The organism is Mesorhizobium sp. M0522 (genome assembly GCF_040321085.1).
GTDB lineage: Bacteria > Pseudomonadota > Alphaproteobacteria > Rhizobiales > Rhizobiaceae > Mesorhizobium.
In genome coordinates this window covers 284,648-339,365 of record NZ_JAMYQW010000002.1, presented here as the reverse complement: position 1 = coordinate 339,365, position 54,718 = coordinate 284,648, and the positions used below count along the sequence as shown (strand labels likewise).

General features: G+C 62.9%; 57 protein-coding genes (2 of these 57 cut by a window edge). 42 read left to right on the top strand and 15 right to left on the bottom strand.

Features of this window, described 5'->3' with window-relative positions; translation table 11 throughout:
• From hisH to NKI58_RS04285, 12 genes are all read left to right on the top strand, one after another.
• A protein-coding gene (gene hisH / locus NKI58_RS04340; RefSeq protein ID WP_352576343.1) for an imidazole glycerol phosphate synthase subunit HisH crosses the window boundary here: on the top strand, positions 1-352 show its 3' portion. 299 nt of this gene lie to the left of the window's left edge; the window shows 352 of its 651 coding nt (coding positions 300-651); its start codon lies off the left edge, out of view; the stop codon is at positions 350-352.
• Positions 353-355: 3 nt separating this feature from the next.
• On the top strand, positions 356-646 hold the full coding sequence (locus tag NKI58_RS04335; RefSeq protein ID WP_023677534.1) for a DUF1330 domain-containing protein: 291 nt from the start codon (positions 356-358) through the stop codon (positions 644-646).
• Positions 647-648: 2 nt separating this feature from the next.
• The gene (hisA, locus tag NKI58_RS04330; RefSeq protein WP_352454816.1) at positions 649-1,392 is read left to right on the top strand and encodes a 1-(5-phosphoribosyl)-5-[(5-phosphoribosylamino)methylideneamino]imidazole-4-carboxamide isomerase; all 744 of its coding nucleotides are present in this window, start codon (positions 649-651) and stop codon (positions 1,390-1,392) included.
• 3 nt (positions 1,393-1,395) lie between these two features.
• Complete coding sequence (locus NKI58_RS04325) at positions 1,396-2,232, top strand: arginase family protein (RefSeq protein WP_352782272.1); 837 nt, start codon at positions 1,396-1,398, stop codon at positions 2,230-2,232.
• Positions 2,229-3,023 (top strand): imidazole glycerol phosphate synthase subunit HisF, encoded by a 795-nt coding sequence (gene hisF / locus NKI58_RS04320; protein ID WP_352853066.1) that lies wholly within the window; start codon positions 2,229-2,231, stop codon positions 3,021-3,023. The genes NKI58_RS04325 and hisF overlap by 4 nt, the downstream gene beginning before the upstream one ends.
• Positions 3,024-3,059: 36 nt before the next feature.
• Entirely contained in the window at positions 3,060-3,386 is a 327-nt protein-coding gene (locus NKI58_RS04315; protein ID WP_352576337.1) for a phosphoribosyl-ATP diphosphatase, read from the top strand.
• Positions 3,387-3,404: 18 nt separating this feature from the next.
• A complete protein-coding gene (gene coaA, locus NKI58_RS04310) occupies positions 3,405-4,364 on the top strand; it encodes a type I pantothenate kinase (protein WP_023677538.1) in 960 nt (319 codons plus the stop codon).
• A 77-nt stretch (positions 4,365-4,441) separates the two neighbouring features.
• Positions 4,442-5,449 carry a glycosyltransferase family 2 protein gene (locus NKI58_RS04305; RefSeq protein ID WP_352454814.1) on the top strand — a complete coding sequence of 336 codons (1,008 nt, stop codon included), beginning with the start codon at positions 4,442-4,444 and terminating at the stop codon, positions 5,447-5,449.
• Complete coding sequence (locus NKI58_RS04300) at positions 5,449-6,219, top strand: class I SAM-dependent methyltransferase (RefSeq protein ID WP_352782271.1); 771 nt, start codon at positions 5,449-5,451, stop codon at positions 6,217-6,219. Before NKI58_RS04305 ends, NKI58_RS04300 begins: the two co-directional genes overlap by 1 nt.
• A gap of 7 nt (positions 6,220-6,226) precedes the next feature.
• On the top strand, positions 6,227-6,622 hold the full coding sequence (locus NKI58_RS04295) for a GtrA family protein (protein WP_023677541.1): 396 nt from the start codon (positions 6,227-6,229) through the stop codon (positions 6,620-6,622).
• Positions 6,612-8,186, top strand: coding sequence for a hypothetical protein (locus tag NKI58_RS04290; RefSeq protein ID WP_352824165.1), 1,575 nt, complete (start codon positions 6,612-6,614; stop codon positions 8,184-8,186). Before NKI58_RS04295 ends, NKI58_RS04290 begins: the two co-directional genes overlap by 11 nt.
• Before the next feature lie 91 nt (positions 8,187-8,277).
• Positions 8,278-9,891 carry a hypothetical protein gene (locus tag NKI58_RS04285; protein WP_352576332.1) on the top strand — a complete coding sequence of 538 codons (1,614 nt, stop codon included), beginning with the start codon at positions 8,278-8,280 and terminating at the stop codon, positions 9,889-9,891.
• Here the strand turns inward: NKI58_RS04285 and NKI58_RS04280 are convergent.
• The 3 genes from NKI58_RS04280 to NKI58_RS04270 all read right to left on the bottom strand — a co-directional run bounded on the left by NKI58_RS04280 (position 9,854) and on the right by NKI58_RS04270 (position 12,730).
• Positions 9,854-10,471, bottom strand: a complete 618-nt coding sequence (locus tag NKI58_RS04280) for an alpha-ketoglutarate-dependent dioxygenase AlkB family protein (RefSeq protein ID WP_352782269.1) — start codon at positions 10,469-10,471, stop codon at positions 9,854-9,856. The genes NKI58_RS04285 and NKI58_RS04280 overlap by 38 nt on opposite strands.
• 131 nt (positions 10,472-10,602) lie before the next feature.
• Complete coding sequence (gene arfB / locus NKI58_RS04275) at positions 10,603-11,040, bottom strand: alternative ribosome rescue aminoacyl-tRNA hydrolase ArfB (protein ID WP_023677545.1); 438 nt, start codon at positions 11,038-11,040, stop codon at positions 10,603-10,605.
• A gap of 79 nt (positions 11,041-11,119) precedes the next feature.
• On the bottom strand, positions 11,120-12,730 hold the full coding sequence (locus NKI58_RS04270; RefSeq protein WP_352568486.1) for a phosphoenolpyruvate carboxykinase: 1,611 nt from the start codon (positions 12,728-12,730) through the stop codon (positions 11,120-11,122).
• Positions 12,731-13,072: 342 nt separating this feature from the next.
• On the opposite strand from NKI58_RS04270, the gene NKI58_RS04265 reads away from it, so the two are divergent.
• The 13 genes from NKI58_RS04265 to NKI58_RS04205 all read left to right on the top strand — a co-directional run bounded on the left by NKI58_RS04265 (position 13,073) and on the right by NKI58_RS04205 (position 30,999).
• Entirely contained in the window at positions 13,073-13,774 is a 702-nt protein-coding gene (locus NKI58_RS04265) for a response regulator transcription factor (protein ID WP_023677547.1), read from the top strand.
• 22 nt (positions 13,775-13,796) lie between these two features.
• Positions 13,797-15,581 (top strand): sensor histidine kinase, encoded by a 1,785-nt coding sequence (locus NKI58_RS04260; protein ID WP_352782267.1) that lies wholly within the window; start codon positions 13,797-13,799, stop codon positions 15,579-15,581.
• A gap of 31 nt (positions 15,582-15,612) precedes the next feature.
• Positions 15,613-16,059, top strand: coding sequence for an HPr kinase/phosphorylase (locus tag NKI58_RS04255; protein ID WP_023677549.1), 447 nt, complete (start codon positions 15,613-15,615; stop codon positions 16,057-16,059).
• Positions 16,060-16,223: 164 nt separating this feature from the next.
• Positions 16,224-16,625 (top strand): PTS sugar transporter subunit IIA, encoded by a 402-nt coding sequence (locus tag NKI58_RS04250; protein WP_023677550.1) that lies wholly within the window; start codon positions 16,224-16,226, stop codon positions 16,623-16,625.
• The gene (locus NKI58_RS04245; protein ID WP_023677551.1) at positions 16,622-16,918 is read left to right on the top strand and encodes an HPr family phosphocarrier protein; all 297 of its coding nucleotides are present in this window, start codon (positions 16,622-16,624) and stop codon (positions 16,916-16,918) included. The genes NKI58_RS04250 and NKI58_RS04245 overlap by 4 nt, the downstream gene beginning before the upstream one ends.
• A gap of 156 nt (positions 16,919-17,074) precedes the next feature.
• A complete protein-coding gene (gene ahcY, locus NKI58_RS04240) occupies positions 17,075-18,475 on the top strand; it encodes an adenosylhomocysteinase (protein WP_023677552.1) in 1,401 nt (466 codons plus the stop codon).
• 188 nt (positions 18,476-18,663) lie between these two features.
• The gene (locus tag NKI58_RS04235; protein WP_352782264.1) at positions 18,664-21,225 is read left to right on the top strand and encodes a sensor histidine kinase; all 2,562 of its coding nucleotides are present in this window, start codon (positions 18,664-18,666) and stop codon (positions 21,223-21,225) included.
• An 8-nt stretch (positions 21,226-21,233) separates the two neighbouring features.
• A complete protein-coding gene (gene tsaE, locus NKI58_RS04230; RefSeq protein ID WP_352782263.1) occupies positions 21,234-22,745 on the top strand; it encodes a tRNA (adenosine(37)-N6)-threonylcarbamoyltransferase complex ATPase subunit type 1 TsaE in 1,512 nt (503 codons plus the stop codon).
• A 41-nt stretch (positions 22,746-22,786) separates the two neighbouring features.
• Positions 22,787-23,545, top strand: coding sequence for a nucleotidyltransferase family protein (locus NKI58_RS04225; RefSeq protein ID WP_352783787.1), 759 nt, complete (start codon positions 22,787-22,789; stop codon positions 23,543-23,545).
• Positions 23,542-26,679 (top strand): double-strand break repair protein AddB, encoded by a 3,138-nt coding sequence (gene addB / locus NKI58_RS04220; protein WP_352782262.1) that lies wholly within the window; start codon positions 23,542-23,544, stop codon positions 26,677-26,679. The genes NKI58_RS04225 and addB overlap by 4 nt, the downstream gene beginning before the upstream one ends.
• A complete protein-coding gene (gene addA, locus NKI58_RS04215) occupies positions 26,676-30,188 on the top strand; it encodes a double-strand break repair helicase AddA (RefSeq protein WP_352853058.1) in 3,513 nt (1,170 codons plus the stop codon). Before addB ends, addA begins: the two co-directional genes overlap by 4 nt.
• 73 nt (positions 30,189-30,261) lie before the next feature.
• Positions 30,262-30,585 carry a thioredoxin gene (trxA, locus tag NKI58_RS04210; protein ID WP_352782259.1) on the top strand — a complete coding sequence of 108 codons (324 nt, stop codon included), beginning with the start codon at positions 30,262-30,264 and terminating at the stop codon, positions 30,583-30,585.
• Between the two features lie 132 nt (positions 30,586-30,717).
• Positions 30,718-30,999 carry a cupin domain-containing protein gene (locus NKI58_RS04205; RefSeq protein ID WP_352782257.1) on the top strand — a complete coding sequence of 94 codons (282 nt, stop codon included), beginning with the start codon at positions 30,718-30,720 and terminating at the stop codon, positions 30,997-30,999.
• Positions 31,000-31,047: 48 nt separating this feature from the next.
• On the opposite strand, the gene NKI58_RS04200 is transcribed toward NKI58_RS04205, so the two are convergent.
• The 6 genes from NKI58_RS04200 to NKI58_RS04175 all read right to left on the bottom strand — a co-directional run bounded on the left by NKI58_RS04200 (position 31,048) and on the right by NKI58_RS04175 (position 36,659).
• Entirely contained in the window at positions 31,048-31,467 is a 420-nt protein-coding gene (locus NKI58_RS04200; protein ID WP_352568479.1) for a VOC family protein, read from the bottom strand.
• A gap of 61 nt (positions 31,468-31,528) precedes the next feature.
• Positions 31,529-32,854 (bottom strand): bifunctional folylpolyglutamate synthase/dihydrofolate synthase, encoded by a 1,326-nt coding sequence (locus NKI58_RS04195; RefSeq protein ID WP_352472565.1) that lies wholly within the window; start codon positions 32,852-32,854, stop codon positions 31,529-31,531.
• A 55-nt stretch (positions 32,855-32,909) separates the two neighbouring features.
• On the bottom strand, positions 32,910-33,836 hold the full coding sequence (gene accD / locus NKI58_RS04190; protein ID WP_352755319.1) for an acetyl-CoA carboxylase, carboxyltransferase subunit beta: 927 nt from the start codon (positions 33,834-33,836) through the stop codon (positions 32,910-32,912).
• A gap of 37 nt (positions 33,837-33,873) precedes the next feature.
• Complete coding sequence (trpA, locus tag NKI58_RS04185; RefSeq protein ID WP_352782255.1) at positions 33,874-34,713, bottom strand: tryptophan synthase subunit alpha; 840 nt, start codon at positions 34,711-34,713, stop codon at positions 33,874-33,876.
• A gap of 2 nt (positions 34,714-34,715) precedes the next feature.
• A complete protein-coding gene (gene trpB, locus NKI58_RS04180; protein ID WP_352782253.1) occupies positions 34,716-35,966 on the bottom strand; it encodes a tryptophan synthase subunit beta in 1,251 nt (416 codons plus the stop codon).
• A 33-nt stretch (positions 35,967-35,999) separates the two neighbouring features.
• Positions 36,000-36,659 (bottom strand): phosphoribosylanthranilate isomerase, encoded by a 660-nt coding sequence (locus NKI58_RS04175; RefSeq protein ID WP_352782284.1) that lies wholly within the window; start codon positions 36,657-36,659, stop codon positions 36,000-36,002.
• 167 nt (positions 36,660-36,826) lie between these two features.
• Here NKI58_RS04175 and NKI58_RS04170 point away from each other — a divergent pair, with 167 nt between their 5' ends.
• Positions 36,827-37,045 (top strand): hypothetical protein, encoded by a 219-nt coding sequence (locus NKI58_RS04170; RefSeq protein WP_023677566.1) that lies wholly within the window; start codon positions 36,827-36,829, stop codon positions 37,043-37,045.
• Positions 37,046-37,076: 31 nt separating this feature from the next.
• On the opposite strand, the gene NKI58_RS04165 is transcribed toward NKI58_RS04170, so the two are convergent.
• From NKI58_RS04165 to NKI58_RS04155, 3 genes are all read right to left on the bottom strand, one after another.
• Positions 37,077-37,544, bottom strand: coding sequence for a hypothetical protein (locus NKI58_RS04165; RefSeq protein WP_031211993.1), 468 nt, complete (start codon positions 37,542-37,544; stop codon positions 37,077-37,079).
• Between the two features lie 3 nt (positions 37,545-37,547).
• On the bottom strand, positions 37,548-38,306 hold the full coding sequence (locus NKI58_RS04160) for a M48 family metallopeptidase (RefSeq protein ID WP_023677568.1): 759 nt from the start codon (positions 38,304-38,306) through the stop codon (positions 37,548-37,550).
• A 100-nt stretch (positions 38,307-38,406) separates the two neighbouring features.
• The gene (locus NKI58_RS04155) at positions 38,407-38,895 is read right to left on the bottom strand and encodes a DUF2852 domain-containing protein (RefSeq protein ID WP_023677569.1); all 489 of its coding nucleotides are present in this window, start codon (positions 38,893-38,895) and stop codon (positions 38,407-38,409) included.
• Here NKI58_RS04155 and NKI58_RS04150 point away from each other — a divergent pair.
• Positions 38,825-39,025 (top strand): hypothetical protein, encoded by a 201-nt coding sequence (locus NKI58_RS04150; protein ID WP_198023569.1) that lies wholly within the window; start codon positions 38,825-38,827, stop codon positions 39,023-39,025. The genes NKI58_RS04155 and NKI58_RS04150 overlap by 71 nt on opposite strands.
• Positions 39,026-39,153: 128 nt before the next feature.
• On the opposite strand, the gene NKI58_RS04145 is transcribed toward NKI58_RS04150, so the two are convergent.
• The gene (locus NKI58_RS04145; protein ID WP_023677570.1) at positions 39,154-39,618 is read right to left on the bottom strand and encodes an Lrp/AsnC ligand binding domain-containing protein; all 465 of its coding nucleotides are present in this window, start codon (positions 39,616-39,618) and stop codon (positions 39,154-39,156) included.
• Between the two features lie 170 nt (positions 39,619-39,788).
• On the opposite strand from NKI58_RS04145, the gene NKI58_RS04140 reads away from it, so the two are divergent.
• On the top strand, positions 39,789-40,802 hold the full coding sequence (locus tag NKI58_RS04140) for a 1-aminocyclopropane-1-carboxylate deaminase (RefSeq protein ID WP_352782251.1): 1,014 nt from the start codon (positions 39,789-39,791) through the stop codon (positions 40,800-40,802).
• 2 nt (positions 40,803-40,804) lie between these two features.
• Here the strand turns inward: NKI58_RS04140 and NKI58_RS04135 are convergent, their stop codons facing one another.
• Complete coding sequence (locus tag NKI58_RS04135; RefSeq protein WP_023677572.1) at positions 40,805-41,572, bottom strand: alpha/beta hydrolase; 768 nt, start codon at positions 41,570-41,572, stop codon at positions 40,805-40,807.
• Between the two features lie 215 nt (positions 41,573-41,787).
• Between NKI58_RS04135 and infC the strand changes: the two genes are divergently transcribed.
• From infC to NKI58_RS04090, 9 genes are all read left to right on the top strand, one after another.
• Positions 41,788-42,324, top strand: coding sequence for a translation initiation factor IF-3 (gene infC, locus NKI58_RS04130; protein ID WP_023677573.1), 537 nt, complete (start codon positions 41,788-41,790; stop codon positions 42,322-42,324).
• A gap of 202 nt (positions 42,325-42,526) precedes the next feature.
• On the top strand, positions 42,527-43,168 hold the full coding sequence (locus NKI58_RS04125; RefSeq protein WP_352697215.1) for a methyltransferase family protein: 642 nt from the start codon (positions 42,527-42,529) through the stop codon (positions 43,166-43,168).
• Positions 43,169-43,359: 191 nt separating this feature from the next.
• A complete protein-coding gene (gene rpmI, locus NKI58_RS04120) occupies positions 43,360-43,563 on the top strand; it encodes a 50S ribosomal protein L35 (RefSeq protein ID WP_006201248.1) in 204 nt (67 codons plus the stop codon).
• A 147-nt stretch (positions 43,564-43,710) separates the two neighbouring features.
• Complete coding sequence (rplT, locus tag NKI58_RS04115; protein WP_006201247.1) at positions 43,711-44,112, top strand: 50S ribosomal protein L20; 402 nt, start codon at positions 43,711-43,713, stop codon at positions 44,110-44,112.
• 96 nt (positions 44,113-44,208) lie between these two features.
• Positions 44,209-45,294: a phenylalanine--tRNA ligase subunit alpha gene (gene pheS / locus NKI58_RS04110; protein WP_352663440.1), complete on the top strand. Its 1,086-nt coding sequence runs from the start codon at positions 44,209-44,211 to the stop codon at positions 45,292-45,294.
• A 106-nt stretch (positions 45,295-45,400) separates the two neighbouring features.
• The gene (gene pheT, locus NKI58_RS04105; protein ID WP_023677576.1) at positions 45,401-47,809 is read left to right on the top strand and encodes a phenylalanine--tRNA ligase subunit beta; all 2,409 of its coding nucleotides are present in this window, start codon (positions 45,401-45,403) and stop codon (positions 47,807-47,809) included.
• A 10-nt stretch (positions 47,810-47,819) separates the two neighbouring features.
• Positions 47,820-48,437 (top strand): prolyl hydroxylase family protein, encoded by a 618-nt coding sequence (locus NKI58_RS04100; RefSeq protein WP_352782249.1) that lies wholly within the window; start codon positions 47,820-47,822, stop codon positions 48,435-48,437.
• A 5-nt stretch (positions 48,438-48,442) separates the two neighbouring features.
• Positions 48,443-48,814, top strand: a complete 372-nt coding sequence (locus NKI58_RS04095; protein WP_352782248.1) for a hypothetical protein — start codon at positions 48,443-48,445, stop codon at positions 48,812-48,814.
• A 108-nt stretch (positions 48,815-48,922) separates the two neighbouring features.
• Positions 48,923-49,525 (top strand): nucleotidyltransferase family protein, encoded by a 603-nt coding sequence (locus NKI58_RS04090; protein WP_352701707.1) that lies wholly within the window; start codon positions 48,923-48,925, stop codon positions 49,523-49,525.
• Between the two features lie 270 nt (positions 49,526-49,795).
• On the opposite strand, the gene NKI58_RS04085 is transcribed toward NKI58_RS04090, so the two are convergent.
• Entirely contained in the window at positions 49,796-50,791 is a 996-nt protein-coding gene (locus NKI58_RS04085) for an aldo/keto reductase (RefSeq protein WP_352568464.1), read from the bottom strand.
• A 105-nt stretch (positions 50,792-50,896) separates the two neighbouring features.
• On the opposite strand from NKI58_RS04085, the gene NKI58_RS04080 reads away from it, so the two are divergent.
• From NKI58_RS04080 to NKI58_RS04060, 5 genes are all read left to right on the top strand, one after another.
• Positions 50,897-51,787, top strand: coding sequence for a LysR family transcriptional regulator (locus NKI58_RS04080; RefSeq protein ID WP_352782246.1), 891 nt, complete (start codon positions 50,897-50,899; stop codon positions 51,785-51,787).
• A gap of 60 nt (positions 51,788-51,847) precedes the next feature.
• A complete protein-coding gene (locus NKI58_RS04075) occupies positions 51,848-52,426 on the top strand; it encodes a cytochrome b (RefSeq protein ID WP_352782245.1) in 579 nt (192 codons plus the stop codon).
• A 68-nt stretch (positions 52,427-52,494) separates the two neighbouring features.
• Positions 52,495-53,070: a YceI family protein gene (locus NKI58_RS04070; protein ID WP_023677583.1), complete on the top strand. Its 576-nt coding sequence runs from the start codon at positions 52,495-52,497 to the stop codon at positions 53,068-53,070.
• 139 nt (positions 53,071-53,209) lie between these two features.
• Entirely contained in the window at positions 53,210-54,196 is a 987-nt protein-coding gene (locus NKI58_RS04065; RefSeq protein ID WP_352782243.1) for a Gfo/Idh/MocA family protein, read from the top strand.
• Positions 54,197-54,254: 58 nt separating this feature from the next.
• Positions 54,255-54,718, top strand: partial view of an FAD-binding dehydrogenase gene (locus tag NKI58_RS04060; protein WP_352782241.1) — the 5' end (the start) only. It continues 1,195 nt past the right edge of the window; only the first 464 of its 1,659 coding nucleotides appear in the window; the start codon lies at positions 54,255-54,257; its stop codon lies beyond the right edge, outside the window.

Genomic DNA, 54,718 nt, shown 5'->3' with positions numbered 1-54,718 from the left:
AAAGATCGTCACAAAGGGCTTTGGCTGGGTCGCCGGCGACGTCAAGGAGATCACGCCGGCCGATCCGACACTGAAGATCCCGCAGATCGGCTGGAACACGATTGATCTGAAGCGCAAGCATCCGCTGTTTTCCGGCATTGCGACGGGTGGCAAGGGACTGCACGCCTATTTCGTCCACTCCTACCATCTCGATGCACGGAAGGAGGATGAGGTGCTGGCGGTTGCCGACTATGGCGGCCCGGTAACGGCCGCTGTCGCCCGCGACAACCTAGCCGGAACGCAATTCCACCCCGAGAAGAGCCAGGCGCTGGGCCTGGCGCTGATCACCAATTTCCTAGGCTGGAGGCCCTGAACCATGAGCAAGAAGGGCTATTGGATGGCAATGGTCGATGTCCACGATCCCGAGATCTACAAGCAGTACATCGAGGCCAATGCCGCGGCTTTCGCGAAATACGGCGCGAAGTTCCCGGTGCGCGCCGGGCGGTACACCAGCCCGGAAGGACCGGCAGGCAATCGCCACGTGCTGGTGGAATTCGAATCCTATGAAAAGGCGCTGGAATGCTACGGCTCGCCTGAATACCAGGAGGCCTTGAAGTACAGGCTCGCCGGCTCGACCGGCCACTTTGTCATCGTCGAAGGCGCCTGAAGGTGTTTCTGTTTCCGGCGATAGACCTCAAGGACGGCAAATGCGTGCGCCTCAGGCATGGCGACATGGCGACCGCCACCATCTACAATGACGATCCCGCCGCTCAGGCGCGCGCCTTCGAAGAGCAGGGCTTCGAATGGTTGCACGTCGTCGACCTCAACGGCGCCTTCAAGGGCCAGAGCGTCAACAGCGCCGCGGTCGGCGCCATCCTGAAGGCGACGAGCAATCCGGTGCAGCTCGGCGGCGGCATCCGCACCCTGGCGCAGATCGAGGACTGGCTCGACCGTGGGCTGGCCCGCGTCATTCTTGGCACCGTGGCGGTGCGCGATCCGGATCTGGTCAGGCAGGCCTGCAAGGCATTCCCGGGCAAGATCGCCGTCGGCATCGACGCCAAGGGCGGCAAGGTCGCGGTCGAAGGCTGGGCTGAAGCCTCGAGCCTCGGCGTCATTGAACTGGCGAGGAAATTCGAGGGTGCCGGCGTCGCCGCCATCATCTACACCGATATCGACCGCGACGGTGTGCTGACCGGCATCAACTGGGACGCCACCATCGATCTCGCCGACGCGGTGTCGATCCCGGTTATCGCCTCGGGCGGGCTCGCCTCGATCGCCGACATCGTGCGCATGACCATGCCCGATGCCCGCAAGCTCGAAGGCGCGATCTCCGGACGCGCCCTCTACGACGGCCGCATCGACCCGGCCGAGGCATTGGCGATCCTGCGTGGCAAACCGATGGCAGGGGTGTGAAACGTGAAGGTCTCGATTATCGTTGCTCCCTACGACAGCGGGCACTATCACGAAGGGTGCGGCCAGGGGCCGGACGCCATCATCGGCGGTGGGCTGGTCGAAGCCCTGACCGTGGCTGGCCATGACGTCGCCGTCGAAGATATCGGCAAGGTCGGAGACGAGCAGGGGCGCGAAATTGCAACCGGCTTCGCCGTCTGCAACGCCGTCGCGACCAAGGTTAACCTCGCCCGCGATGGAGGACGCTTCCCCATTATCCTTGCTGGAAATTGCCTGACCGCCGCCGGTGCGGTCGCCGGTGAAGTTGCGGATTCGATCATCTGGATCGACCAGCATGGCGATCTCAACACGCCGGAGACGTCCTCCTACGGCTTTCTCGACGGCATGGCGCTGGCGGCGACGCTCGGGCTCTGCTGGCATCCGATGGCGGCAGCAATTCCGGGGTTCCGGCCGATAGACCCTGCGCGCTGCATGCTGGTCGATGCCCGCGACCTCGATCCCGACGAAAAGCGACTGCTGGAAACTTTGCCGATCGTGCGCACCGAATGTGCCGGTGCACTCGATATGATCGGAAAGCTCACGGCGACAGGGACTGTGCGGGCGCATCTGCATCTCGACCTGGATGTCCTCGATCCGGATGTGTTGCAGGTGAACCGCTACGCGCACCCGGGCGGCCCGAGTCCGGAACAGCTACGGCAGCTTGCCTGCGGACTGGCCAGGTCAATCCCAATCGTCGGCGTGACGCTCTCGGCCTACGACCCGGCCTTTGATTCCCAGTCCGAAGTTCCGCCCGTCGTCGGCCAGCTGCTTGTCGACTTTCTTGCGGCGATCGAGAGGATCTGATGCTGAAAGCCCGCGTCATCCCCTGTCTCGACGTCAAGAACGGCCGTGTCGTCAAGGGCGTCAATTTCGTCGACCTGGTCGATGCCGGCGATCCCGTCGAAGCGGCAAAAGCCTATGACGCGGCCGGCGCCGACGAGCTCTGCTTTCTCGACATCACCGCCTCGTCGGAAAACCGCGAGACCATTTTCGATGTCATCGCCCGCACCGCCGAACAATGTTTCATGCCGCTGACCGTTGGCGGTGGCGTCCGTCAGGTCGCCGACATCAGGAAGCTGCTACTGGCCGGCGCCGACAAGGTGTCGATCAACACGGCGGCGGTGAAGACCCCAAATTTTGTCGCCGGGGCTGCCGACAAATTCGGCAACCAGTGCATCGTCGTCGCCATCGATGCCAAGAAAGTGTCCGCTGCGAGCGAGGCTGATCGCTGGGAGATATTCACCCATGGCGGCCGCGAGAAGACCGGCATCGACGCCGTCGAGTTCGCTCGGCGAGTGGTCGATCTCGGCGCCGGCGAGATCCTGCTAACATCGATGGACCGCGACGGCACCAAGGCCGGCTACGACATAGCCCTTACCCGCGCGGTCGCCGATGCCGTACGCGTGCCGGTCATCGCTTCCGGTGGCGTCGGCACGCTCGACCACCTTGTCGAAGGCATTCGCGACGGCCATGCCGGCGCGGTGCTGGCGGCGTCGATCTTCCATTTCGGCACCTACAGCATCGCCGAAGCCAAGCTGCACATGGCTCAGGCCGGACTGCCGATGCGGCTGGACTCGCCGGGTAATCGGTCCTAGAGCCTTTCCGGCTAAGAAGAGGCTGTAAACGCCGTCATGACCGAGTTCTCGCTCTCCGATCTGGAGAAGATTATTGGCGAACGCGCACGTTCCGGCGATCCGGATTCGTGGACGGCCAAGCTCTTTCAGCGTGGCATGAGCAAGGCAGCGCAGAAACTCGGCGAAGAGGCAGTCGAAACGGTGATCGCAGCCGTCAGCGCCGATAGGGCCGCGCTTGTTTCGGAAAGCGCCGATCTCATTTATCATTGGCTTGTCGTTCTCGGCATAGCGGACATTCCGCTGAGCGATGTGCTCAACGAGCTTGAACGCCGCACCGGTCGTTCGGGCATCGCCGAAAAGGCGTCTCGGCTGGACCGGGGCTGATCGCTGCGGAGGAACTCGATGGACCAGCTCGCTCCTACCGAGAAGTATTCACCCTATCGTTTCTTCTCGGCCGAGCAATGGTCGCGGTTCCGCGCCGATACGCCGATGACGCTCACCGAGGACGAGGTCCGTCGTCTGCGGTCGCTGAACGATCCGGTCGATCTCCACGAGGTCGAGCGCATCTATCTTTCGATGTCACGGCTGTTGTCGGCTCATGTCGAAGCCAGTCAACTCCTGTTCAGGCAACGCCAGGCCTTCTTCAACGCGCTGGACGCGGCCAAGACACCGTTCATCATCGGCATTGCAGGTTCCGTGGCGGTCGGCAAATCGACCACGGCGCGCGTGCTAAAGGAGCTGCTGGCGCGCTGGCCGTCGAGTCCCAAGGTCGACCTGGTCACCACCGACGGTTTCCTGCTGCCGAACGAAATCCTGCGCCGCAACAATTTGATGGAGCGCAAGGGCTTTCCGGACAGCTACGACGTCGGCGCGCTGCTGCGCTTCCTGTCTGGCATCAAATCGGCGCAGCGCAACGTCCGCGCGCCGGTCTATTCGCACCTGACCTATGACGTCATTCCGGGCGAGTTCCAGACCATCGACCGGCCCGACATCCTGATCTTCGAAGGCATTAATGTCCTGCAGCCGGGCAAGCTGCCCAAGGACGGCAAGATCGTGCCTTTCCTGTCGGATTTCTTCGACTTCGCCATCTATATCGATGCCGAGGAGGCGCTGATCCATCACTGGTATATCGCCCGCTTCATGCGGCTGCGCGAAACCGCCTTCCGCGACCCGGCCTCCTTCTTCCACCGCTATTCGCAACTTTCCGAGGATGCGGCCCGCGCCATCGCCGAGGGCCTGTGGACCAACATCAACCTGAAGAATCTGCGCGAGAATATATTGCCGACCCGCGCCCGTGCCGATCTCATCCTGCGCAAGGGCGCCAACCATCTGGTCGAGGAAGTGGCGCTCAGGAAACTGTGAAATCCCGGGACATTCCTTAAAGTCATCTTAACCCAGTCTTTCTATTGTCGGGCCTGATCTGCGGGCTCGGCAAACAAATGAATGCGCCATTCCTAAACATCGATCGGCCGGCAGCTGACCGCATCGCACGTCCGGGCAGCGGCGGCGCAACGATTGCCCTGATCGTGCCTGTCCACAATGAGGAAGGCGCAATTGCTCCATTCCTGAAGGCGGTATGCGAAAGCACCGCGCCGCTGAAGGACAAAGGCGTTGCCCTCGAGTTCATCTTCGTCAACGACGGCAGCAGCGATACGACGCTCGAAAAGCTGATCGAAGCCCAACAAACCGATCCACGCATCCACGTAATCGACCTTTCACGCAATTTCGGCAAGGAAGCCGCGATGACCGCGGGGCTCGACAGCTGCGATGCCGATGCAGCGATTCCGATGGATGTCGATATGCAGGATCCGCCGCATGTCATTCCGCTGCTTGTGGAAAAGTGGCGCGAGGGTTTTGAGGTTGTTCTGGCCAAGCGAGCCAATCGGTCGAGCGACAGCTTTCTCAAGCAGCGCTCCGCCTCGATGTTCTACCGCGTTCACAACTGGATCGCGCAGCAGAAGATCCCGCACGATGTCGGCGACTTCCGTTTGATCGACCGCCAGGTCATCCAGGCGCTGCGGTCTTTGCCCGAACGCCGTCGTTTCATGAAGGGCCTGTTCGCCTGGGTCGGGTTCCGCACCGCAAGCGTCGAATATGTCCGCGATCAGCGCATCGCCGGCCAGTCGAAATTCTCCGGCTGGAAGCTGTGGAACTTCGCGCTCGAAGGCATCACCAGCTTCTCCACCGCTCCGCTTGAAATCTGGACCTATGTCGGCGCGACGATTTCCGCGCTGTCGTTCCTCTACGGCCTGCTGATCGTCGCCAAGACAATGATCTTTGGCGTTGATGTGCCCGGCTACGCCTCCCTGCTGGTCAGTGTTCTTTTCCTTGGCGGCATCCAGTTACTCGGCATCGGCATCATCGGACAATACCTCGGCAGGGTCTACGCCGAGATCAAGCAGCGTCCGATCTACATCGTGCGCCGCAAATATGAGGGAATGAGCTGATGGAGATCGACGCCTACCGACAGATGGCCGCCACCGAAGACGAGCATTGGTGGTTCTGCGGGCGTCGCGCCATCGCCGAGGCGGTCATTCGCAGCATCGGCCTGCCTGAAAACGCGCGCATCGTCGAGATCGGCGCCGGCACCGGCGGCAACATCCGGATGCTGGAGCAGTTCGGCGCAGTGACGGCAGTCGAGATGAGCGATCTCGCGCGCAGGATTGCCTGGGAAAAGACCGGCCGCGACTTCCTCGCCGGACATCTGCCGGACAACATTCCTGTCGCGCCGCAAAGCTGCGACCTCGTCTGCCTGTTCGACGTGCTGGAGCATGTCGCCGAAGACGAGGCGTCGCTTGCCGCGATCCGCCAAGTGCTGAAACCGGGCGGCAGCGTGGTCCTCACTGTGCCCGCACACCAATGGTTGTGGAGCACGCATGATGTGGGGCTGCATCATATGCGGCGCTATTCACGCAATCTGCTGCGTCAACGAATCGAAAGGGCTGGTTTCGCGATCGACCGGCTGAGCTACACAAATGCCGCGCTCTTCCCGGTAGCGGCGCTGGCAAGACTGGTGGACAGGTTGCGCAAGTCGGCCTTGCCAGCCGGCCATGCCACGCCGCCAAAACCACTGAATGCGGCGATGAAGGCAGTGTTTTCGGCGGAAGGCCGCATCATACCAAATGCAAGCTTGCCCTTCGGGGTTTCGCTGCTGGCGGTATTCCGCAAGGACAGCGCCGTCGAAACCGCTCGCCTCGACGAGAAATTGGCAGCTTGACCGCGTCATGGGCACCGGCTCGTATCGTCGACTATCGCGCTTTGCGCTGATTGGCATCGCGTCGACGCTGATCTACGCAGTTTGCGCTTTTCTGCTGTCGCGTGGACAGGCAACGGCGGCCCTGCCGGCGGCGCTCACATCGTTTGCGGCCTACGCCGTCGCCGCGCTGTTCTCCTACACCGGGCATAAATATTTCACGTTCACCTCGGGCGGCAGCCACGCTATGGAATTGCCCCGCTTCCTCCTGCTCACCGCTTCCGGCCTCGCCGTCGCGATCGCCCTGCCGGGGCTTTTGACCCAGATGCTCGGCGTCCCTGCCGCAATCCCGATCCTGCTCACCTGCATTGCCGTGCCGGTCATCAACTATGTCGTCCTCGGGCGGTGGGTGTTTCGTGGTCTCTAGCGCGCGATCCCTCAGTGAACTGCTGCCCGGCGCCAACCGCTTCTCGCCCTTTGTGGGCGTAGCGGGTGCTCCGTTGCTGCTGGCCAGTCTGGTCGTCACATACGCCGTCTGGCTATCGACCGTTGCAATTCCGACCAATGTTGACGTGTCGTGGCTTCTGGTCGTCTGCGACCGCCTGCTTGGCGGAGAGCGGCTCAACACCGACATCGTGGAGACCAACCCCCCTTTCTCGATCTGGCTCTACATGCCGTTCATGCTCCTGGAAAAGCTCACTGGCATGCGTGCGGAATTCTGGCTGACGCTTGGCGTCGTTTGCCTGAGCCTGGCCAGTCTTTTCGTTTCCGTCCGCATTCTCGCGCGCGATGAACCGGTCTACCGGCAGCCCCATGCGCTGTGGGCGGCAGCGGCGGCCCTGTTTTTGATCCTGTGTTTCATGCCGGATCAATTCGGCCAACGCGAGCACTTCGCATTGATTGCCATTCTGCCTTGGGTGGCGTTGCAATGCACACGTCAGCGGAACCTGGATTTCAGCGCGGGCTCGCGCCTGGAGCACATGGTCGCGGGCTTCGGCGCGGCGGTCGTGGTCATGGTCAAGCCGCCCTATTTTGTGCTGGCCTTCATGTTGCCGTCGCTCTGTCTTGCGCTTGAAAGGCGGTCGCTGAAACCGCTCTTCGTCGCAGAGAACCTGGTGGGCGCTGCGATCGTGGCCGCCTATATCGCGTCCATCGCGCTCTTCGACCGCGCTTACGTCAGCGACGTCCTGCCCTTGGTCAGGGAGGTCTATCTTCCGTTGAGGGCCTCTGCCGCCGATATGCTGGCAAACTGGCCGAAAGTGGTGCTGCTTCTGGCCGCCGCCACCGTGCTTGCGGCCGGCGGCCTGAGAAAGACGAACTGGGACGTCAGGGTTCCGCTCCTGACCGCCCTGGGGTTCATTCCGGCCTTCATCGTCATGGGCAAGGGTTGGCCCAATCACGCGCTGCCGATGGTCGTTGTTGCGACACTTGCATTTGGCATCCAGCTTGTGCGGTTCGGCACATTCGGCAGTGCAGGCTTCGTTCGCAAGGCCGCCCTGATCTTCGGCTGCGTGCTGGTGCTGCAAATAGCGGTCAGGGCACAGTACGCGGCGCTGACGACGGATAACGGCCCGATCGCCCGGTCTGTCGCCGCGATCCGCGCAACGGTCGAAACCCCGACCATCATGTCTATTGCCGACCAGATGCAGGTTGCCCATCCCCTCGCCAGGCTGGTCGGCGGCAGGTTCATATCACGCCATCCGAGCGCCTGGGCGGTCTCCAACGCGGACACGCTCGCCCGCGTCACCGACGATCTCGAACGGAGACCGGAACTTGAAAGCATCCGCGATCGGGTGATCGGCGAAAACGCCGCCGAGATATCAGCGAAGAAGCCCGATATCGTGCTGTCAGGCTCGCCCGCGTGGACTGCCCTGATGCTGCAGGACAAGCGGATCCAGGTTGCCTTGGCCGACTATCGTCTGCTGCACGCCGAGCCGGAAATCACTGTCTATCTGCGTTACACGGCGCCTGCGCCGCTCCAAACCGATTGAGCAGGAGCCCCCGGAAACCCATGACACGGCTGGATCCAATCGCTCCGCTGGACGACATATGGCTCGATCTCGAGAGCCTCGGTGCAACAGCATGAGCGTCTCGAACGACATTGGCGGCTTGAGCCGCTGGCGCGACCGGGATATTGCGGCGTCGCTGCTTCCTAGCCGCAATGTCCTGGCCATTGCCGCAGTCACCGTCTTCTCGATCTTCTGGCAGCGACGTTGGGGGACTGTTCCCGACACTAGCTGGCTGATCACGGTCTGCGAGCGTATGCTGTCCGGTGAGCGGCTTTACTCGCAAATCTATGAGACCAATCCCCCATTCAGCGTCTGGCTCTATCTGCCGCCAGTGGCTGCGGCCAGATTGCTGGGCACCGCCCCGGAAATCCTGGTTGAGGCCTGGACATACCTTGCCGTGCTTATCGGACTTTCGCTCTCGGGCGTGATCGTCAAGCGTGCGGGTTTCACCGAAACTGCATCATTGTTTGCACTGGGGCCAGCGTTTTGCGCAATGTTGGTGGTCTTCCCCGGAAATGCCTTCAGCGAGCGGGAGCATATCGGCATGGCACTTTTCATGCCGCTGCTTGCGCTTCATGCCTGGCGCGCGCGCAGAGATGCAGCTGCCCAACCAGACCCCGGGCTCGCCGTACTCGCCGGCCTGTCGGGCAGCATTCTGCTGCTGGTCAAGCCCTACTATGCGATCATGGTGTTGGCGCCGGCACTGGTCGTTGCAGTGCGCCGGCGCAGTCTGAAATCGATCTTCGCCCTGGAACACTGGGTCATTGGCGGCATCTGCGTTGTCTATCTCAGCACGGTCACGCTGATCCATCCGGAATTCATGCGCGACATCTATCCCCTCTTGGCGGACGTTTATGCAAAGATCGGCATCTTTTGGCCGATTGTGATCGGCTACGGTTTCTCGTGGTGTTTCCTTGTCTTCCTGATCTGGTGGCTGTGGCCTGCCAGGCGGTTTCCAGAGCTGGCGGCGGTAGCGTTGGCGGCATCGATCGCTGGCATGTTTCCCCTGTTCTACCAAGCCAAAGGCTGGTCTTATCATGCCTATCCCGCGATCTTTTGCGCTGTGGCAGCCATTTTCTGCCTGCTGGCACTGCCCAGGATCGTGCAGCAGCCGTCGAAGCTGTTGACGTTCGTGACGGCTCCTTCGCGAGCTTGGGCATTGGCGGCGGTGGCAATCGCTTTCTTGCCGTACTGGAGCACCCAGAAACCAGGGCCGGCGCTGGTTGCCGCAATTCGCGCCGCCACCGATCGGCCGACCGTAGCGTTGGTCAGTTCGGATATTTCCTCGGGACATCCGTTGAACCGTATGATCGATGGGCAGTTCGTTTCGACCCACGTCAGCGATTGGCTTGGAGCGTTCGCACTTTCCCTGTCCCGGCACGCAGCCCTCTCGGGTGACACCGCCGAAGCCACGCGTTACCAGGCCATCATGGCGCGCTACGTCGAAAGCAAACGCGAAGAGTTCGCGCGTCTGCGCCCGGATATCGTCGTCTTCAAGAAAAACAACACAATGTGGACAAGCCAACTGATGGGGCGTTTTGGCTTTGACGCCATCCTGGCGCACTACCGCATTCTTATCGAGGACGAGACCGAGCGCATCTATTTGCGCGACGATTATGTCCGCCCGGGCCACCGGCCACCCGAACAGCCTATTTCGGCATCGTCACCCGTCGCAGCGTCAGATTGATGCGGCCGCCACTCCTGAGCAATGCCGAGGTCGACGGGTAGATACGGTCGACGCCGTGAAAGCAGAGCCGCCCTTCGCCGCCAAGCACGACGACGTCGCCGCTCCTCAGCCTGAACGATTTGGTGGCGCCGTCGCGCGTCGTCTGGCCGACCCGGAACAGGCAATCGTCGCCGAGCGACACCGAGACGACAGGCGCGGAGAAATCGCTCTCGTCGCGGTCCTGGTGAAGACCCATCTTGGCATCCTGCGAATAGAAATTGACCAGGCAGGCTTCCGGCGGGTGCGCATAGGCAGATACATCCCGCCACAGTTCGAGCAGCATCTCCGGGATCGGCGGCCAAAGCCTTCGGGTCACCGGGTGGGTCGGCTGGTAGCGATAGCCGTGCTCCTTGTCGGTGACCCAGCCCAGCGGACCGCAATTGGTCATGCGCACGCTCATCTCCTTGGCGGTACGCGGCATCGCCGGCACGAACAGCGGCGCCTTCTGCACGACCTGCCTGATATCTTCCACCAGCACTTCCTGCATGGCGCGCGACAGGTAGCCGGGCATATGGCGGACGCCTTTGGGCAGTACGAGCATCGCGTCGCTTAATCCGTTGGTCTGGAGAAATCAGAATGCCACCGTCAAATGAAAACGGCGACCCGAAAGCCGCCTCCGACGGTGGCTGCGCGCTTTAACCGGCGATCTGAGATCCGAAGCCGCTTCGGCTGTCACTCATCCCCGACCCGGCCGCGCAGTTTCTTGATCGAGCCGCGCCCGGCCTTGCTCTTGAGTCGTCTTTCGACCGCGCCTTTGGACGGCCTGGTCTTCTTGCGCGGCGGTGGTGGTGGTTCGGCGGCCTTGGCGACCAGTGCCGTCAGCCGCGCCCGGGCGTCCGCCCGGTTCTGCTCCTGGGTGCGGAAGCGTCCAGCTTCGATGACGATGACGCCGTCCTTGGTGGCGCGCTGGCCGGCAAGCTTGATGGTCCGTTCGCGCACCCGCTCCGACAGGCCAGCCGCATTGGCGGCATCGAAGCGCAATTGCACTGCCGTCGCCACCTTGTTGACGTTCTGGCCGCCCGGGCCGGACGAACGAATGAAGTCCTCGTGCAGGTCGCCCGGATTAATCACCGCATCGTCGGTAATGATGATCTTGTCGTCGGCGTTCATGCCGCACTCATGGCGCGGCAGGCGAAAAAAGAAAAGGCCCGATCGAAGCCGGGCCTTGAAGCATCACCCGGGGCGACGGCTATTCAGCCGCTACCTGCATGCGTGGTGCGGCGCCGAGCACGGTGGCGTCGACATGGGCTTCGAACTTTTCGAAATTGTCGACGAACATGCCGACCAGCCTTGCCGCCTGCCGGTCGTAGGCGGGCTTGTCGATCCAGGTCGATCTAGGGTCGAGAATGGCGCGGTCGACGCCGGCAACCGTCACCGGTACGTCGAAACCGAAATTGGCGTCGGTGCGGAAGTCGGCCGCTTTCAGCGAGCCGTCGAGCGCCGCCGCAAGCAGCGCCCGCGTTGCTTTGATCGGCATTCGCTTGCCGGTGCCGTAGGCGCCGCCGGTCCAGCCGGTGTTGACCAGCCAGCAATCGACGCCTTGGCGGGCGATGAGCTCGCGCAACAGATTGCCGTATTCCGACGGATGCCGCGGCATGAACGGTGCGCCGAAGCATGTCGAAAATGTCGCTTCGGGTTCCGTAACGCCCTTCTCGGTCCCCGCCACCTTGGCGGTATAGCCGGAGAGGAAATGGTACATGGCCTGCGCCGGGGTCAGCCGCGCGATCGGCGGCATCACACCGAATGCGTCGGCGGTCAGCATGATGATGTTCTTCGGGTGGCTGGCGCGCCCCGTCTTGCTGGCGTTGGGGATGAAGTGGAGCGGGTAGGCGCAGCGTGTGTTTTCGGTCAGCCCGCCGTCGTCGAAATCCGGCACGCGGCCTGCGTCGAGCGCCACATTCTCCAGCACCGTGCCGAAGCGCTGGGTGGTGGCGAAGATCTCCGGCTCGGCTTCGGCCGAAAGCTTGATCGTCTTGGCATAGCAGCCGCCCTCGAAATTGAAGATGCCGTGCGGTCCCCAGCCATGCTCGTCGTCGCCGACCAGCGTGCGCGACGGGTCGGCCGACAACGTCGTCTTGCCGGTCCCGGAAAGGCCGAAGAAAACGGCCGCGTCGCCGACGGGCCCTTCATTGGCCGAGCAGTGCATCGGCATCACACCTTTTGCCGGCAGCAGATAGTTGAGCACGGTGAACACCGACTTCTTCATCTCGCCGGCATACGAGGTACCGCCGATCAACACGATCATGTGCGAAAGATCGACGGCAATCACCGTTTCGCCGCGCGTGCCGTGGCGGGCGGGATCGGCGCGGAACGACGGCAGGTCGATGATCGTCAAATCGGGCATGAAATGCTCGAGTTCGGCGGCGGCCGGTCGGATGAGCAGATTGCGGATGAACAAGGAGTGCCAGGCAAGCTCCGTGATCACCCTGGTCGGCAGCTTCAGCTCCTCGTCGGCGCCGCCGACCAGGTCCTGCACATAAAGGTCCTTTCCAGCCGCGTGGGCGCGAAAATCGCCAAGCAGCGTATCGAACTGGATCGGCGAAATCGCTTTGTTGTTGTCCCACCATACATGCGGCGCGGTGCTTTCGTCGCGCACCACGAATTTGTCCCTGGGCGAGCGGCCGGTGTGCTGCCCGGTCTCGGCGGCAAGCGCGCCATGCGCGGTGAGTCGGGCCTCGCCACGGCGGATTGCCTCCTCGTAGAGCGCGGCCGCGCCGAAATTATAGCGCACCACGCCCGTGGTTCTTAGGCCGATCCGATCGATTGCACATGCAGGATTGCGTTTGCCGGCTTCCGACATGGATGTCCCTTCTTCGATTTACCGCGTCTTTACCGGCGAATTCCGGAACTCCCATTGCAGGAGCTAAAAACGTCAAAACCAGAAAAGGCGAATGATATCAAATCATTAATCGATTTAAATATTTTGAAAGTTGTTTAAATCGTTTATATGTGCAAAAACACTGATGGTTGCCCAAAGGATTGGCGATGTTCATTCGTCCAATCCATATCGAGGTACAATTGTGGCCGTCGACATGCCGCGCGTGACAGCGGATACAGCCTATGCCACATTTTGTACCTAATTTGTCCTGCAAAAGCCCCTTCTCGACGAAAGAAGGGACAGCTCATGAGGGAGCCGCTTGAAATGGCAACAATCGCGCTTGTCGACGACGATCGCAACATTCTGACTTCGGTTTCGATCGCCCTCGAATCCGAGGGTTATCGGGTCGAAACCTACACGGATGGGGCATCGGCGCTGGAGGGACTGGCGGCGCGCCCGCCGAACCTCGCCATCCTCGACATCAAGATGCCGCGCATGGACGGCATGGAGTTGCTGCGCCGGATGCGTCAGAAATCCGACCTGCCGGTGATCTTCCTGACCTCCAAGGACGATGAGATCGATGAACTGTTCGGCCTCAAGATGGGCGCCGACGACTTCATCCGCAAACCCTTCTCGCAGCGTCTTCTTGTCGAACGCGTCCGCGCCGTGCTGCGACGCGCCAGCACCCGCGAGGCGGCTGCCAAGGCGCCCAACCAGCAGGCCCGGTCGCTTGAGCGCGGCCAGCTTGTCATGGACCAGGAGCGCCACACCTGCACCTGGAAGGGCGAGCCGGTGACGCTGACCGTCACCGAGTTCCTCATCCTGCATTCGCTGGCCCAGCGTCCGGGCGTTGTAAAAAGCCGTGATGCGCTGATGGATTCGGCTTATGATGAGCAGGTTTATGTCGATGACCGCACCATCGACAGTCACATCAAGCGGCTACGCAAAAAGTTCAAGGCCGTCGATGATGACTTCGAAATGATCGAAACCCTTTACGGAGTCGGATATCGGTTCCGCGAAGCTTGAGTCGAGCGGGAGCTGCTATTCGATGGCAGTGCAAGTAGAGCGAGTGAGACGGTCGGGCGCCGCCAGGCGCCCGCCGCGGATTCTGCCCGGCTTCGTGTCGAAAATTACGGTGCCGATGCGCCGGTTTCTCGGCCATCACATCTTTTCCAGCCTGACGCGGCGTATCCTCTTTCTCAACCTTGCCGGCCTTGCCGTCCTGGTCACCGGCATTCTCTATCTCAATACCTTTCGCGACGGGCTGATCGACGCCCGTGTCGAGAGCCTGATGACTCAAGGCGAGATCATCGCCGGCGCGATCGCCGCCTCGGCGACGGTCGAGACCGATTCGATCAGCATCGATCCGGAGAAGCTGCTCGAGTTGCAGGCCGGCGAAAGCCTCGGCCCGGGCTCCGATCAGCTCGACAATCTCGATTTCCCGATCAATCCGGAGCGCGTGGCGCCGGTGCTCAGGCGGTTGATCTCGCCGACGCGCACACGCGCCCGCATTTACGACCGCGACGCCAACCTGCTGCTCGATTCCCGCCATCTCTATTCGCGCGGCCAGATCCTTCGCTACGACCTGCCGCCGGTCGAAGAGGAGCAGCCGGACCTTCTGGAGCGCATCCAGAAATTCGTCTTCGATTTCTTTCGCAACAAGCAGCTGCCCGTCTATCGCGAGCAGCCAGGTGGCAACGGCGCCGCGTTTCCGGAAGTGGTCAAGGCGCTTACCGGCAGCCCGTCGACGATCGTGCGGATCTCGGAGCAAGGCGAGCAGATCGTTTCTGTGGCGGTGCCGATCCAGCGCTTCCGTGCCGTTCTCGGCGTGCTGATGCTGTCGACCGAAGGCGGCGACATCGACAAGATCGTCGCGGCCGAGCGGAAGGCCATCCTGCGCGTGTTCGGCATTGCCGCCCTGGTTACCGCCATCCTGTCGATGCTGCTGGCCTCCACCATCGCCAATCCGCTGCGCCGGCTTTCCGCGGCGGCCGTCAGGGTTCGCCGCGGTGTCAAGAACCGCGAGGAAATCCCCGACTTCTCCGATCGGCAGGACGAGATCGGCAATCTGTCGATCGCCGTGCGCGACATGACCAATGCGCTGTACGCCCGCATCGAGGCGATCGAAAGTTTTGCCGCGGATGTCTCGCACGAGTTGAAGAACCCGCTTACCTCGCTGCGCAGCGCGGTGGAGACATTGCCGCTGGCCAGGAACGACAATTCGCGCAGCCGGCTGATGGATATCATCCAGCACGATGTGAGGCGGCTTGACCGTCTCATCACCGATATTTCCGATGCCTCCCGTCTCGATGCCGAGCTGGCGCGGGAAGATGCGGGAACCGTCGACCTCAAGAAGTTCATCACCGATCTGGTCGCCGTCTCGCGCGAGGCCACGCGCAACAAGAAGGCGGTCGAGATCGAATTCAAGGTCGCCAAACTGCCACAGGGCGTGAAAGGCTACTTCGTCGTCGGTCATGATCTGAGGATCGGCCAGGTGATCACCAACCTGATCGAGAATGCCCGCTCGTTCGTTCCCGAGGAACGTGGCCACATCACCATATCGCTGGCGCGCGCCGGCAAGTTCAACATGGTCACCATCGACGACAATGGACCCGGTATCCGGGCCGATAACATCGATCGCATTTTCGAGCGGTTCTATACCGATCGGCCGGCCGGCGAGGCGTTCGGTCAGAACTCGGGCCTTGGCCTGTCGATATCCAGGCAGATCGTTGAAGCCCATGGCGGCACGCTGAGCGCCGAGAACATCCCGGGCACCAAGCCTGGCGAGATCAAGGGCGCGCGCTTCGTGGTGACGCTGCCGGCGGAAGGCTGACGGATGAATTCCAATCACGCCTGGTCCTATTGTGCAGCCTGAAAATATTCACGGCACCGCGATCCTGATAGGTGATCGCGGCATTCTCATCACCGGACCGTCCGGCTTGGGCAAGACGACGCTGGCGCTCGCCTTGATCGATCATTGCAGCCAGCGTGGGCTGTTTTCCCGGCTGATCGGCGATGACCAGCTCTATGCTGCAGATTGCGACGGGCGGCTGGTCTGCCGCGCACCAGCCAGCATAGCCGGCCTCGTCGAGGTGCCGGGATTCGGCCCCAAACCGATACAGTTCGAGCCAAGCTGTGTGATCGACCTCATTATCCGGCTGGTGCCAGCCGGCAAAATGGCCCGCTTCCAGGAAGACTGCAGCGAACTCGTTGTCGGCGTACCAGTGCCGCGCATCGATCTTGCCGAGCGCAATGTAGCGGCGGCCTTGCCGGCATTGATGTCGCGCCTGTCGATTGCGCCTTTCCTGTGATCCGATTTCGATTTTTTGCTGCAATGCGTCAAATTGGCTTGGGCCGGCGCAATTTTGGGCTTGTCAACGGGCCTTGCGTCGACAAGATAGCGCTCCCGCCACCTGGAACGGTCGGCGAGCATAAAATGCGCCTGTGAAGCGGCGATGACGGGAGCCACCAAAGAATGATCGGACTCGTGCTTGTAACGCACGGTCAACTGGCCGCCGAGTTCCGCAATGCCGTGGAACATGTCGTTGGGCCACAAGACAATTTCGAGACCGTGGCGATCGGTGCCGACGACGATATGGAACAGCGCCGCCGCGACATTATCGAGGCAGTCGGCCGCGTCGATACGGGATCAGGCGTCATCGTTTTGACCGACATGTTCGGCGGCACGCCCTCTAACCTTGCCATTTCCGTGATGGAATCCGGGCGTATCGAGGTCATTGCCGGCATGAACCTGCCGATGCTGATCAAGCTGTCCAGCGTTCGCAAGGGCGACAACATGACGGCCGCGCTGGATGAGGCGCAGGCTGCCGGCCGTAAATACATCAATGTCGCCAGTCAACTCCTGAGCAGCAAATGAGCGCGCTCTTGCCGGAAAAGGACAAGATCGTTCGCGACTTTCCGATCGTCAACCAGCGCGGCCTGCACGCACGCGCCTCGGCCAAGTTCGTTCAAATCGCCAGTGGCTTCAACGCCACGGTCCAGGTCGAGAAGGACGGCGTCAAGGTCGGCGGCACCTCGATCATGGGCCTGATGATGCTGGCGGCGAGCCCCGGTTATTCGATCCGCGTCACCGCCACCGGCCCGGAGGCCGAAGAGGTCATCGATGCGCTGGAGCAACTGGTTGCTTCCCGTTTTGGCGAGGAATGCTGACGTGCGGGTCGCTTCCGAAGACATGCACGGATAAAGATTTCTTTATATCCCATTGTCGTCCGACTCCCGATCTGCTAGTCAGGCCGGCAACTCGCGCCCTCCGACACGCTTTCGGGGCGGGCGCGTCCCGCAATCAATTCGCATCGGAGCACTGCCATGACGGGTAGCAAGGACTATGTGGTCGCAGACATCGCGCTTGCCGGCTGGGGCCGCAAGGAGATCGAGATCGCCGAAACCGAAATGCCGGGCCTGATGGCCTGCCGCGAAGAATTCGGCGACAAGAAGCCGCTCAAGGGCGCGCGCATCACCGGCTCGCTGCACATGACCATCCAGACGGCGGTGCTGATCGAAACGCTTAAGGCGCTCGGCGCCGATATCCGCTGGGCTTCCTGCAATATCTTCTCGACCCAGGACCACGCTGCCGCGGCCATTGCCGAGGCCGGAATTCCGGTGTTTGCCGTCAAGGGCGAGACGCTGGAGGATTATTGGGTCTACACCGACAAGATCTTCCAGTGGGCCGATGGCGGCACCTCCAACATGATCCTCGACGACGGTGGCGATGCCACCATGTACATCCTGATCGGCGCCCGCGCCGAGGCCGGCGAGGATGTGCTGTCCAATCCGGGCAGCGAAGAGGAAGAGATCCTGTTTGCCCAGATCAAGAAGCGCATGCAGGCATCGCCCGGCTTCTTCACCAAGCAGAAGGAAGCGATCCGCGGCGTCACCGAAGAGACGACGACCGGCGTCAACCGGCTCTATCAGTTGCAGAAAAAAGGCCTGCTGCCGTTCCCGGCGATCAACGTCAATGATTCCGTCACCAAGTCGAAATTCGACAACAAATATGGCTGCAAGGAATCGCTTGTCGACGGCATTCGCCGCGGCACCGACACGATGATGGCTGGCAAGGTCGCGGTTGTCTGCGGCTATGGCGACGTCGGCAAGGGCTCGTCGGCTTCGCTCAAGGGCGCCGGCGCCCGCGTCAAGGTCACCGAGGTCGATCCGATCTGCGCGCTGCAGGCGGCGATGGACGGTTTCGAGGTGGTCACGCTCGAAGACGCAGCGCCGACGGCCGACATCGTTATCACCACCACCGGCAACAAGGACGTTGTTACCCTCGACCACATGCGCCTGATGAAGGACATGGTGATCGTCGGCAACATCGGTCACTTCGACAACGAGATCCAGGTGGCCTCGCTGCGCAACCTGAAATGGACCAACATCAAGCCTCAGGTGGATATGATCACCTTCCCGGACGGCAAGCGGATGATCCTTTTGTCGGAAGGCCGCCTGCTCAACCTCGGCAACGCTACCGGCCACCCGAGCTTCGTCATGTCGGCGTCCTTCACCAACCAGGTGTTGGCCCAGATCGAGTTGTACACCAAGCCCGGCCAGTACGAGAACCAGGTCTATGTCCTGCCGAAGCATCTCGACGAAAAGGTCGCGCGCCTGCATCTCGACAAGCTCGGTGCCCGCCTGACCGAACTGTCCGGCGAACAGGCGGCCTATATCGGCGTCACTCCGCAGGGACCGTTCAAGCCGGAACACTACCGCTATTAACCACGGCGAAACTTGCCACTAGATATTGAAGCCGGGCGATTGACTTTTCGCCCGGCTTTATTTTTGCGCTGATTGATTCTTCACGCCGATTCGCGCAAGCGCTATGGTGCTGATTCGCGGTCCGGGGACGAGGCCCGGGCGCACGCATCAGGGCGGTCTTGCATTCAGGCGGCGAAGAGGACCAAGACATGCCGGGGGATAACCCGCCTTGCGCGGGACAGGCCGTTTCCGGCGGCCATAACGATTCGATCACGGGCTCCGCTGCCAGAGGCGGCAGCCTTCTATGGCGCGCCGGCAGCCGTGTCGGGGTGCTGCTTGCTTCTTCCGCGCTGGTTGGTCCGCTGCTTGGCTTTACTGCACATGCCCAAACCCGCGTGGCGCAAAAGGCCGGGCTGTCGGTCAGCACGGTCGAGGTCATGCAACTCGCCATGTTCGTCGGCGTCATGGGGGCGGCATTGCTGTCGGCCATCTTTCTGATCCGCGAACGGGCGCGCACCGCGGCGGAAAATGCCGAGCTCAGGACCCGTATCGCCGACGTCAATGCCGCGCTGCAGCGCTCGGAGGCGCTGCTCCATTCCCGCGATCAGCGCGTGGTGGTATGGGCGGCCGAGAACAAGAAGCCCGAGCTTGTCGGGACATTGCCGATCGAGAGCGGCGCGCCGGAGGACCGGGCGGCCTTCCTGGCTTTCGGCCGCTGGCTGATGCCGCGTTCGGCGGCCGCACTCGAACATGCCGTCGCGGCACTGCGGGACAAGGCAAAGCCGTTCGATCTGGTCATCGAATCGCAGGCCGGCCAGCCGCTCGAGGTTCACGGCCGCAAGAGTGCGGCGCATGTGCTGGTTCGCTTCGTCTCGCTTTCGGAGACACAGCGAAGCCAGGCCAGGCTGAAGATCGAGAACCAGCGCTTAGCCGCCGACCATGAGACGCTGATCGGTCTTCTGGATGCGCTCAAGATGCCGTCATGGCTGCGTACTGTCGACGGGCGGCTGAAATGGGTCAACCGCGCCTATGCCGAAGCGGTCGAGGCCGAGAATGCCGAAGCGGCGGTCCGCGATGGCAAGGAATTCCTCGGCGGCCAGGCGCGCGACACGATCGCTGCGCAGCACAAGTCGCGCGCGGTCTTTGAACAGACGCTCTCCACGGTCATCGAAAGCGACCGCCGTATGTTTGCCGTGACCGATTTTGCCGGGGCGGATGGTTCGGCTGGTCTTGCCTGCGACATCAGCGCTATCGAGGCCATTCGCGCCGAATATGAGCGGACCATGCAGAGCCACGCCGACACGCTCGATCAGCTCAACACCGCCGTGGCGATTTTCGACACCGACGAGAAATTGCGGTTTTTCAATCAGGCGTTCCAGAAGCTATGGGGCCTCGACAGCGGCTTCCTGCACAGTGCGCCGGACAACGCCTTGCTGCTTGACCGCCTGCGCAGCGAAGGCAAGATCGCCGAGCAGCCCGAATGGCGGCGCTGGAAAGAGAGCCTGCTCGGCGCTTACCGCGCGGTTGAATCGCAGGAGCATTGGTGGCATCTGCCGGACGGCAAGACCATTCGCGTCGTCGCCAATCCGCAGCCCAAGGGCGGCGTCACCTGGGTGTTCGAGAACCTGACCGAGAAGATGGACCTTGAAAGCCGCTACCAGACCGCCGTCCGGGTCCAGGGCGAGACGCTCGACAACCTCGCCGAAGGCGTCGCTGTGTTCGGCCCCGACGGCAAGCTGAGATTGTCGAACCCGGCGTTCGCGGCATTGTGGGGGCTGGATGCCGATGCCTCAAAACCCAACGTCCATGTCTCGACGATCCGCGACCTTTGCGACCGCCGTGCCGTCGACAGTCCGTGGGGCGGGTTCGTTGCCGCCATCACCGGCTTCGACGACGAGCGCCGCGACCGCCACGGCCAAACCGAATTGAACAACGGCACCGTTTTGCGCTACGCCGTCATCCCTTTGCCCAACGGCCAGGTGATGATGACCTTCGTCGATGTTACCGACAGCGTCAATGTCGAGCGGGCGCTGAAGGACAAGAATGAGGCGCTGCAAAAGTCCGACCAGATCAAGAACGAATTCGTGCAGCACGTCTCCTATGAGCTGCGCTCGCCACTCACCAACATCATCGGCTTTACCGAGCTTCTTTCACTGCCGTCGACTGGTCCGCTGAACCAGAAGCAACGCGAATATATCGGGCATGTCGGCTCGTCCTCCTCGGTCCTGCTCACCATCGTCAACGACATCCTCGACCTGGCGACGGTGGATGCCGGCATCATGGAACTCGACATTTCCGAAGTTCACATCGATCGAACCATTACGGCTGCCGCCGAACTGGTCGCCGACCGGCTGGAGGAACATGCGATCAAGCTTAGGATCGACGCGGCGGCCGCGCCGAAGACCTTCCACGGCGACGAGATCCGCGTCCGCCAGATCCTCTACAATCTGCTCAGCAATGCCGCCAATTACGCGCCGGAGGCGAGCACCATAACGCTCGCCTGCCGCCAACTTGCCGACGGCGTGGAATTTTCCGTTCACGATGACGGCCCCGGCATGCCGCCGGACCTGCTTGACTCAGTGTTCCGGCGCTTCGAGCCGCGCACCAATGGCGGCCGCCGCCGTGGCGCCGGGCTCGGCCTGTCGATCGTCAAGAGCTTTGTCGAACTGCATGGCGGCAGCGTCCGCATCGAGACCGGCAGGGATAAGGGCACCACGGTTGTTTGCACCTTTCCCGACACGCCGTCCGGCATCCGCGCGGCGGCCGAGTAGCGCGTTCGATGGCGGTATTGGTGCTGGAGCATTTTCTCGCCGACGAGGCTGCGACGGCAAGGTTCGGCGAGGATCTCGCCATGTCGCTGCGCATTGGCGACGTGCTCGCCCTCAAGGGCGATCTCGGCGCCGGCAAATCGACCTTGGCACGGGCGCTGATCAGGGCACTGGCCGACGATGCCGGACTCGACGTGCCGAGCCCGACCTTCACGCTGGTCCAGAGCTACGACACGCGTGTGCCGGTTCATCATTTCGATCTCTACCGCTTGGGCACGGCATCCGAGCTGGACGAGCTGGGCTTCGACGAGGCGCTGACGCAAGGCGCCGCGCTGGTCGAATGGCCGGAGCGGGCAGAGGCATATCTGCCGAAAACCTCGGTGCTGGTCGAACTTCTCCAGCAGGGCGACGGCCGACTGGCGAGACTATCGGGAGAGGGCGCCGCCTTCGAGCGCGCGGCGCGATCGCTGGCAATGCGCGATTTTCTCGGGCAGGCCGGTTGGGGCGAAGCGCAGCGACGATATTTCATCGGTGATGCCTCGGCTCGCTCCTACGAGATCGTCACGCTCGCCAGATTTCCGCCGCGGGTGCTGATGAACTCGCCAAGGCTGGTGCTCGGACCGCCAGTCCGCGACGGCAAACCCTATGCCGAGATCGCTCACACCGCGCAATCCGTTTCGGCGTTCGTCGCCATCGACCGGGCCTTGCGGGCCGGCGGCGTCAGCGTCCCGGAAATCTATGCCCAGGATCTCGACCAGGGTTTTCTCCTGCTGGAGCATCTCGGTTCCCAAGGGTTTCTCGACAAGCGCGGCCAGCCGGTGGCCGAGCGCTACGCTGCGGCGGCCGAACTGCTTGCCATGATGCACGGCAAAACATGGCCGACCCGCATGCAGGCCGGCCCCGGCGTCTTCCACGAGGTGCCGCCTTTCGACCGCGACGCCATGATGATCGAGGCCGAATTGTTGGTCGACTGGTATGTCCCGGCGATATCAGGCGCTCCGCCTAGAGAGGCGCTGCGCGCCGGTTACCGCAGCGAATGGAGTGCGGTGCTCGATCGGCTGGAGGGGCGCGAATACACGCTGATGCTGCGCGATTTCCATTCACCCAACCTGATCTGGCGCGCTGACCGTTCCGGTCACGATCGCCTCGGCGTCGTCGATGTCCAGGACGCGCTGATCGGGCCGTCCGCCTACGACGTCGCCTCGCTCGCCATGGACGCGCGCGTCACTATCTCACCCGAAATCGAAAAGCACACGCTCGCCGCCTACATCGCCGCGCGACGCGCTGCCGGTGCCTTCGATGAGAACGAATTCCGCGAAACCTATGCAATCATGGCCGCACAGCGCAATTCCAAGATCCTCGGCATCTTCGTGCGGCTCGAAAAACGCGACGGCAAGCCTTATTATCTGAAGCATCTGCCGCGCATCCGCGACTATCTTCGCCGGGCACTGGCGCATCCGGCGCTGGCCGGGCTGCAGGATTTCTACATCGCCCACGGCTTGCTGGAGGAACGCTCGATTTGACGGCTAAGAATTTGGGCCTGAAGGCGTCGGATGAGCAGCCGATGCCGACGACCGCCATGGTGCTCGCCGCCGGGCTCGGCAAGCGCATGCGGCCGATCACCGACACCATGCCGAAGCCGCTGGTCAAGGTCGCCGGCAAGACATTGCTCGACTGGGGGCTGGACTGCCTAGCCGAAGCCGGCGTCGCCAAGGCCGTCGTCAACGTCCATTACCTCCCGCAACAGATCGTGGACCATGTAGCCCGCCGCAGTGCGCCGAGAATCGTCATCTCGGATGAGAGTAGGGACTTGCTTGACTCCGCCGGTGGTATCGTCAAGGCATTGCCCAGGTTAGGGGCGCCCTTCTATGTGCTCAACGCCGACACCTTCTGGATCGACAGCGGCGTTTCCAATCTCAGGCGTCTTGCCCTTGCATGGGAGGGCGCGACAATGGACATTCTGCTGATGCTTGCGGATCTCCAGTCGGCAACCGGACATAGCGGCGGCACCGATTTCCTGGTGGCGCCGGCCGGCGCCTTGCGGCGTGCGAACAACGATCCGGCCGGCCTGATCTATGCCGGCGCCGCAATCGTCCATCCGCGCATCTTCAAGGATGCGCCGGTCGGTCCACACTCTCTCAACGCCTATTTCGATGCGGCAATCGCCGCCGGCCGCCTGTTCGGCATGAAAATGCAGGGTCACTGGATTACTGTCGGCACACCTGACGCGATCCCGCGGGCGGAAGCAGCGGTCGCCGCCGCGCTTGCCGGCACGCCCAATGCTGTTGCTGAGGCACCCGGCGCGCTTACCGAGTCGAAATGAGCGGCTCCCGCCGCGTTTTCTCGATCCCGCCCGGAGCGCCGTTCCTGCCGACGCTGGCCGAGGCGCTGCTTGCGGGGCGCTTGGTTCCCGGCTTCGCCTATGACGGCGATCCGCTGGCGCTGGCCGATCTCACCATCTATGTGCCGACGCGCCGTGCGGCGCGGGCGCTTCGCGGCGTCTTCGTCGATGCTCTCTCGCGCTCGGGAAGCCGCTCGGCGATCCTGCCGGTCATCCGCCCGCTCGGTGAGTTCGATGAAGATGAAGCCGCCTTCGAGGCAGGAGGTTCGGTCGCCATCGACCTTGCGCCGCCGATCGCCGCGGTCGAGCGTCTTCTGCTGCTTGCGCCGCTGGTGCGGGCGTGGAAACGCCGCCTGCCGGCACATGTCGCGGCATTGTTCGACGAGGAGATCGTCATACCGGCCTCCGCCGCCGACGCCATCTGGCTGGCGCGCGACCTTGCACGCCTGATGGATGAGATCGACACCGAAGGCACGGATTGGGCAAGGCTCGCCGACCTTGTAACCGGCAATCTTGCAGGCTGGTGGCAGGTGACACTCGACTTCCTGACCATCGTGACGGAGAACTGGCCGAACCTGCTCGAGGAACGCCATCGTTCCAATCCGGCCGCGCATCGGAATGCCCTGATAAGGCTGGAGGCGGCGCGGCTGAAGCGTAATCCGCCAGCCGGACCGGTGATCGCCGCCGGTTCCACCGGCTCCATTCCCGCCACGGCCGAGCTGCTTGCCGTGATCGCCGGTCTGCCCAATGGCGCCGTCGTGCTGCCCGGGCTCGACCGGGCGTTGGACGAGCCGTCCTTTGTCGCGATCACCACACCGGGCGCGCGCCCAGCCGTGCTTGGCCACCCGCAATACGGCCTGGCAAAGTTGATCGGCAAGATCGGCGTGCCGCGCGCCGATGTCGAGGAGATTGCTGTTGCGCCGCGACCGCTTGCGCTGCGCGCCGCACTTGTCGGCGAAGCGCTGCGCCCGGCGGAGACCACCGAGCTCTGGGCCGAGACGCGCGCTCGCTTTAGGACCGGCGATATTGCCGAGGCCTTCGCCGATGTGACGCTTCTCGAAGCCGCCAGCGAACGCGACGAAGCCGTGGCGATCGCCGTCGCGCTCAAACAGGCCGTCGAACGGCCCGGCCAGCGCGCCGCACTCGTCACCGGCGACCGCGCTCTGGCGCGGCGCGTCTCAGTCGAGCTGCTGCGCTTCGGCGTTGCCGCCGACGATTCCGGCGGCACGCCGCTGATCAACACGCCAGCCGCCAGCCTGCTCAGGCTGGCGCTTCAGGCAGCCTTCCGCCCGGGCGACCCCGTCGCCCTGCTGTCGCTGCTCAAGCATCCCCTGCTTGGCCTCGGCCTGGAGCGGGTAAGCGTGCGCTATGCGGCCGAAATCGTAGAACTCGTGGGGCTGCGCGGCGGCACAGGGCGTCCGGACGTGGCGTCGCTGCCGCAGCTCTTCGACACCCGGCTCCTCGAATTCGACGGCGGCGGCAATCGCCGTCCACCCTTCTGGTGGCCGCGGCTTTCGGTCAGGCGCATCGAACAGGCGCGCGACCTGCTGACCCGGCTAACGGCCGCGCTGGCGCCGCTGGTTGCTTTTCGCGGCGACGAGAATGCCGATCTTGCCACCCTTGTGCGCGCCAGCGTCGTTGCGCTCGAAAGTCTCGGCCGCGCCGCTGATGGCAGCCTGAGCGAACTCTATGCGGGCGATGCCGGCGAAAAGCTCGCCGAGCTCTTGCGCGGGCTGGTCGCGGCCTCGGTGTCGTTCTCCTTCGCCGCTGACGAATGGCCTGACGTGATGGAGGCGCTGATCGCGCCCGAGACGGTCAAGCCGGCGCAGGGCACCGACAGGAACATCGCCATCTGGGGTGTGCTGGAAGCGCGGCTTCAAGATGTCGACACGCTGGTCGTCGGCGGGCTCAACGAAGGCGTGTGGCCGCGCAAGCCGGAGAGCGACCGCTTCATGTCGCGGCTGATGAAGACCGGCATCGATCTTGAACCGCCCGAGCGGCGCATCGGCCTTGCCGCCCATGATTTCCAGATGGCCATGGGCGCCAAAAAAGTGGTGCTGGCTCGCTCCGGCCGCTCCGGCGACGCACCGTCGGTACCTTCGCGCTGGCTGCAGCGCATCCTTACATTCGTCGGCGAGGACCACGCTGCTGCACTTCGCCGGCGCGGCGACGAACTGCTTGCCTGGGCGCGTGCGCTCGATGCCGGCGAAAAGCAGGACTTTGCGCCGAGGCCGCAGCCGAAACCGCCGCTCGCCGCGCGGCCGCACCACTTCTCGGTCACCGAGATCGAAACGCTACGCCGCGATCCCTATGCGGTCTATGCCAGAAGGATACTCGGCCTGATGCCGCTCGATCCGGTCATTCGCGATCCGGGCGCCGCCGAGCGTGGCACGCTGTTTCACGCCATTCTGCACCTCTTCTCGGCGAGGGTGGCCGACCCGCGCGCGCCGGAGGCGCTGGACGGGCTCATCGCCGCAGGCCGCTCCTGCTTTGCCGAGGCGGCCCTGCCGGCCGATGTCGAGGCGGTGTGGTGGCCGCGTTTTGAAAAGCTTGCCGCCGGCATCATCGAATGGGAGCGCGGCCGGGCCGCCGCCGTGGCACGGCGGCACGCCGAGGAACGCGCCGAAAAGACCGGTGTCGGCCGATCCGGCGTGACCCTGTCCGGCTACGCTGATCGCATCGATCTGCTGGCTGGCGGCATGGCCGACATCCTCGACTACAAGACCGGCTCCTCGCCATCCAAAGCGCAGGCGCACACGCTGCTCGCGCCGCAACTGGCGCTGGAGGGCGCGCTGCTGCGTCGCGGCGCCTTCAAGGAGCTTGGCGCCTGTGAGCCGTCGCAACTGGCTTTCGTGCGGCTGAGGCCGAATGGCGAGGTGTTCGAAGAATCGATCCTCGAATACAACCGCAAGCCGCGAACCGCCGCCGATCTCGCCGAAGAGGCCTGGGCGAGGTTGGAAAAGCTGCTGATCCACTATGCCGACCCGACGACCGGGTATTTGTCGCGGGCGTTGCCGTTCCGCGAGGGTGAGACCGACGGCGATTACGACCATCTCGCCCGCGTGCTCGAATGGTCGGCCGGCGGCGATGCCGACGACGAGGGAGGGGAGGCATGAAAAAGGCCTATCCCATTCCAAGCGACACTGTCGCCAGTCAGGCAAGCGCCTCCGATCCGCGCAATTCCGCATGGGTGTCGGCCAATGCCGGATCCGGCAAGACCCATGTACTCGCCCAGCGCGTTATCCGGCTGTTGCTGCGCGGCACCGATCCGTCCAAGATCCTGTGCCTGACCTATACGCGTGCCGCCGCCGCCAACATGTCGAACCGGGTGTTTTCGACCCTGTCGCAATGGACGGCCCTGGGCGATGCCGAGCTCTCGACACGGATAGAGGCGCTGGACGGCCGCCAGCCCGACCGCGAAACCATGCGCCGGGCGCGGCGGTTGTTTGCGGAGGCTCTGGAAACACCGGGCGGGCTGAAGATCCAGACCATCCACGCCTTCTGCGAATCGGTGCTGCATCAGTTCCCGCTGGAAGCCAATATCCCTGCGCATTTCGAAATGCTCGATCCGCAAATGGAGGCATCGCTGTTTGCCGCCGCCCGCCGCGACATGATTTCGGGCGGCGTTGCAGGCGATGCGGCATTGTCCGACGCCTTCGCCACCGTGCTGGAGCGCGGCGGCGAGCATGGGCTCGACGCACTGCTGGCCGAGATCGTGCGCAAGCGCGATGGTTTGCGTGCGTTCATCACCGCGGCCGGCGGCGATGGTTTTCAGGCGCTGTTCGACGAGTTCCATTTCCGCGCCGGCCAGACGGCCGAAGGTATAGCCGCCTCGGTCTGGCCGCCCCCCGGCTTCCTGCCGGATTATCTCGTCACCTTTTCACGGGCGGCCGAGGCCGCCGATGCGCGCATCGTGCTGAACAATCTGCTGCCATACGCCCGCCTTGCCTTTGCCGAGGAGGATCCGGTACGTCGCCTGATTTTGCTCTCCAAGGCTTTCCTGAGGGCCGACGGCGAGCCTTACGATCCGGCAAAGACATTTAAAAGGGCATTGCTTGACCGGCTGCCCGATCTTGCCGAACGTTATCTGGCGGCGGTCGACGCCATTCTCGAAATCTCCGACCGGCTGGCCTTGTTCAGGATGCTGGAAGGCACGCGTGCGGCGCTGACCATCGCCGACTGGCTGATCGCCCGTTACGAGCAATTGAAGCGCGCCCGCGGCTTCCTCGACTTTAACGACCTGATCACCCGTACGGTCAACCTTTTGGCACGGCCCGATGCCGGCCCTTGGGTGCAGTACAAGCTCGACCAGGGCATCGACCACATCCTGCTCGACGAGGCGCAGGACACCAGTCCCGACCAGTGGGAGGTGGTCAAGCGGCTGGCGGAGGAGTTCTTTGCCGGGCTCGGCGCACGCGACGCGGTCCACCGCACCATCTTTGCTGTCGGCGACGAAAAGCAGTCGATCTATTCCTTCCAGGGAGCCGCCCCGGATTCCTTTGCCGACAGCCGGCTTTTGTTTGCCGGCAAAGTTAGATCCGCCGCCGCCGCCTTCGCCGATCTCAAGCTGACCTGGTCGTTCCGCTCGACCGAAGATGTTCTTGCCGCCGTCGACCGGGTCTTTGCCGACCCGAACGTGCGGCGCGGCATCAGCCACGATCCTGATCCGCTCGACCACAAGGCGATCCGCACCGATGCGCCGGGTCATGTCGAGGTCTGGCCGTCGATCGGCGCCAACGTCGTCGACGAACCAGACGATTGGACGCAAGCGGTCGACCATGCCCACGCGCCGGCAGTCCGCGTCGCTGAAAACGTCGCCGCAACGATTGCCGGCTGGATCGGCAACGGTGAGGTCATCGAAGGCCGCGGCAAGAAACTCCGCCCCGGCGACGTGCTGGTGCTGGTGCGCAAGCGCGATCGCTTCGTCCATGCGCTGACGCGGGCGCTGAAGCGCCGCGACATTCCGGTGGCCGGCGCCGACCGGCTCAGCCTGCCCGGCCACGTCGTGGTGAAAGACCTGATCGCACTTGGCCATTTTCTCATCCAGCCCGAGGACGATCTGTCGCTGGCCGCCGTGCTGCGCAGCCCGATCTTCGATGTTTCGGAAGAGCAGCTTTTCGCGCTTGCTGCCCAGAGGCCGTCGGGCGTCTCGCTGATCGCCTCGCTGCGCCGGCATGTCGGCGAAAGCGAGGCGTTGGCCGCCGTCGTCAGCCGGCTCGACACATGGTCGAACGAGGCCGCATTCAAGCCGGTGTTCGAATTCTATGCCGCAGCTCTCGCCCGCGACGGCCTGCGCAAGAAGATGATCGCGCGGCTCGGTCCGGAGGCCGGCGATATCCTCGACGAATTCCTGAATTTCTGCCTGGCCGAGGAGCGAACCGGCCTGCCAGGGCTGGAATCCTTCCTGTCGACGCTGGAAAACGCCGGCCCCGAGATCAAGCGCGAAATGGACCAGACCCGCGACGAGGTTCGCGTCATGACCGTGCATGCCGCCAAAGGCCTGGAAGCGCCGGTGGTATTCCTTGTCGATGGCGGCTCCGCGCCGTTCAGCGACCAGCATCTGCCGAGATTGATGCCGTTCGAAGGCTCGGGCGACTGCTGGGAGGGCAAGGGCTATCTCTGGCGTTCGGCCAGCGATGTCGCCAATGGGTTTTCACGCGCCGCATCGGCCCGCGCCCGCGAGCTCGCCGACGACGAATACCGCCGGCTGCTCTATGTCGGCATGACCCGCGCCGAGGATCGGCTGATCGTCTGCGGCTACCATGGCAAGCGGGCGCCGAATACCGGCACCTGGCATTCGATCGTCAGCCGCGCACTGGTCGGTGCCGCGGAGAGCAAAGAACGCCGGCATCCCGCCACTGGCGAGACCGTGCATCGTTTCCAGGTGACGAAACTGCCGCCCATGCCACTGGCGGCAGTGAATGAGGCACGACAGGCGGAACGCTTTGCACCACTGCTTGAAACCCTGTTCCGGCCTCTGCCGCCCTTCGAGGAATTGCCGCGGCCGCTCTCGCCGTCCGGCGCCTCGGTGCTGATCGACGAGGCGCGGCAAGCGGTGGCCGACACGCGTTCGCCGGTACTGGATGCCGACGCCGAGCCCGGCTTTGCCGTCATGCGCGGGCTGGCGCTGCACAAATTGCTGCAGATGCTGCCCGGCATCGCCGAGGGAAAACGCCGGGATGCCGCCGAACGCTATCTGGCAAGAGCCGGCGCGGAATGGCTCGACGACGAGCACGACAAGGCCTTGGCTGGCGTTTTCAGAATTCTTGCCGACAGCCGCTTCGCGCCGCTGTTTGCGCCAAACTCGCGCGCCGAAGTCGCCATCATGGGCAGCCTGGAGGTAAGGGGCAAACTGCGCTCGATTTCCGGCAAGATCGACCGGCTGGCAGTAACGCCGGACAAGGTTTCGATCGTCGACTACAAGACCAATCGGCCAGCGCCAGCTACGCTCGCCGAAGTGCCGCAAGCCTATGTTCTGCAGCTCGCACTTTATCGCGCGCTGCTTCAGCCGCTCTATCCGGGACGCGAGGTCTCGGCGGCGCTGCTGTTCACCGAGGCGCCGCGGCTGATCGAGCTGCCGGCGGCGGCCTTGGACGATGCGCTTGCTAGACTCACGGGAGCGTGACACAACACTTGCTTGAAGACGGACGCGACCACCACCACATTTGGTGCGACGAACAAATCGAAAGGATCTCAGCATGGCCACCGTCAAGGTCGACAAGAGCAATTTCCAGGCCGACGTGCTCAACGCCAAGGAGCCGGTCGTGGTCGATTTCTGGGCGGAATGGTGCGGCCCGTGCAAGATGATCGCCCCGGCGCTCGAGGACATCGCCATCGAACTCGGCGGTAAGATAAAGATCGCCAAGCTCAACATCGACGAGAATCCTGAGCTGGCCGCGCAGTTCGGCGTACGCTCGATCCCGACGCTGATGATCTTCAAGGGCGGCGAAGTCGCCGACATGAAGGTCGGTGCTGCGCCGAAAACGGCATTGTCGCACTGGATCAACGGCAGCCTCGCCTGATCCGATCAAAATTTTGCAGAAAAGCCCGGCCTCGCGCCGGGCCATCTTTTGCTGGCGTCATTGGTGGGCCGCTCTGGCACTCGCGGCTTGCCGCCCGGTATTCTTCTCTTCTGAATTCAAAGGAGAAGCGATATGACCGGATCCGCCAAGGCCACCGTCTTCATCGACAATGAGCGCGTCATCGTCACCGAATACCGCTTCGCCCCGGGAGACAACACCGGCTGGCACCGCCATGGCCACGACTATGTGATCGTGCCGTTGACCGACGGCAAGGTGAAGCTCCTGACCAAGGATGGGGAATCCATTGCCGAAATGAAGAAGGGCTCGCCGTATTTCCGCAACGAGGGCGTCGAACATGACGTCATCAGCGCAAACGATGGCGAATTCGCCTTCATCGAGGTCGAGCTGAAGTAGTCCACCAACGCATCGGCTGCGTCGCTACAATTGTCCGGCGAGGCGCGATCACCAATCCGCGATACGATCGCCGCCGACGAATTGTGCGCTTTTCTCAGTATATTCGAACAGTTCTATCTTCACGCCGTTGGGGTCGCGGATCCAAGCCTGGTAGGTGTCATCGCACGCGCGTTTCTTGGAAGTGACATCAACGCCCTTTGACCTCAGATGGATGATCGCGGCGTCGATGTTTTCCACTTCGAGGCAGAAGTGGTTGATCTGGTTCAAGTCGCCATAGCTGGCGCCGTCTTTCTGGAACACCTCGACATGGCTACGGCTGCCGCAATTGAGGTAGAAGCCGAAAATCTTCCCGTCGCGCAAGAAATTGAACTGGGTATCCATGCCGAGGACGTCCCGATAGAAGCTTCGCGTCATCTCCAGGTCATTCGCGAAAATGCAAACGTGAGCGAGCTGCTTTACCTTGATCATGATTGGCTCCTCGCGGTGGTCTGATAAGTGTGGCGTCACCGTGGCCCGGCTGAAGCACGCCTCAAACCGGCGGCGTGCCGTTTTCGGCCAATACCGCGCCGGCCAGGTAAAGTGACCCGCCAATCAGGATGCGCGGCGGCGGTCCGTCCCATGTGTCGCGCAGCAGCATCAGCGCATTGGCGACGGAACTGACCGGTTCGGCCGACAGGCCGGCCTCGATGGCGCGGGTCGCCAGCTCGTCGTTCGGCACGCCCGCGTCGCTCAGGCTCACCGGCACGGTGTAGACATGCCGGACCAGGCCTTTGAAGGCGCGGAAATAGCCGCTCTGGTCCTTGGTGTTGATCATGCCCGAGATCAGGAACAGCGGACGCGGGTTCTTTTCCTCCTGCTCGGCCAGCGCCTCGGCGACGACCACGCCGGCGCCGGGATTGTGGCCGCCGTCGAGCCAGATGTCGGCGCCCTTCGGCGCCAGTTCGCTCAGCCGTCCTTGCGGCAGCTTTTGCATGCGGCCCGGCCAGGCGACGTTCGCCATCGCCTTCTCGGCAGCGCGGTGGCTGATCTCGAAGCCCGCCGCCTTGACCGCCGCGATCGCCGCCGCCGCATTGGCGAATTGATGGCGCCCCGGCAGGCGCGGCGGCGGCAGGTCCATCAATCCGTCTTCGTCCTGATAGACCATGCGGCCGTTTTCCTCATAGGCAAGGAAATCCTGGCCATAGACGAAGGCGGGGCAGTCGAGCCGCTCGGCGGTTTCGATGAGCACCTGCTGGGCCGTCTCGCTTTCCTGCGCGCCGATGACGACCGGGCATCCGCGCTTGATGATGCCGGCCTTTTCGGCGGCGATCAGCTCGACGCGGTCGCCGAGATAGGCTTCATGGTCGAGCGACACCGGCATGATCACCGACACGGCCGGCTCGGCGATGACATTGGTGGCGTCGAAGCGGCCGCCAAGGCCAACCTCGAGGATGACGGCATCGGCCGGATGTTCGGAAAACAGCAGGAAGGTGACGGCGGTGAGGATTTCGAAGACGGTGATCTTCTGGCCTTGATTGGCTTTGGCGACGCGGGCGATGGCTTCGGCGAAGACCTTGTCGTCCACCAGCCTGCCGCCGCCATCCGCGGCCAGCCGGTAGCGCTCGTGCCAGTTCACCAGATGTGGCGAGGTGTGGACGTGGACGCGGTAGCCGGCGGCTTCGAGCAGCGCCCGTGAAAAAGCAGCGCAGGAGCCCTTGCCGTTGGTGCCGGCGATGTGGATGACCGGCGGCAGCTGGTCCTGCGGATTGCCGAGCCGCTCGAGCAGCCGCGAAATGCGGTCGAGCGAAAGGTCGAAGCCCTTCGGATGAAGCGCCATCAGGCTTTCGATTTCGCGGTCGGCGGCAAGCGTGGTCATGGCGAATCCTAGGCGCGCCACGGACGGGGCGCAATCGCGGTTCGTGGCGAATGCGTCAGGCGTGCGGCCGGGCTTCGACCGGGATCACCGACGGCGGCAGGATTTCCGGCTCCTGCGGTTTTTGCTCTTCCGGCAGCTTGAGCAGCATTCTCAGCAGCCGCGCAACCGTCTGGCGCATCTCCAGCCGCGACACCACCATGTCGACCATGCCGTGTTCCATCAGATATTCGGCGCGCTGGAAGCCGTCGGGCAGCTTTTCCCGGATGGTCTGCTCGATGACGCGCGGGCCGGCAAAGCCGATCAGGGCGCCGGGCTCGGCAATATGCACGTCGCCCAGCATGGCATAGGAGGCGGTGACGCCGCCGGTCGTCGGGTTGGTCAGGACGACGATATAGGGAAGGCCAGCCTCCTTCAGCCTGTCAACGCCGATCGTGGTCCGTGGCAGCTGCATCAGCGACAGGATGCCTTCCTGCATTCGGGCGCCGCCGGAGGCCGCAAACAGGATCAGCGGCCGCTTGCGCTGCAAGGCGACCTCGAAACCATGCACGATGGCGTCGCCGGCCGCCATGCCGAGCGAGCCGCCCATGAAGGCAAAATCCTGCACCGTCACCACCACCGGCAGGCCTTCGACCGTACCCAGCGCATTGATGATGGCATCTTCCAGGCCGGTCTTGGCCTTGGCATCCTTCAGCCGGTCCACATAGCGCTTCTCGTCGCGGAACTTCAGTGGATCCTGCACCACCTTGGGGTTTTCCAGTGTCTCGTATTTGCCGTCGTCGAGGAAGAATTTCAGCCGTTCCTTGGCCGAGATCTTCATGTGGTGGCCGGAGGACGGGATGACGAACTGGTTCTGCTCCAGATCCTTGTGGAACACCATTTCGCCGGTCTCGGGATCCTTGATCCACAGGTTTTCCGGCATGTCGGTGCGGCGGCCGAGCATCGAATTGATCTTCGGACGGACGTAATTGGTGATCCAGTTCATCGCTTCGGCTCCTGTCCCTTAAGAAGACGTAGGAAGATTATTCGGCGGCAGCAAGGCGAGCCGCGCGAACCCCTTGCGAAAGCCCGCTGACCAGCGTGGCGACGGCCTCGGCCGGATCGGCGGTCTTTTCGCCCTTCGGCCCCAGCACGTTGGCGACGGCATTGACAATCGCGGTGCCGACAACGACGCCGTCGGCCGACGCGCCGATGGTGCGCGCCTGCTCGGCGGTCTTGACGCCGAAGCCGACGCAGATCGGCAGGTCGGTATGGCTCTTGATGCGCTTGACCGCTGCCGCCACCTTGCCGGTGTCGGCCAGCGCCGAACCGGTAATGCCGGTCATCGAGACGTAGTAGACGAAACCCGACGTGTTCTGCAGCACCTTGGGCAGGCGCTTGTCGTCGGTGGTCGGCGTCGCCAGCCGGATGAAATTGATGCCGGCCTTGAGTGCCGGGATGCAAAGCTCCTCGTCCATCTCAGGCGGCAGGTCGACGACGATCAGCCCGTCTATACCGCTGGCCAGCGCATCGCTCAGGAAGCGCTCTACGCCGTAGATGTAGATCGGATTGTAATAGCCCATCAAGACGATCGGCGTTTCGCTGTCGCCGGCGCGGAATTCCGAGGCCATCTTCAGCGTCTTGACCAGAGTCTGGCCGCCCTTCAGCGCCCGCAGGCCGGCCGCCTGGATCGCCGGGCCGTCGGCCATCGGATCGGAAAACGGCATGCCGAGCTCGATGATGTCGCTGCCGGCGTCGGGCAGCGCCTTCATGATCGACAGCGACGTGTCGTAGTCTGGGTCGCCGCCCATGAAATAGGTGACGAGTGCCGGTCGACCTTCGGCCTTCAGCTTTGCCATGCGGCGGTCGATGCGAGTGGCCATGATCAGATCTCCATGCCCAGCATATTGGCCACTGTGTGCACGTCCTTGTCGCCACGGCCGGACAGGTTGACGATGACGATCTGGTCCTTGTCCATATCAGGCACGATCTTCACCGCCTGCGCGATGGCATGGGCCGATTCCAGCGCCGGAATGATGCCCTCGACGCGCGTCGTCAGCTGAAACGCCTCCAGCGCCTCGTCGTCGAGGATCGGAACATAGTCGACGCGGCCGGAGTCGCGCAGCCATGAGTGTTCGGGACCGACGCCCGGATAGTCGAGGCCCGCCGAGATCGAGTGGCCGTCCATGATCTGGCCGTCGGCGTTCTGCAAGAGGTAGGTGCGGTTGCCATGCAGCACGCCGGGCGCGCCGGCATTCATCGAGGCGCAATGCTCGATGCCGTCGAGGCCGCGGCCGCCGGCTTCGACGCCGATGATGCGCACCTGCCTGTCATCCAGGAAGGGATGGAACAGGCCGATAGCGTTGGAACCGCCGCCGACACAAGCGATGATGGTGTCCGGCAGCCGGCCTTCCTGCTCGAGGATCTGGGCGCGCGCCTCGGTGCCGATCACCGACTGGAAGTCGCGCACCAACTCCGGATAGGGGTGCGGGCCGGCGGCGGTGCCGATCAGGTAGTAGGTATCCTCGACATTGGTCACCCAGTCGCGCAGGGCCTCGTTCATGGCGTCCTTCAGCGTGCCGTGGCCGGCGGTCACCGGCCGCACCTCGGCGCCCAGAAGTTTCATGCGAAAGACGTTGGGGCTTTGCCGGGCGACGTCGGTCGCGCCCATATAGACGATACAAGGAAGCCCGAAGCGCGCCGCCACTGTGGCGGAAGCGACGCCATGCTGGCCGGCGCCGGTCTCGGCGATGATCCGCGTCTTGCCCATGCGCTTGGCGAGCAGGATCTGGCCGAGGCAGTTGTTGATCTTGTGCGAGCCAGTGTGGTTCAGGTCCTCGCGCTTGAAATAGACTTTTGCGCCGCCCCCGAGGCCCTTAGCCGCGGAAACCCCGCGAAGATGCCGGGTAAGGCCTTCGGCGAAATAGAGCTTCGAAGGCCGCCCGGCGTAATGCGTCGAGAGATCGGTCAGCTCGGCCTTGAAATCCGGGTCGTTCTTGACCTCGTTCCAGTGCCGCTCCAGCTCGAGGATCAGCGGCATCAGCGTTTCGGCAACGAAACGACCGCCAAAAATGCCGAACATGCCCTGCTCGTCGGGGCCGGTGCGGAAGGAATTCGGTATCGCCGGCTTATCCATCGCCGATCTCCTGGTCTGCGGTTTGAAGCGTGGTCAGGCGGCGCGGTTGTCGCGTGCTGCCCCGACGGCCCGGAAAAATTGTTCGATCAGCGCCGGTTCCTTGACGCCCGGCGCGCTTTCCACGCCCGAAGAAATATCTATTCCGGGCGGGTTCACGAGCCGAACGGCGTCGCCGATATTTCCAGCATTGAGCCCACCGGAAAGCATGTAATCGACGCCGGCGTCAAGGCCGGCAAGAATGCGCCAGTCGAAGGCAAGACCGTTGCCGCCCGGCAATTCCGAATTCCTAGGCGGCTTGGCATCGAACAGAAAGCGGTCGGCAATGCCGACGAAGGGTTTTACCTGCTTGAGATCGGCAGCCTCGCTGACCGGCAGCGCCTTCATCACCGGCAAGCCGTAGCGCGCCTTCACCTCGGCCACCCGCTCAGGGGTTTCGGCGCCGTGAAGCTGCAGCATGTCGGGCTGCATTTTTTCGACGATCTCATCCAGAAACGCGTCGCCGGCGTCGACCGTCACCGCAACCGCCTTGGCCCTGCCGCGCGCCGCTTCGCGCAGGCGGCCAGCTTCCGCCGGCTCGACATAGCGCGGGCTTTTGGCAAAGAAAATGAAGCCGACATGGCTGGCGCCGCCGGCCAATGCCGCGGCCAGTGCCTTGTCGGTCTTCAACCCGCATATCTTGATGTCGAGCGCCATGGCGCGGGATTGGCACGAAACGGCCAAAGAGTCGAGAAAAAGCATCCTGTTTGCCGCCAGCGCGGAACGCGCTACCTTGCTAATGTAAGAGCGCAACGCGCTACCTTGCTAATCTAAGAACGCAACGCGCTGCCTTGCTCAGGCACAAAGGCGGGAGAACAAAGATCATGCCGGAAAAGACCGTCGCGGAACTCAGGCAAAAGCTGGCGCAGGCCCATGAGGTCATCGCTCATTTGATGGACAAGGCCGCCTTCAACGGCGCCGAGGCGCACCGGGCGCTGGCTTATTTCAGCAACGATGGCTTCGAGAAGGATTTCCTGCCCTGGCCGCGCCACGCCGACGAGGGGCTGCGGCCGGAGGAGTTGAACGCGGCCAATGACGATTGAGCAATTAAGCCCTGATCAAAAGCGCACTCTGTCAATGGAGTGTTCCTCCTCTCAACGCGCAACTTAGGTTGTTCATGGCCTCCAACGGAAAGTCATGTTTGCGCCAGTTTTCCTTGTAACCTTTGAGGCCATGTGTGTTCAAAACCTCACGCGCGGCACTGAGAACTGCTTCTGCGAACTCTCGCAACCCGCATGTGGCTTCAAGTTTCACCTCGCCGAAGTCGTCTGGCTCGTCAGACCAGATTTCTGAAAATTCCAGTATCTGCACTCTGACAAAAGCGCCTTCTGGCACCAGGACGAAGCGATACTCACCGGGCTCATCACAGAAGCGTGCGACCGAATACCTGGTGCCTTTCAGCGCGTTCAGCGTGGCGCCAAGCAACTCGTTGAGGGCATCGCCCAGATAAGACGCCGCCACGGTCGCCTGAAGGTCCCCAACCGTGACATCGCACATCGCCCAGCCCGCTCCAATCAGCCGGTATTCCATCCGCGCAGGCATCAATCACTCGAACGCGATCGCCTGCAGCGCGCCGCCATTGCGCTTGAGCCAGTCCTTGCAGCGCTCGGTGTCCGGGCAAAGCTGCTCGCATAATTTCCAGAATTTCGGGCCGTGGTTCATCTCCTTGAGGTGCGCCACCTCATGCGCGACGAGGTAGTTTATCACCGGCCGCGGCGCCATCATGATGCGCCAGGAAAACGACAGATTGCCGTCCGACGTGCAGGACCCCCAGCGGCTCGACGTATCCTTGAAGCGGATCGCCTTGGCCCGCTTGCCAATCGCCGCGCTGTGCTTCGTCACCAGCGCCTCGATCTCGCGCTTGGCTTCGCGCTTCAGGAAATCGGCGATGCGGCGCGGCAGATGCACGCGTTCGCCATGCACGATCATCAGCGGTCCGCGCTCGTCGCGCGACAGCGTGACGGTTCCGCGTTTCGACGGTTCATGGACGATGCGATGCGGCACACCGCGCACCGGTACCTTGATGCCGGGCCGCACCTGTGGCCGGTTGGGTACCTTGGCCAGCCTTTGCTCCAGCCAGTCCTGATGGCGGTCGAGGAATTTTTCCACCTCGCCGCGGCGCAGCCCCGGCGGCACGGTGATGCGCAGGCCGCGGCCGCCGGAGTCGATGCGCAGCGTCAGGCGGCGGGCGCGGTCGTTCTCGACGATCTTGAGCGGCAGCGTGCGGCCGGCAACGCAATGCTCGCGCTCCACGACGGGCGTGGGCTTGGGTTTCGCCGGGGTGCGGAAGAAGCCGAATGACATGCCGGGACGATACGCGATTCGAGGGAAACGAATAGAACAAAAAAGAAACGGCGCCGCTGACGCGACGCCGTTTTTGAATTATTTATCGGGGCAAGGACCTTTACTCGTCGAGCAGGCCTGGCGTGGAATTACCGCCGCGTTTGTTGTTCGTCGTCGAGCCGGTTGACCCACCGGTCGTGGGCGACGTCGACTTGTTGCGGTTGGCCATGAAGCGGTCGAACTCTTCCTGGTCCTTGGCGCGGCGCAATTCGCGGGCATATTCGTCGAACTCGCTCAGCATCTCGTCGAGCTTGCGGCGTTCCTCGGCAAGCCGCTCGAGTTCCTTTTCGCGCCAGTCGTCGAAAGCGACGTTGCCGGTGCGGGCGGAGCCATGGCCCCAGCGCGCGGCCTTGTCGGACCCGCGGCGGCAGCCGGCGAAGATGCCGTCTGTGGCGCGATTGACGTCACGCTTGAAGCCCTCGAGCCGGTCGCCCCAGATGATGTAGGCGAGCATGGCGAAGCCGAGCGGCCAGAACACCATGAACCCGATCACCATCAACGCGATGGTCGCCGGCGTCCAGGCCGGACGGATCAATGCAGATGTGTTCATTTCTCCCAATCCTTCAGTTGGAGACAGCCAAATCCGGCTGCGTGAAATCGAAATGGGATGGAGAAAACGGCGATTCAAGACAGCGACCGCCAAAACCGGACAAGCGGCTGAAATGATTATCGCTTTTTGAGCATTTCGAGGAAAAGAGCAGTCAGGCCCCGTAAGGGGGCAATGCCGCCGACGGTTCTGTAGTGAAAATCCAGCGCCGATCGCGTCTGCTGGCTGAGTGCAATGGTTTGACGCTTCGAAGCCGTCCGTTCAAAAATCCAGAGGCGCATTGTCGACGACCTCTTTCATCACGAAGAAGGTTCTGGTCTGGCGAACGCCAGGCAGTGCGATCAATTGGTCCCCGTGGATTCGGTTGAAATCCGCCATGTCACCAACCCTGATCTTCAGAAAATAATCGAAGTCGCCTGCCACCAGATGGCAGTCGAGGATGAATTTCAGCTTGGCGACGGCCTTTTCGAATTCCGCGAAACTCTCCGGGGTCGAACGGTCGAGTACGACGCCAACCATCACCAACGCGCCTCTGTCGACCTTCTGCGGGGTCACCATCGACCTGACATGGCTGATGTAGCCTTCATCGAACAGGCGTTGCGTCCGGCGGTGGCACGTCGCCGGGCTAACAGCGACCGACTGCGCCAGCTCCGCATTGGTCAGTCGCCCATTGCCCTGGAGCAGGCGCAACATTTTCAGGTCGATCCGGTCGAGCGCTGCGCGCATGAAAGATTCTTCCGTTATTCGGATTAAGAATCGAATATATATGACATTTCAATGCCATGAAGCGATATTTTGGATATTCTGGGCTCGATCTTTGAGAGCACATTTCAAGGCAGAGCTGATAGTGTTCATCGCACCACACCGCAATGAATGGAACAAGCGAGGGCACTCTCATGCTCGAGAAATTCGAACGTTATCCGCTCACATTCGGGCCGACCCATATCGAGAAACTGGAGCGGCTTGGTGGTCATCTCGGCGGGAAGGTCGATCTCTATGCCAAGCGGGAGGATTGCAATTCCGGCCTTGCCTTCGGTGGCAATAAACTGCGCAAGCTCGAATATATCGTCCCGGACGCGATCGCCTCAAACGCCGACACACTGGTGTCGATCGGCGGCGTCCAATCCAACCATACGCGCATGGTGGCGGCCGTCGCGGCGAAGATCGGCATGAAGTGCCGCCTCGTGCAGGAAAGCTGGGTGCCCCACGAGGACGCCGTCTACGATCGCGTCGGCAATATCCTTTTGAGCCGGATCATGGGCGCTGATGTCCAGATGGTCGATGAGGGTTTCGACATCGGGATTAGGGAAAGCTGGGAACAGGCAATCGCGGATGTGAAGGCCAAGGGTGGCAAACCCTATCCAATTCCGGCCGGGGCTTCGGTACACAAATATGGCGGCCTGGGCTATGTCGGCTTTGCCGAGGAGGTCCGCGCGCAGGAGAAGGAGCTCGGCTTTGCCTTCGACTACATCGTCGTTTGTACCGTCACCGGTTCGACTCACGCCGGCATGCTGGTCGGCTTCGCCAAGGACGGCCGCGAGCGCAAGGTGATCGGCATCGACGCATCCTGCACCCCGGCGCAGACCAAGGCGCAAGTGCTCAAGATCGCGCAGAGCACCACGACGCTGGTCGAACTCGGCAAGGAGCTCGATGAGAACGATGTCGTCCTGATCGAAGATTATGCCTATCCGGTCTACGGCGTCCCCTCGCAGGAGACGAAGGAAGCAATCCGTCTCTGCGCGCGTCTTGAAGGCATGATCACGGATCCGGTCTATGAGGGAAAATCCATGCAGGGCATGATCGATCTCGTGAGCAAGGGTTATTTTCCCAAGGGATCGAAAGTGCTCTACGCCCACCTTGGCGGCGCTCCGGCCATCAACGGATATGCTTATGCGTTCCGCAACGGCTGAATCTATCCCGCCTGCCGCACCATGGCGTCCACCGCCCGCACCAGCATGTCGAGATCCTGCGGCCGCGACAGGCGGTGGTCGCCGTCGGGAATGAGCGACAGCGTGACGTCGTCGGCCGGCAGCAGGCTGACCAGCTTCAACGCATGGCTCGACGGCACGTCGGGATCGGCAAGGCCTTGCAGGATGTGGACCGGACAGTGCGTGTCGATCGGCCCGGTCATCACCCGGTTGTTGCGGCCGTCCTCGATCAGCGCGCGCGTGTAGATGTAAGGCTCGGCTGAATAGTCCGACGGCTCCTCGAAAAAGCCCTTTTTCCTGAGGTCGCGCTTTTGCGCTCCGGTCAGCACCGGCTCGATCAGTTCAGCGGTGAAATCGGGCGCCGGGGCCAGCAGCACAAGACCTGCGATGCTGTTTTCGCCCGCCTTGCGCAATTCCTGCACCATGCGCAGCGCGATCCAGGCGCCCATCGAGGAGCCGACCAGGATCTGCCTGCCCTGGGTGAAGCGGCGGAAAACCGCCAGGCTCTCGCCCAGCCATTTCGAGATGGTGCCGTCGGCAAAGGCGCCACCCGATTCGCCGTGGCCGGAATAATCGTGGCGCAGAAAGGCGCGACCTTCTTTGCGCGCCCATTCCGACAGCGTTTCGGCCTTGGTGCCCAGCATGTCGGATTTGTAGCCGCCGAGCCAGACGATGCCGGGCTCGGCACCTGCCGCATGCCTGACGGCGATGCTCGTCCCGTCGACGTCCAGGAAGATCGGGGTGGTGGTCATGGTGTATTCCCTCACGCCGGTCTTTTGGCACAAGCGGGGGTTCAACGAAAAGTGCTCCGCCACTTTCTTCGCTTGGTGCAGAGGAGCATTCCATCGAGCAGGTGATTTCCTGAGAATGCTGTGCTATTGACTCCGACCGCGCGCTCACCACATTGCGCGTTCGCAATTCTGAACTGAAGAACCCCTTAACGAAACGGCTCAAGGAGACCACGACCATTCGCAGACCTTTCAAAGCAGCGGCGCCCACCAAGGAAGGCCCGCGCTCCAACCGTGACATCCGGGTTCCCCGGGTCCAGCTAATCGACGCCGAAGGCCAGAACCGCGGCGATGTCTCCATCAACGATGCATTGCTGCTCGCCGAAGAGGCGGGGCTCGATCTGGTCGAGATATCGCCCAATGCAGTGCCGCCCGTCGTAAAGATCCTCGATCTCGGCAAGCTGAAATACGCCAACCAGAAGAAGGCGGCCGAGGCGCGCAAGAACCAGAAGGTCATCGAGATCAAGGAGATCAAGATGCGCCCGAACATCGACAGCCACGACTATGAGACCAAGATGAAGGCCGTCCGGCGCTTTTTCGAGGAAGGCGACAAGGTCAAGCTGACATTGCGCTTCCGCGGTCGCGAGATGGCGCATATGGAACTCGGCATGCAGCTTCTGAACAAGGTTCGCGAGGAAGTGGCGCCCATCGCCAAGGTCGAAGCCGAACCGAAGCTCGAAGGCCGCCAGATGATGATGGTGCTGGCGCCCCGCTAAAGCGCGTTGCGCTTTAGTTCTGTTTTGTGCATGTCGTTGTCGCAAAACCGCTGCGCACTTTTGGGCGACGTGCATAAAATCCGCCTGAATCATGTTGCAAGGCGTCCCGGCGATCGGCGGGGCGCCTGTTTTCTTGGCCAGACGCTGCGATCGCCGGCGAGAGCAAAGACGCTCTGGTTCCCTCGACGATCGGATTCCCGACATGGTCAATGAAGTCAAGCATTCGGAAGCCAGATATGGACTGGGCAGCTATCAGCACACGCGCAGGATGGTACTTGCCGTTCTGATCGTGGTGATGTTTGCGGCGCTGCTGTTCGGCCAGTCGGTTTTCCCGCCCGATACGCCAGTGCATGAAACGATCGAAATGGTCGGCGTCGTGCTGATCTTTCTCGGCGTCGTCGGACGCTTGTGGTCGACGCTCTACATCGGTGGACGCAAATCCTCAGAAGTGGTGACCGGCGGACCGTATTCGATTACGCGCAACCCACTCTACCTTTTCTCCACTTTAGCTGCCGCCGGTGTCGGCGCACAGATCGGCTCCATCTCCGCCACGATCGGCTTTGGAGCGCTCTGCGCGGGTGCCTTTTACATCGTTATCCTGCGCGAAGAGAAATTCCTCAAGCAGGTTCTCGGCGCGCCATACCAGGCCTACCTGGCGAAAGTGCCGCGCTTCTTCCCGAAACTATCGCTGTATCAGGAAGGCGACACCGGCAGCTTCAAGCCGCGCCTGCTGCGAACCACGCTGCTGGACGGTCTGGTCTTCCTGGTTGCCTTGCCGGCTTTCGAACTGATCGACGGCGCCCAGCAGTCCGGCATATTGCCGGTGCTGTTCCGTTTCCCCTGAGTGCAGTGTTGCTGAGTACAGTGTTGCTGGGCACGGGGTGTTGCGCGCCAGCCCGCTTTGACGTATAGGACCGCCGTTCCCAAAAAACCGCCCGGCAGGGCATGCCGTGGCGGTTTCATTTGCTTTTCGGGCTTTGGTCGGCCTGAAGCGAACAAAAAGCGCATTGGTGCGCATATAAACGGAGTAGCAAAATGCCCAAGATGAAGACCAAATCGGCCGCCAAGAAGCGGTTCAAGATCACAGGTACGGGTAAAGTTCTGTCGGCTGCGGCCGGCAAGCGTCACGGCATGATCAAGCGTTCCAACAAGTTCATTCGAAATGCCCGCGGCACGATGGTTCTGGCTGAACCGGATGGCAAGAAGGTCATCAAGAATTTTCTGCCGAACGGCCTCTAGGGCATGATGCCAAAAAGTTGCAGACTTTTTGGAAACATCATGCGCCAAAATAAGAGCATTCGGTCTGGGCACGCATTTGTTTTACGCAATTCCGAACGGAAAACCGCCAGGCACTTTTCCTGGAATTGCTTTTAAGGAGATCATGACATGGCACGCGTAAAGAGAGGCGTCACCTCGCACGCCAAGCACAAGAAGGTCCTGAAAGCCGCCAAGGGTTTTTACGGCCGTCGCAAGAACACCATCCGCATCGCCAAGCAGGCGGTGGAAAAGTCGCTGCAGTACGCCTATCGCGACCGCAAGAACCGCAAGCGCTCGTTCCGCGCGCTGTGGATCCAGCGCATCAATGCGGCGACGCATGAGCATGGCCTGACCTACGGCCGTTTCATCGACGGTCTCAACAAGGCCGGCATCGAGATCGATCGCAAGATCCTGTCGGACATGGCCATCCACGAGCCGCAGGCCTTCGCCGCACTCGTGGCCAAGGCCAAGGTCGCGCTCGAATACCTGAAGAATACCACGCCGAATGCTTTTGAAAGCGCTGTCGCTTAAGACCAGCGCTTCCCAAGCTATTCGACACTTGATTTGGGAAACCCGCGCTGGCAGGGCTGGCGCGGGTTTTTCTTTGCTTCCAATCGGATCTGGAACATGAGTGACATGGAAACTCTCGAAAATTCCCTGATGGCCGAGATCGCCTCGGCCGCCGACGAGCAGGCGATCGAGGCGGTGCGTGTCTCTGCCCTTGGCAAGAAGGGCTCGGTTTCCGAGATGCTGAAGACACTCGGCTCGATGAGCGCCGAGGAGCGACAGGTCAAAGGCCCGGCAATCAACGGCCTCAAGAACCGCGTCACCGAGGCACTTTCGGCGCGCCGCGCCGAGCTGAAAGATGTGGCGATCACGGCACGGCTTGCCGCCGAGAAGGTCGACGTCAGCTTGCCGGTCAGGCAATCGCCGGCCGAGCGCGGCCGCATCCATCCGATCAGCCAGGTTATCGACGAGATCGCGGCGATTTTCGGCGATCTCGGCTTTGCCATCGCCGAAGGTCCGGACATCGAGACCGACTATTACAATTTCACCTCGCTGAACTTCCCGGAAGGCCACCCGGCGCGCGAGATGCACGACACCTTCTTCTTCCAGCCGGACGCGCAGGGCGAGCGCAAGCTTTTGCGCACCCACACCTCGCCGGTGCAGATCCGCACCATGGAGATGCAGAAGCCGCCAATCCGCATCGTCATCCCCGGCAAGACTTACCGGCAGGATTCCGATGCCACCCACTCGCCGATGTTCCATCAGGTCGAGGGGCTGGTGATCGACAAGTCGGCCAACGTCGCCAACATGAAATGGGTGCTGGAGGAGTTCTGCAAAGCCTTCTTCGAGGTGCCGAGCGTGAAGATGCGCTTCCGGCCGTCTTTCTTCCCGTTTACCGAGCCCAGCCTCGAGGTCGACATCCAGTGCGATCGTTCGCGGCCGGGCGAGGTGCGCTTCGGCGAAGGCTCCGACTGGATGGAGATTCTCGGCTGCGGCATGGTGCACCCCAATGTGCTCCGTTACGGTGGCCTCGATCCTGACGAATACCAGGGCTTCGCCTGGGGCATGGGCATCGACCGCATCGCCATGCTGAAATACGGCATGCCGGATCTGCGCGCCTTCTTCGACGCCGATGTCCGCTGGTTGTCGCATTACGGTTTTAGGCCGCTTGACATGCCGACGCTGTTCGGGGGCTTGAGCGCGTGACGACCGGGCCGCAGCAAATCCGCGGGCAGCTCGCCTTCCTGCACATGTCCGACGCGCGGCCGCATAGCTTCAAGTGCAGCGTGCCCAGACCAGACGGAACACAGTCATGAAACTCACCCTCTCCTGGCTCAAGGATCATCTCGAGACCGACGCCTCGCTGGCGGAAATCGTCGAGCGTCTCACCTCGATCGGCCTCGAGGTCGAGCATGTCGACGACCGGGCGAGCCTGGCCCCCTTCGTCATTGCCAAGGTGCTGACGGCGGTCCAGCATCCCGACGCCGACCGGCTTCGCGTGCTGACCGTCGACACCGGCGACGGCAAGCCGCCGGTGCAGGTCGTGTGTGGAGCGCCGAACGCCCGCGCGGGCCTGATCGGCGCCTTTGCAGCACCGGGCACTTATATTCCCGGCATCGACGTGACGCTGACCGTCGGCAAGATCCGCGGCGTTGAAAGCCACGGCATGATGTGCTCCGAGCGCGAGCTCGAATTGTCCGAGGAGCATGACGGCATCATCGACCTTCCGGCCGATGCGCCGGTCGGCACCAGCTTCGCCGCCTATGCCCATCTCGATGATCCGCTGATCGAGATCAATCTGACGCCGAACCGGCCGGATGCGACCAGTGTCCATGGCATCGCCCGCGATCTGGCGGCGAGCGGGCTCGGCACGCTGAAGAGCGCGCCGATAGAGCCGATCCCCGGCAAGGGCGAGACGCCGGTCAAGGTGACGATCGAAGCGCCGGAGCTCTGTCCCGGCTTTGCGCTGCGCCTGGTGCGCGGCGTCAAGAACGGACCGTCGCCGAAATGGCTGCAGCAAAGGCTTCTCGCCATCGGCTTGAGGCCGATCAGCGCGCTCGTCGATATCACCAATTACGTCACCTTCGACCGCGGCCGGCCGCTGCATGTCTTCGACGCTGCGAAGGTCACCGGCAATCTCGCCGTGCGCCGGGCGCGTGATGGCGAAAAGGTGCTGTCGCTCGACGGCCGCGAATACACGCTGACGCCGGAGATGTGCGTCATCGCCGACCAGGACGGCATCGAATCGATTGCCGGCATCATGGGCGGCGAGCATTCCGGCTGCGACGAGAACACCACCGACGTGCTGATCGAGTCGGCGCTTTGGGACCCGATCACCACCGCCCGCACCGGCCGCACGCTCGGCATCATCACCGACGCGCGCTATCGGTTTGAGCGCGGCGTCGACCCGGAAATGATGGTTCCCGGCTTGGAGCTGGCGACGAAGCTGGTGCTCGATTTCTGCGGCGGTACGCCGGCGCAAACCGAAGTCGTCGGCTATGCCGGCCATCAGCCGAAGATCGTCTCGTTCCCATTGTCGGAAGTGAAGCGGCTGACCGGCATCGAAGTGCCGCGCGCGACGAGCCTCGACATTCTAGCCCGCCTCGGCTTCAAGCCGGAGGGCACGGGCGATGTCGTCAATGTGGCGGTCCCGTCCTGGCGGCCGGATGTCGACGGCAAGGCCGACCTGGTCGAGGAGGTCATGCGCATCCACGGCGTCGACAATATCGCGCCGCAGCCGCTTGGTTCGCACGATGCGGTCAACGCCAGGATCCTGACTGTGCTGCAGATCCGCACCCGCGCCGCCAAGCGGGCGCTTGCCGTGCGCGGCATGATGGAGGCCGTCACCTGGTCGTTCGTTCCGGCAAAACACGCCGAATTGTTCGGCGGCGGCCAGCAGGCGCTGAAGCTTGCCAACCCGATCGCCGCCGATATGTCGGACATGCGGCCGTCGCTGCTGCCGGGGCTGATTGCGGCAGCACAGCGCAATGCCGACAGGGGCATCGGCGATGTCGCGCTGTTCGAAGTGTCGGGCACTTACGAGGGCGACGGCGCCGACCAGCAGCGGCGTGTTGCCGCCGGCGTGCGGCGCGGCACCGCCAGGCTCGAGGGCTCCGGCCGCCATTGGGCCGGCAATGCCGGCGCCGTCGGCGTCTTCGATGCCAAGGCCGATGCGATCGCAGCACTCGAAGCCTGCGGCGCGCCGGTCGAGCGGCTGCAGATCGAGGCTGGCGGCCCGGCCTGGTATCATCCCGGCCGCTCCGGCACGATCAAGCTTGGGCCGAAGGTAATCCTTGGCACGTTTGGCGAGTTCCACCCGAAGACGCTGGAGGGGCTGGACGTCTCCGGCCCGCTCTGCGGCTTCGAAGTGTTCATCGATACCGTGCCTGAGCCGAAAGCCAAGCCGACGCGAACAAAGCCGAGGCTGGATCTGTCCGCCTTCCAGGCGGTCAAGCGCGATTTCGCCTTCGTCGTCGACAAGGCGGTCGAAGCCGGCACACTCGTTCGCGCCGCCCTTGCCGCCGACCGAAAGCTGATTTCCGGCGTCTCGGTGTTCGATGTTTTCGAGGGTGCAGCGCTCGGCGCGGCGAAGAAATCGATCGCCATCGAAGTGTCGATCCAGCCGGTCGAAAAGACGCTGACCGACGACGATTTCGAGGCGCTGGCCAAGCGCATCGTCGAGAATGTCGGCAAGCAGACCGGCGGCGTGCTCAGAACCTAGAACGGATGCGATGATGGTTCACACCAGCAAACTCTCCATCACCTGGCTGGCAACTCACATCGGGACGATCGACGGCTTCTTGGATGACCAGGAATGCGCCGATCTGATCGCTGACAGTGAACGGCGCGGTTTCGAGGCGGCCAAGGTGAACAGCTCCGGCGGCGCCACCGTCCTGAAGGAGCTTCGCAATAACGACCGGGTTGTCTTCGATGACGAGGACCTTGCGGATTTGCTCTTCGCACGGGCGCGGCCTCTGCTCTATCGTGGTCTCGGCGACTGGCGCTTGACCGGGCTGAATGAGCGTTTCCGTTTCTATCGCTATGGGCCGGGCCAGAAGTTCGATTGGCACCATGACGGCTATTTCGAGCGCCACGCCTTGGAGCGCAGTCAGTTCACGTTCATGATTTATCTATCAGATGGATTTGAAGGGGGAGGAACCTCGTTTCGCGGCGAGGTGCCGGGCTATGCCGGTAGCAGTCTTCTGGTGAAGCCGAAGAAAGGAATGGCACTGGCGTTCTACCATCCGATCGAGCATCGCGGCGACGAGGTGCTGTCGGGGCGCAAGTACGTCATCCGAACGGATCGTGATGTACAAGCGCCAATGAAACGCTGTCCGTTCTGCCGCTGAGCTAAATGCACCTGACCCCGCTGGAAGTGTTTTTCGTCAAGGAGTTCTGCCGTTCCGCCGGCGTTTCTCCTGACATGATGCGTGCGCTGAAAGTCAAAGAACGCAGCCGCGATCCTGTAGGATTCATGACCAGAGTCACTCCCTCATCGGTTCCCCTGGAATTGCGCTTTGAGAGTCGAGTGTTCAGTTCGCTTCGGGTAGCGTGCGTTGGACCTGACCAGCTTCTTTGCGGCATGGTGCTGTTCTTCGATGAGATTGAAGGAAAGCTAGATGCGATCGAAGGCTTTGTGTATGGCGAAGAATGGCCGTCAATCGAGGAGCCAGTCTTCTGGTCCGAGACCGACCGAACAATGAGCCTTGGGCGGGAGGGAAACTAGCCTGCAGAAATGGGCGTCACGACGCCCTTTCCGATAATTGCACAACGCATGGCGCGCTGAGGATCTAGAGGGGTTGCCGGCAGGTGACGAATCGCCCTCCAAAGGGCGATGGACCATCTGCGCTATTCAGGGCTGCCCTTTGAGGAACAGCGTGCAGTCTTTCTCGATATCGTCTCAGCCGATCCGCTGGTCAGTGAGACGCTGTCGCGGGTACGCGGTCTCGACCTCCCCGACTGGCTGGTCGTTTCCGGCGCGCTTTACAACAGCGTCTGGAATCATCTGACCGGAAAGCCCTCGGGGTACGGCATCCGGGATGTCGACCTGTTCTATTTCGATGAGAGCGATCTGTCCTATGAAGCCGAGGACACGGTCATCCGCCGGGCGGCGAAGCAGTTTGAAGGACTGACGCTGCCGGTCGAAGTGCGCAACCAGGCGCGGGTGCATCTGTGGTTTGAGGCGCGCTTTGGCGGTTCCTATCCCAGACTGTCGTCGTCCGCCGAGGCGCTGTCCTATTTCGCTTCGAAAACCCATGCGGTCGGGGTTAGATTCGGCACCGATGGGCAACTCGCGCCCGTGGCGCCGTTCGGGCTCGACGACATCTTCTCGTTTCGCGTTACCCCGAACCGTACACTGGATAATCGGCAGACGCACGAGATGAAGGGCGCGCGTGCCAGGGAGAACTGGCCGGAGATCAGTGTCGTGCCTTGGTAGGAAATGTCGGCGCGAGGCACCCCCCTCTGCCCTGCCAGGCATCTCCCCCTCAAGGGGGGAGATCGGATGTCGCCTCGGCTTTCGCCAATCACCGGCGCCGGAAGGGCGGGCAGGGCGCGGGAACTGCCAATCTCCCCCCTTGAGGGGGAGATGTCCGGCAGGACAGAGGGGGGTGCCTCGCGCCGAGGTCTCACAACGCTTTGCATCGCACCGTATTAGTCAAAAAGGGGTGCCGAAACGCCCCGTTTCGATTAGGCCGTCGATTGCCGTTCACCCGTTAACCAGCGCCAGCAGCTCCTCGGTATAGCGCTTGCCGACCACCTTTTCCGGCGACAGGGCGTCGCCGATGGATGCCACCTCGGCCTGGCTCAGCACGATATCGGCTGCCGCCGTATTCTGCTCCAGATGGCGCATTTTTCGCGCACCAGGGATCGGGACAATGAAGTCGCCCTGATGCAGCACCCAGGCGAGCGCCAGCTGCGCCGGCGTCACGCCCTTCCCGGCGGCCATCTTTTCCAGCACGGCGACGACCGCCGCATTGGCCGCCATGGCGTCGGCCTGGAAGCGCGGCAACCCGCGGCGCCAGTCGTCGGCGCCGAGAACATCGGGCTTGGCGATCGTGCCGGTGAGCAGGCCGCGGCCGAGCGGGCTATAGGGGACAAAGCCGATGCCGAGCTCGCGGCAGACGGCAAACACTTCCCCCTCCGGATCGCGGCTCCACAGTGAATACTCGCTCTGCACGGCGGCGATCGGGTGCACGGCATGCGCCCGGCGGATGGTCGCCGCACTCGCCTCCGACAGGCCGAGCGCCCGCACCTTGCCCTCGCGCACCAGCTCGGCCATGGCGCCGACCGTATCCTCGATCGGCACGTTGGGGTCGACGCGGTGCTGGTAATAGAGATCGATCACCTCCGTATCCAACCGCTTCAATGACGCTTCGGCCACCGCCTTGACATGCTCCGGGCGGCTATCGACACCGGCCATGCGCTCCATGCCGCTGCCTTCTTCGAGGATCTTGAAGCCGAATTTGGTTGCGATCGTCACCTTGTCACGCACCGGCTTCAGCGCCTTGCCGACCAGGATCTCGTTCTCGTAAGGGCCATAGACCTCGGCCGTGTCGAAGAAATTGACCCCGATCTCGACGGCATGGCGCAGCGTGGCAATCGCCTCCGCCTCCGGCTGGCCACCATAGGCAAAGCTCATCCCCATGCAGCCGAGGCCGACCGGGTAGACGTCAAGTTTATTGCCAAGCTTGCGGGTTTGCATCACGTGTCTCCTTGTTGTGATGGTTGTGATGCCGCAGAGATAGCGTCTTGCACTGAGTTCGATAATCGGCTCTCATGTGTACGGGCTGTTCCAAGAAATAGATCAATGCAGCGAACCCATCTTTCACAGCTCGCGGTGCTGGCAACCGTCGCCCAGTGCGGCAGTTTTCGTGGCGCGGCCAAGGAACTGGCAATCGCGCCATCGGCGGTCAGCCATGCGGTGTCCAGCCTGGAAGCGTGTCTTGGCGTTCGCCTGCTGGCGCGCAGCACGCGCAGCGTCGCTCCGACCGAGGAGGGCGCGCAACTGCTCGAGCGCCTCAGGCCGGCGCTGTCGGAAATCGACCTGGCGCTGGAATCGGCGATCGAGGCGCGCGACCGGCCGGCGGGCAATCTCCGGCTGACGGTGCCGCGCACCGCCGCCCACCTGGCGCTGACGCCAAGGCTCGGCGCCTTTGCTGCTGCCTATCCCGACATCGTGCTGGAGATCGTCATCGAGGACCGCTTCACCGACGTGGTCGAGGGCGGCTTCGATGCCGGTGTGCGACTGGGCGAGAGCCTGCAACGCGACATGATCGCGGTGCGCATCGGACCAGACCTTCGCGGCGCCGTGGTCGGCGCGCCAGCCTATTTCGAGACCATGCCCAAGCCGCAGCATCCGCGCGATCTCGCCGCTCACCGCTGCATCCGCTTCCGCTTCTCCAGCGGCATTCTCTACCGCTGGGAATTCGAGCAAAACGGCGAGGAGATCGAGATACCGGTGCAAGGGCCGCTGATCCTCGACGAGGACCATCTGATTGCCAATGCCGCAGTCGACGGCGCCGGGCTCGCCTTCGTGTTCGAGGACTATGTCCGCGACGCGCTCGCCGCCGGCAAGCTCGTTCGCGTGCTGGAGGACTGGTGCCCGCGCTTCGACGGCTTCTTCGTCTATTACCCCAGCCGCCGCCAGATGCGGCCGGCGCTCAGGGCCTTTGTCGATTTTTTCAAGGTCGGCGAGTAAGCCAACCCTCCCCACAAGGGAGAGCTGGAAGAAAGCCGACCTGGCATTCGTTCACCGACCATGTCAGCACTGCCCAAAAACCAGACGGCCGGCTACGGCTGGACGGCGATCATCCTTCACTGGCTGATCGCGGCGCTCTTTATCGGCCAGTTCGTGCTCGGCTTCGTCATGGTGCGGCTGTCCAGCCAGCGCACCGCCTTCGAGCTGATCCAGCTGCATAAATCCTTCGGCTTCCTGCTGCTTGGACTGGTCATCCTGCGCATCGCCTGGCGCCTAGGCAGACCGGCCCCGCCGCTGCCGCGCTCGGTCGGGCCTTTCGAGCGCCGTGCGGCGCCGCTGGTCCATCTCGCGCTTTATGCGTTTCAGCTCGCTCTGCCGTTGTCCGGTTGGGCGCTGGTCTCGGTCTCGGTGCTGGAGATCCCGAGCGTGCCGTTCAATCTGTTCGTCATGCCCAATCTGCCGCTCGGTGAATCGGACACGGCAGAAGGCTTCTGGGCAGCGACGCACTGGTATCTCGCCTATGCCGGCATCGGACTTGTCGCTTTGCATCTCGCCGCAGCGCTGCGCCATCATTTCTGGCTGAGGGATACCGTGCTGACGCGCATGATCACGGCTTCGTCACATCACGACAGGGAATAGAGCGGACGGCTCATTCGTTGATGGGGCGAGGACGCAAGAAAGCGTTGCCTGCCAAGAGGACCATTTCCATGTACGCGCGCATCTTCGGATTTGCGGCCGCCGCCGCTTGTATTGCCATGCCTGTTTTCGCCGCCGTTGCCCTCGGCGACGCGGCCGGCAGCTACATCATCCGCCCGGGGAGTTCCAGCATCCACTTCTCCATCGGCAAGCTCGGCGGCGGCGGGCTCGACGGTGCCTTCGCCCGCTTCAAGGGCAGTATCCTCATCGACAACAGCGATGTCGGCCGGTCCCAGGTCAATTTCACCATCTTCCCCGAAAGCGTCGGCACCGGCCAAAGCCGCATCGATGCCTTTCTTCGCTCGGACGCGGTCTTCGACGCCGCCGACAATCCGGAGATCCAGTTCCGTTCGACCAGCGTCAAACGCACCGGCGACACGTCAGCCCTGGTTACCGGCAGGCTGACGGCGCGCGGCAAGACCTTTCAGGAAAAGTTCACGGCGGATCTCGGTGGCCTCAAGGCGGGCACGATAAAATTCCACGTCACCGGCAAGGTGCTGCGGTCGCGCTACGGCATGGATGTCGGCACGCCGATTTATTCCAACGTCGTCGACTTCGACATGACGCTGACGGGTAGAAGGGGATAGCCTTTGCAGGTTCCGCCAGGGCAGCGCGGGCATCCGGACAAGCCGCAGATGATCGCCCTGTTCGCCGCCATGCTCCCGCATTGGCTTTTCTCCTGAATTAGGGCAAACCTCCAGGCCTGCAATCGAGAGGAGAAATTTGATGTTCCGATGGGGTGTTTTGTCGACGGCCAAGATCGGCCGCGAGCAGCTTTTGCCGGCAATCGTCGAGGCGGAGAACGGCGTGCTGTCCGCGATTGCCAGCCGCGATCTGTCGAAAGCGCGGGCGCTGGGCGAACGCTTCGGTGCGCGCCACGCGTTCGGCTCCTATGAGGAGCTGCTCGCCTCCAGCGACATCGACGGCGTCTACATTCCGCTGCCGACCTCGCAGCATGTCGAATGGACGGCCAAGGCGATCGAGGCCGGCAAGCATGTCCTGGTCGAAAAACCGCTGGCGCTCGATGCCAAGGACATTCCGCCGCTGATCAAGCTGCGCGATGCCAGGAAGGTGCTGGTCTGCGAAGCCTTCATGGTCGTCTACCATCCGCAGTGGATCAAGGTGCGCGAGCTGATCGCCAACGGCGCCATCGGCCGGCTGCGCCATGTCCAGGGCGCGTTCTCCTATTACAATGTCGACCCCAACAACATGCGCAACAAGCTCGATCTCGGCGGCGGCGCGCTGCCCGACATCGGCGTCTATCCGACGGTATCGACGCGCTTTTCGACCGGCAAGGAGCCGCTGCGGGTCCAGGCGACGATCGAGCGCGACAAGATATTCGGCACCGACATCTATTCCTCGATCCGCGCCGATTTCGGCGACTTCGAGCTGTCGTTTTACCTGTCGACGCAGATGGCGGCACGCCAGGTGATGGTCTTTCACGGCGAGAAGGGCTTCATCGAGGTGTTCTCACCGTTCAACGCCGGACTCTACGACCATCACCGCGTCGAGCTGCACAACCAGAACCACAGCGAGGCGCAAGTCTTCCGCTTTCCCGGCACGCAGCAATACCGGCTGGAAGTCGAGGCCTTCGCGCGGGCTGCGCAGGGCGGCAAGGACCGCGTCTTCACGCTGGAAGAATCGGTGCTCAACCAGAAGGTCATCGATGCCATGTTCCGCGCCGGCGAGAAGGAAGGCTGGGAAACAGTCTAGGCCGGCCATGATCCCAAAAAGTGGGGACCGGTTTTTGGACAAGATCATGGCCAAATAGATGTCCGACGATGCGGATGTGATCATTGTCGGCTCCGGCCTTGCCGGCCTTGTCGCGGCGGCCGAACTGTCTGCGGCCGGCAAGAAGACCATCATCGTCGAGCAGGAGCCGGAACAGTCGCTTGGCGGCCAGGCATTCTGGTCGCTCGGCGGCATCTTCCTTGTCGATTCGCCCGAACAGCGGCGCATGCGCATCCGCGATTCGTACGAGCTGGCGCTCGAGGACTGGCTGGGCACCGCAGCCTTCGACCGCACGGAAGATCTCTGGCCGCGCCGCTGGGCCGAGGCTTATCTCGGCTTCGCCGCCGGCGAGAAGCGCTCCTGGCTCATGCAGCGCGGCCTGAAATTCTTTCCGGTGGTCGGCTGGGCCGAGCGCGGCGGCGGCAATGCCGTCGGCCACGGCAATTCGGTGCCGCGCTTCCACATCACCTGGGGCACCGGCCCTGGCGTGCTCGAACCGTTCGT

Excerpts from the sequence above, each read along its gene's own strand:
- NKI58_RS04195 (WP_352472565.1), bottom strand. The coding sequence starts at position 32,854 with ATGACCACGCTTGCCGCCGACCGCGAAATCGAAAGCCTGATGGCGCTT.
- NKI58_RS04250 (WP_023677550.1), top strand. The coding sequence starts at position 16,224 with ATGATCGGACTCGTGCTTGTAACGCACGGTCAACTGGCCGCCGAGTTC.
- NKI58_RS04295 (WP_023677541.1), top strand. The coding sequence starts at position 6,227 with ATGGGCACCGGCTCGTATCGTCGACTATCGCGCTTTGCGCTGATTGGC.
- NKI58_RS04150 (WP_198023569.1), top strand. The coding sequence starts at position 38,825 with ATGAACCCGATCACCATCAACGCGATGGTCGCCGGCGTCCAGGCCGGA.
- trxA (WP_352782259.1), top strand. The coding sequence starts at position 30,262 with ATGGCCACCGTCAAGGTCGACAAGAGCAATTTCCAGGCCGACGTGCTC.
- NKI58_RS04145 (WP_023677570.1), bottom strand. The coding sequence starts at position 39,618 with ATGCGCGCAGCGCTCGACCGGATCGACCTGAAAATGTTGCGCCTGCTC.
- NKI58_RS04075 (WP_352782245.1), top strand. The coding sequence starts at position 51,848 with ATGTCAGCACTGCCCAAAAACCAGACGGCCGGCTACGGCTGGACGGCG.
- NKI58_RS04070 (WP_023677583.1), top strand. The coding sequence starts at position 52,495 with ATGTACGCGCGCATCTTCGGATTTGCGGCCGCCGCCGCTTGTATTGCC.
- NKI58_RS04175 (WP_352782284.1), bottom strand. The coding sequence starts at position 36,659 with ATGGCGCTCGACATCAAGATATGCGGGTTGAAGACCGACAAGGCACTG.
- NKI58_RS04315 (WP_352576337.1), top strand. The coding sequence starts at position 3,060 with ATGACCGAGTTCTCGCTCTCCGATCTGGAGAAGATTATTGGCGAACGC.
- NKI58_RS04140 (WP_352782251.1), top strand. The coding sequence starts at position 39,789 with ATGCTCGAGAAATTCGAACGTTATCCGCTCACATTCGGGCCGACCCAT.
- NKI58_RS04300 (WP_352782271.1), top strand. The coding sequence starts at position 5,449 with ATGGAGATCGACGCCTACCGACAGATGGCCGCCACCGAAGACGAGCAT.
- NKI58_RS04170 (WP_023677566.1), top strand. The coding sequence starts at position 36,827 with ATGCCGGAAAAGACCGTCGCGGAACTCAGGCAAAAGCTGGCGCAGGCC.
- NKI58_RS04260 (WP_352782267.1), top strand. The coding sequence starts at position 13,797 with ATGGCAGTGCAAGTAGAGCGAGTGAGACGGTCGGGCGCCGCCAGGCGC.
- NKI58_RS04160 (WP_023677568.1), bottom strand. The coding sequence starts at position 38,306 with ATGTCATTCGGCTTCTTCCGCACCCCGGCGAAACCCAAGCCCACGCCC.
- NKI58_RS04285 (WP_352576332.1), top strand. The coding sequence starts at position 8,278 with ATGAGCGTCTCGAACGACATTGGCGGCTTGAGCCGCTGGCGCGACCGG.
- pheS (WP_352663440.1), top strand. The coding sequence starts at position 44,209 with ATGAGTGACATGGAAACTCTCGAAAATTCCCTGATGGCCGAGATCGCC.
- NKI58_RS04335 (WP_023677534.1), top strand. The coding sequence starts at position 356 with ATGAGCAAGAAGGGCTATTGGATGGCAATGGTCGATGTCCACGATCCC.
- NKI58_RS04155 (WP_023677569.1), bottom strand. The coding sequence starts at position 38,895 with ATGAACACATCTGCATTGATCCGTCCGGCCTGGACGCCGGCGACCATC.
- rpmI (WP_006201248.1), top strand. The coding sequence starts at position 43,360 with ATGCCCAAGATGAAGACCAAATCGGCCGCCAAGAAGCGGTTCAAGATC.
- NKI58_RS04305 (WP_352454814.1), top strand. The coding sequence starts at position 4,442 with ATGAATGCGCCATTCCTAAACATCGATCGGCCGGCAGCTGACCGCATC.
- coaA (WP_023677538.1), top strand. The coding sequence starts at position 3,405 with ATGGACCAGCTCGCTCCTACCGAGAAGTATTCACCCTATCGTTTCTTC.
- accD (WP_352755319.1), bottom strand. The coding sequence starts at position 33,836 with ATGAACTGGATCACCAATTACGTCCGTCCGAAGATCAATTCGATGCTC.
- NKI58_RS04085 (WP_352568464.1), bottom strand. The coding sequence starts at position 50,791 with ATGCAAACCCGCAAGCTTGGCAATAAACTTGACGTCTACCCGGTCGGC.
- rplT (WP_006201247.1), top strand. The coding sequence starts at position 43,711 with ATGGCACGCGTAAAGAGAGGCGTCACCTCGCACGCCAAGCACAAGAAG.
- NKI58_RS04235 (WP_352782264.1), top strand. The coding sequence starts at position 18,664 with ATGCCGGGGGATAACCCGCCTTGCGCGGGACAGGCCGTTTCCGGCGGC.
- trpB (WP_352782253.1), bottom strand. The coding sequence starts at position 35,966 with ATGGATAAGCCGGCGATACCGAATTCCTTCCGCACCGGCCCCGACGAG.
- tsaE (WP_352782263.1), top strand. The coding sequence starts at position 21,234 with ATGGCGGTATTGGTGCTGGAGCATTTTCTCGCCGACGAGGCTGCGACG.
- NKI58_RS04080 (WP_352782246.1), top strand. The coding sequence starts at position 50,897 with ATGCAGCGAACCCATCTTTCACAGCTCGCGGTGCTGGCAACCGTCGCC.
- NKI58_RS04205 (WP_352782257.1), top strand. The coding sequence starts at position 30,718 with ATGACCGGATCCGCCAAGGCCACCGTCTTCATCGACAATGAGCGCGTC.
- NKI58_RS04135 (WP_023677572.1), bottom strand. The coding sequence starts at position 41,572 with ATGACCACCACCCCGATCTTCCTGGACGTCGACGGGACGAGCATCGCC.
- addB (WP_352782262.1), top strand. The coding sequence starts at position 23,542 with ATGAGCGGCTCCCGCCGCGTTTTCTCGATCCCGCCCGGAGCGCCGTTC.
- NKI58_RS04100 (WP_352782249.1), top strand. The coding sequence starts at position 47,820 with ATGATGGTTCACACCAGCAAACTCTCCATCACCTGGCTGGCAACTCAC.
- NKI58_RS04090 (WP_352701707.1), top strand. The coding sequence starts at position 48,923 with ATGGACCATCTGCGCTATTCAGGGCTGCCCTTTGAGGAACAGCGTGCA.
- trpA (WP_352782255.1), bottom strand. The coding sequence starts at position 34,713 with ATGGCCACTCGCATCGACCGCCGCATGGCAAAGCTGAAGGCCGAAGGT.
- NKI58_RS04065 (WP_352782243.1), top strand. The coding sequence starts at position 53,210 with ATGTTCCGATGGGGTGTTTTGTCGACGGCCAAGATCGGCCGCGAGCAG.
- NKI58_RS04280 (WP_352782269.1), bottom strand. The coding sequence starts at position 10,471 with ATGCTCGTACTGCCCAAAGGCGTCCGCCATATGCCCGGCTACCTGTCG.
- arfB (WP_023677545.1), bottom strand. The coding sequence starts at position 11,040 with ATGAACGCCGACGACAAGATCATCATTACCGACGATGCGGTGATTAAT.
- NKI58_RS04200 (WP_352568479.1), bottom strand. The coding sequence starts at position 31,467 with ATGATCAAGGTAAAGCAGCTCGCTCACGTTTGCATTTTCGCGAATGAC.
- NKI58_RS04225 (WP_352783787.1), top strand. The coding sequence starts at position 22,787 with ATGCCGACGACCGCCATGGTGCTCGCCGCCGGGCTCGGCAAGCGCATG.
- NKI58_RS04095 (WP_352782248.1), top strand. The coding sequence starts at position 48,443 with ATGCACCTGACCCCGCTGGAAGTGTTTTTCGTCAAGGAGTTCTGCCGT.
- pheT (WP_023677576.1), top strand. The coding sequence starts at position 45,401 with ATGAAACTCACCCTCTCCTGGCTCAAGGATCATCTCGAGACCGACGCC.
- NKI58_RS04270 (WP_352568486.1), bottom strand. The coding sequence starts at position 12,730 with ATGTCGGAAGCCGGCAAACGCAATCCTGCATGTGCAATCGATCGGATC.
- NKI58_RS04165 (WP_031211993.1), bottom strand. The coding sequence starts at position 37,544 with ATGCCTGCGCGGATGGAATACCGGCTGATTGGAGCGGGCTGGGCGATG.
- NKI58_RS04245 (WP_023677551.1), top strand. The coding sequence starts at position 16,622 with ATGAGCGCGCTCTTGCCGGAAAAGGACAAGATCGTTCGCGACTTTCCG.
- ahcY (WP_023677552.1), top strand. The coding sequence starts at position 17,075 with ATGACGGGTAGCAAGGACTATGTGGTCGCAGACATCGCGCTTGCCGGC.
- addA (WP_352853058.1), top strand. The coding sequence starts at position 26,676 with ATGAAAAAGGCCTATCCCATTCCAAGCGACACTGTCGCCAGTCAGGCA.
- NKI58_RS04265 (WP_023677547.1), top strand. The coding sequence starts at position 13,073 with ATGGCAACAATCGCGCTTGTCGACGACGATCGCAACATTCTGACTTCG.
- NKI58_RS04125 (WP_352697215.1), top strand. The coding sequence starts at position 42,527 with ATGGTCAATGAAGTCAAGCATTCGGAAGCCAGATATGGACTGGGCAGC.